This is a genomic window from Stenotrophomonas sp. 57 (assembly GCF_030291075.1).
Lineage (GTDB): Bacteria > Pseudomonadota > Gammaproteobacteria > Xanthomonadales > Xanthomonadaceae > Stenotrophomonas.
This window is the reverse complement of record NZ_CP127407.1, coordinates 57,047-114,717: the sequence shown is the minus strand read 5'-3', so window position 1 is coordinate 114,717 and position 57,671 is coordinate 57,047. Positions and strand designations below refer to the sequence as shown.

Here is a 57,671-nt window from a genome sequence, read left to right as displayed (position 1 = left end):
GGGCGTGGGTGAAGTGAGCTGGCGCACGCCGATCCGCAAGAACGCGATGGAGGTGCCGATCAAGGACAAGGTCGGGCTGCTGCTGGACGTCAACGCGGCCGCGATGGGCGCCGGTGCCAGCTTCGTCAACTCGATGCTGTTCCTGGTCAACGAGCAGAAGTACTTCGCGTCCACCGATGGTTCCTACATCGACCAGGACGTGCACCGCATCTGGGCGCCGATGACGGTCACCGCCATCGACAAGTCCAGTGGCAAGTTCCGTACCCGCTCCGGGCTGTCCTCACCGATGGGCCTGGGCTACGAGTACCTGGACGGTGCCGCCGCCGGCAAGGTGGTCAGCCCGAACGGCGTGGTCAACTACAGCACCTCCTACGACATGAAGGAAGACGCCATCGACGCGGCCCGGCAGGCGCAGGAGAAGCTGAAGGCACCGTCGGTGAAGCCGGGCAAGTACGACCTGGTGCTCGACCCGTCGCACACCTGGCTGACCATCCACGAATCGATCGGCCACCCGCTGGAACTGGACCGCGTTCTCGGCTACGAGGCCAACTACGCCGGCACCAGCTTCGCCACCCTGGACAAGCGCGAACAGCATTTCCAGTACGGCAGCGAGCTGGTCAACATCTTCGCCGACAAGACCCAGCCGGGCAGCCTCGGCGCGGTGGCGTACGACGATGAAGGCGTGAAGTGCAAGCGCTGGGACCTGATCAGCAATGGCAAGCTGGTGGATTACCAGACCATCCGCGACCAGGCCCACATCCTCGGCAAGACCGAGTCCGACGGTTGCTGCTATGCCGACTCGTGGTCCAGCGTGCAGTTCCAGCGCATGGCCAACGTGTCGATGGCGCCGGGCAAGAAGCCGCTGAGCGTGCCGGACCTGATCAAGGACGTGGAGAACGGCATCTACATCATCGGTGATGGTTCGTTCTCGATCGACCAGCAGCGCTACAACGCGCAGTTCGGCGGCCAGCTGTTCTACGAGATCAAGAACGGCCAGATCACCCGGATGCTGGAAGACGTGGCCTACCAGATCCGCACGCCGGAATTCTGGAATGCCTGCACCGCCGTGGCCGACGAGCGCGACTACCGCCTGGGCGGTTCGTTCTTCGACGGCAAGGGCCAGCCGGGCCAGGTCTCGGCGGTCTCGCACGGTTCGTCCACCGCGCGCTTCAACGGCATCAACGTCATCAACACCGCACGCAGCCTCGGCTGACCGGTCAGGAGCCCTTACACCATGAGTATCTTCACCGAAGCCCAGGCCAAAGCCATCCTCGACAAGGTCATTGCCCTGTCCAAGGCCGACGAGTGCACCGCCGTGCTGGCCGGCGCGATCAGCGGCAACATCCGCTTCGCACTGAACAACGTTTCCACCAGCGGGATTGTCGACAACACCGAACTGGCGGTCACCGTCGCCTTCGGCAAGCGCGTGGGCACCGCCTCGATCAACGAGTTCGACGACGCCGCGCTGGAGCGCGTGGTGCGCCGTGCCGAGGACCTGGCGCGGCTGGCCCCCGAGAACCCGGAGTTCATGCCGGCCATCGGCAAGCAGAGCTACCGTGCCAGCCCGACCTTCAGCGAGTCCACTGCCGCGATCGATCCGGCCTTCCGTGCCAAGGTTGCCGCCGATTCGATCGCGCCGTGCCGTGGCCATGGTCTGATCGCCGCCGGCTTCCTCGAAGACGGTCAGGGCTTCCAGGCCACCGCCAACAGCAACGGCAACTTCGCCTACCAGCGCACCACCAACTTCGATTACACCTGCACCGTGCGTACCGAAGATGGCCGTGGTTCGGGCTGGGTCGGCCGCAACCTGAAGGATGCGGCGGACTTCAGGGCGGACCAGGACATCCGCATCGCCATGCGCAAGGCCACTGAATCGGCCGAAGCCAAGGCGCTGGAGCCGGGCAAGTACACGGTGATCCTGGAGCCGGCTGCAGCAGCGGGCCTGATCAGCTTCATGATGAATTTCTTCAGCGCACGCTCGGCCGATGAAGGCCGCAGCTTCCTGTCCAAGAAGGGCGGCGGCAACAAGCTGGGCGAGCAGGTCTACGACCCGCGGGTGACCATGATCGCTGACCCGTGGCATCCGGATGCACCGGTGCTGCCGTGGGACAACGAGGGCCTGCCCCGCGAGCGCATGGCCATCATCGAGAACGGCAGGATCGCCAACCTGGATTACTCGCGCTTCTGGGCGCAGAAGCAGGGCAAGACCGCCAAGGCTTCGCCAGGCAACCTGCTGATGAGCGGCGGCGACAAGAGCACCGCCGAGCTGGTGCGCGGCACCCAGAAGGGCATCCTGGTCACCCGCACCTGGTACATCCGCATGGTCGATCCGCAGACCGTGCTGCTGACCGGGCTGACCCGCGACGGCACCTTCTACATCGAGAACGGCCAGATCAAGCACCCGGTGAAGAACTTCCGCTTCAACGAATCGCCGGTGATCATGCTCAACAACATCGAAGAGCTGGGCAAGCCGGTGCGTGTGGCCGGTGATGAATCCAGCTACGTGATGATGATCCCGCCGATGAAGCTGCGCGATTTCACCTTCACCTCGCTGTCCGACGCGGTCTGATGGACCGACGGGCCTGCCTGCGCTGGTTGGCCGCTGCCGCTTCGGCGGCGGCGCTGCCGGCCTGGGCACAGGCAGGCCCGCGCAGTTCGCGCTACGACTTCTGGTTCACCCGCCTGCAATATGACTCCGGTGACTGGGACGTGGACGCGCGCATGCCGTCCAACCTGATCACCTCGCTGATCGACTACACCTCGCTGCGGGTGGACCCGCAGGAACACGTGGTGGCACTGGCCGACCCACGCATGCTGGAAGCGCCGTTCTGCTACCTGGCCGGGCATACGCTGGTGGAGTTCAACGCCGCCGAACGGCAGAACTTCGTGCGCTACGTTCGCAACGGCGGCTTCGTCTTCGTCGACGACTGCAACCATGACATCGACGGCCTGTTCGCCACCTCGTTCGAGGCGCAGATGGGCCGCCTGTTCGGGCCCAGGGCATTGCAGAAGCTGCCCAACAACCACGCGCTGTACCGCAGCTTCTTCCGCTTCCCCGACGGCCCGCCCGCCACCAGCTTTGAACTGAACGGCTGGGGCGACGACCTCGTGCACGACTACCTGAAGGGCATCGAGGTCGATGGCCGGCTGGGCCTGCTCTACAGCAACAAGGACTATGGCTGCGAGTGGGACTACGACTGGCGCAACAAGCGCTTCCTGGCCGAAGACAACACCCGCTTCGGCGTCAACATCGTGATGTACGCGCTGAACAATTGATAGGACCTGCACGCCCATGACCGCCCCCGACCTCGATTCCCTGCTGCCGCGCCTGCACGATCTTCGCGCTGCGCTCGCACGCGCCGTGGTGGGCCAGAACACCGTGGTCGAACAGCTGCTGATCGGCCTGCTGGCCGGCGGCCACTGCCTGCTGGAAGGTGCGCCCGGCCTGGGCAAGACCCTGCTGGTGCGCTCGCTCGGGCAGGCGCTGGAACTGCAGTTCCGGCGCGTGCAGTTCACCCCCGACCTGATGCCCAGCGACATCCTCGGCACTGAGCTGCTGGAGGAGGACCACGGCACCGGCCACCGCCATTTCCGCTTCCAGCAGGGCCCGATCTTCACAAACCTGCTGCTGGCCGACGAACTCAACCGCACCCCGCCCAAGACCCAGGCCGCGCTGCTGGAGGCGATGCAGGAACGCACCGTCAGCTACGCCGGTACCACCTACGCGCTGCCGGCGCCGTTCTTCGTGCTGGCCACGCAGAACCCGATCGAGCAGGCGGGCACTTACCCGCTGCCGGAAGCACAGCTGGACCGCTTCCTGCTGCACGTGCTGGTGGATTACCCCAGCGAGGACGAGGAGCGGCAGATCCTGGAGCAGACCACCGGCGGCGCCACCGACGCAGTGCCGAAGGTGATGGATGCCGAAGCCGTGATCGCGTTGCAGGCCGCCGTGCGCCAGGTGCATGTCAGCCCCGATGTGCTGGCCTGGATCACCCGCTTGGTGCGTGCCAGCCGGCCGGGCGAAGGCGCGCCGGCGGCGATCAACCAGTGGGTGAAGTGGGGCGCCGGTCCGCGTGCCGGGCAATCGCTGGTACTTGCGGCGAAGGCACGCGCACTGCTGCAGGGCCGTTTCGCCGCCACCCGTGAGGATGTGCAGGCGCTGGCCGCACCGGTGATGCGCCATCGCCTGCTGCTGTCGTTCGCCGCCGAGGCCGAGCAGAAGCGTGCCGACGACGTGGTCGCCGCGCTGCTGCAGGCCGTGCCGTTCCCGGGTTGAGCCACGCGTGAACGCAGGTGCGCCGTTGACCCTACCGCCGGAACTGCGTGCGCGCCTGCGCCTGCTGCGGTTGCGGCCGCGCCTGGCCAGCGGGGCGAGCGGCATCGGCCAGCACACCAGCCGCAGCCGCGGTGCCGGGCTGGAATTCGCGCAGTACCGCGCTTACGAGCCGGGCGACGAACTGCGCCAGATCGACTGGAAGCTGTACGCGCGTTCGGACCGCTTCTTCGTGCGCGAATCCGAACGCGAAAGCCCGATCACGGTCTGGCTGCTGCTCGACGCCACCGCCTCGGCCGGCCAGGCCGATCGCGCGGCACCGCAGCGCACGCGCCTGGATCACATGCGCGGCGTGGCCGCCTGCCTGGTGGAACTGGCGCTGCAGCAGGGCGACCGTTTCGGCGTGCTGGCGATCAATGGCGATGGCCTTCAACTGGTACCGGCCGCGAACGGCGCGCGCCAGCGCGACCGTGTGCTTCTGCAGTTGCAAGCGCTGCAGGCGCGCGGCGGCTGGCCCGTGGCCGAACGCCTGCGCCCGCTGTGGGAGCGCGTGCGCCCCGGCGATCTGCTGCTGGCGATCGGTGATGGCTTCGATGACGCCGGCATCGTGCTGCTGGAACACCTCGCCAGCGCGCGCCGCGAGGTGATGCTGCTGCAGGTGCTGACCGCCGACGAGCGCGACTTCCCCTTCGATGCCGGCCATCGCTTCCGCGATCCGGAAACCGGCGAGGAACTGCTGGGCGATGGCGCCGCGATCCGCGCCGACTACCTGCAGCGCTTCGCCGCCGCACACAGCGCCCTGCACGCACGCCTGCAGGCCAGCGGCATCACCAGCGCCACCGGCTGGCTGGACCAGCCGCTGGACCAGCCGTTGCAGGCGCTGTTCGGCCGCGGGGAGGGCGCATGAACCTGCTGTTCCCGCTGGGCCTGGCCGCGCTCGCTGCATGGCTGCTGCCGTTGTTGATCCACCTCGCCCGCCGCCATCCATATACACCGCTGGATTTCGCCGCGCTGCGCTGGTTGCGCGCGCAGATCCGGCCGCGCCAGCGCATCCGCTTCGATGACTGGCCGTTGCTGCTGGTGCGGCTGTTACTGCTGGCAGCCTTGGCGCTGTTGCTGGCGCGGCCCGCGCTGACGGGCCCGGCGGCGCCCCCCGCTGCATGGACCGTGGTAGCGCCGGGACTGGATGCCATGGCACTGCGCGGAACGGCCGAGGATGGCAACTGGCACTGGCTGGCGCCTGGCTTCCCCACCATCGACCAGGCACCACCGATCTCGAGCGCCACCCTGCCCAGCCTGCTGCGCGAACTGGACGCGAAGCTGCCTACCGGTACCGCCTTGACCGTGCATGTGCCCGATCCGCTGCCCGGCCTGGACGGCACGCACCTGCAACTGTCACGCGATGTGCAATGGCGGCCACAGCCGTTGGCGGTCACCGGGCAGCATCCCGCGGCGCCCTCGCCGCGACTGCGCGTGCACAGCGGGGCGTCGGCCACAGCCGAGCGCTGGCTGGGGGCGCTGCAACGCGCGTGGGGCGCGCAGGCAGGGCTCGTACCGTTGGCAGCGGATGCCCTGCCCGAACGCGGCGAAATCGGCGTGTGGAGCCGCAGCGATGCACTGCCGGCGAATTGGCAGGCGTGGCTGCGCGACGGCGGCCACGTATTGGCCGCCACTCCGCCCGCCGCAGAGGCGAACGTGCGGCTGCGCGATGCCGACGGCCAACCACTGCTGTGGCAGCAACGCATCGGCCAAGGCCAACTGCTGTCGCTGCCCGGCGACTGGAATGCCGCCAGCAACACGGCGCTGCGCGATCCAGGGTTGCCGCGTGCCCTGCTGTTGGCCCTGCAACCGCCTGCCCCGCCTCGGCTGGGCGATGCGCAGGACCAGGCACCACGCACGGCCTTGCTGCCTGCGACAACGCCCCCCGTGCGTGAACCAACCTCCTGGCTGCTGCTGGCCATCGTGCTGCTGTTCGCCCTGGAACGCTGGATGGCCAGCAGCGCCCGGCGCCGGGTGGCGGCATGAACGCGTTGCAGCGTGCCTGGCAGCGTGCGCGGCGCCGGTGCGCCCTGATCACCCTGTTGCTTGGCCTGCCGTTGGCGCTGGCCGCCACCGCGCTGGCGCTGCGCCTGGCCGGCTTCGATCCGGCCTGCGTGGTTGGCACGCTCGTCGTACTCGGCTGCGCCGCCGTTGCGACGGCGCGTGCCCGCCGGCTCGACCGTCAGTGGCTGCAGCGGCAACTTGATGCCAGTGGCACCAGCGAGGACAGCGCGGACTTGTTGTTCGCCGAGGCCGCCACGCTCAATCCGCTTCAGCAGCGTCAACGCACCCACGTGCTGGCCACGCTGGAGCGCTACATGCCGGAGCTGCGACCGCGCTGGCCACGCGCGGCGCTGGCCCTGTGCTGGATTGCGGGCCTGACCATCGCACTGCTGGCACTCGGCTGGCCGCGCTCGAACAGCGGGCCCACCGCCGCTGCACCCACAGCGCACGACACCGCCATGCCCGCGGGCCCACTGCACCTGCAGTCCACCCGCCTGCGCGTCGACGCGCCAGCCTACACCGGCCAGGCGACGCTCACCCAGAATGCATTGGATGCCAAGGTTGCCGCCGACAGCCGGCTGTCGTGGTCGTTGCGCTTCGACCGCGTACCGGACAAGGCGTGGCTGCAGTTCCACGATGGCCGGCGCCTGCCGCTGAACGAGCAGGACGGGCAATGGCAGGCGCAGGACGTGGCACGCGCGCCGGCGCTGTATCGCGTGGTGAGCGAACCGGCACTGGCCGAGACGCGCCTGCATCGGCTGGACGTGGTGGCCGACCGTACACCCTCCGTGCGCGTGCTGGAGCCGGCAGCCAGCCTGGTGCTGGCCTCGCCCGGACAGCGCCAATGGTCGCTGCGCTTCGAGGCCAGCGACGACTACGGCGTGGCCGCACAGGCAACGCTGTCGATCACCACCACCCAGGGCAGCGGGGAGAACATCACCTTCGTGAAACGTAGTGTCACGCTTGCCGGCAGCGGCGAAGCCACCGCTCGACGTTTCGCCCACACCCTCGATCTGGCTGCGCTGGGCGCGCAGCCCGGCAACGATGTGATCGCCCAGCTCGAGGTGCGCGACAATCACGCACCCACGCCACAGACGGGGCGCAGCAACAGCGTCATCCTTCGCCTGCCCAGTGCCGAGGTCGCGCTTGGTGCCGAACTGGAAGGACGCATCAAGAAGACGCTGCCGGCCTACTTCCGCAGCCAGCGACAGATCATCATCGATGCGGAGGCTTTGATCCGGCAGCGACCTGGCCTGGCCGCTGATGACTTCATCAAGCGAAGCGATGCGATCGGTGTCGACCAGCGCATCCTGCGCCTGCGCTACGGCCAGTTCCTGGGCGAGGAAAGCGAAGGCGCACCGAAGCCGCCGCCGACCAGCGACCTGCCCACCAGCGATGCGCCGACCGCAGATGACCACGGCGACGATCACGAGCACGACCCTGGCGCGCAGGCCGGTGCGCATGACGACCATGGCCATGATCATGGCGGTACAGCCAACGCAGATGCCCCGCCGGTGTTCGGCAGCGCGACCGACGTGCTATCCGAGTACGGACACACCCACGACCACGCCGAGGCGGCCACCCTGCTCGATCCGCAGACCCGTGCCACGCTGAAGGCCGCGCTGGACCAGATGTGGTCGGCCGAAGGCGAGCTGCGCCAGGGACGCCCGGCGCAGGCCCTGCCCTTCGCCTACAAGGCACTGGGCTTCATCAAGCAGGTGCAGCAGGCCGAGCGCATCTATCTGGCCCGGGTCGGGCCGGAGCTGCCCCCCATCGATGAAAGCCGACGGCTGGGTGGCGATCGCGCCGGGCTGGCCAGTCGCGAACTGCCGTTGGCCGCGCGCACGCCGCCGGACCCGGCCATTGTCGAAGCCTGGCAGCGTCTCGGCGATGACATCGGCACACCCGATCTCGATGCGCTCGCTACCTGGCAGCAACGCAACGCTACCTACCTGCCCGATGCACTGGACCTGGCAGCCGCCATCGAGCAGCTGCGCATCGAGCCCGGCTGCCGCGACTGCCGCCAGCGCCTGCGTGCGCAGCTGTGGCGTGCCCTGCAGCGTCCGTTGCCGCAGGTGATGCGGCGCAGTGCGGCCGATGCGATGGGGCAACGGTATCTCGACGCGCTGGAGGCAACACCATGAGCGCCTCCGGATCGAGCCTGTGGATTGCGCTGGCACTCGCCCTGGTCGTGGTCATCGCCAGCCTGCGCCAGTTGCGCGGAGGTCCAGCGCATCGCGGCCGCCAGTGGATCATGATCGGGCTGCAGATCATCGCCGCCACGTTGCTGTATCTGTGCCTGGTACCTCCTACGCATCAGCGACCTGCCGCTGGCCTGGTCGTGCTCGGCGCCCAGGCCGACAAGGCGGGTGCGGTGCCAGCCAGTGAAGGTCCGCTGCTGCTGTTGCCGGAAGCGGGCGATGTACCCGGCGGCCAGCGCGTACCGGATCTGGCCACCGCGCTGCGCCAGCATCCGGCATCCACGCTCACCCTGGTCGGTGCCGGCCTGGCTGCGCGCGATCGCGACGCGGAACTGCCAGCCGACGTGCGTTGGCAGGCGGCACCCGCACCGCGCGGCTGGGTCGCCCTGCAGCCACCTGCCGACGTTGCTCCCGGCGGACGCTTCGAGGTACAGGCGCAGGCTCGTGGCACGGCAAAGGCGAAGGCAGAGTTGCTGGACCCGGCCGACACCGTGGTCGATCGCGCGGACGTTGCCGGGGACGGTCGCGTCCAGCTCAGCGGCATCGCCCGCGCCGAAGGCCGCAGCATGTTCCGGCTGCGCCTGCTCGACGCCGAAGGCCATGTGGTGGACAGCGTACCGGTGCCGCAGCAGACGTTGCCGGCAGCGCCCCTGCGCCTGTTGGTGCGTGCCAGCGCGCCCGGCCCGGAACTGAAGTACCTGCGGCGTTGGGCCGCCGACGCGGGCCTGCGCGTGCAGGCGCAGGCCGATACCGGTGCCGGGCTCAGCGTGGGCGATGGCGTGGTCCCGATCGATGCCCCAACGCTGGCGCGCAGCGACCTGCTGCTGCTGGACGAACGCAGCCTGGCTGCCTTCAATGCAGGCCAGCTGGCCGTCGTGCGCCAGGCGCTGCGCGACGGCCTGGGTGTGCTGGTACGCAGTGCGGGGGCACCTTCGGCCAGCGCGCGGCAGCGCCTGCATGATCTTGGCCTGCCCGTGCAGGGCGATGGCAGCAGCCACGCCCTCGAACTACCCAGCGACGGTGACAGCGAAGTCCTTGCCGCGCGCCGTGGCCCGCTTGCCGCCGGCACACTGCCGACCAGCTACGGCGAAGAGGCCGACCGCAGCTCGCACAGCGCCGCGCTGCCCTCGCTGGAAGCACTGGCGCTGCAGGCGCCGGGCAGCAACGCGCTGCTGCACGATCGGGGTGGCAAGGCCGTCGGCAGCTGGCTCGCGGCTGGCAAGGGCCGCATCGCCGTACTGCCAATCACCGACAGCTGGCGCTGGGTGCTGGCGGGCCGCGACGACCGTCACGGTGAACTGTGGAGCAGCGTGGTGGCCACGCTGGCGCGCGCACAGGGCAGCGATGATGTGCTGTGGTCGCCTCAGGCGATTGCCTGGGCAGGAGAGCGGCAGGCACTATGTGGCGTGCAGGCACCGCTGCAGGCCTTCAACCCGCGCGGTGACAGCGTGCCGCTGATCATCGATGGTGCGACATCGGCGCTGCGGTGCGCCGGTTGGTGGCCGCGCGCGTCCGGCTGGCAGCGCCTGCAGCATGGGGACACTACCGTCTGGCGCTATGTATTCGACCCGAAGGACGCAGCTGCACTGCATCGGCAGGCGATGATCGATGCGACCACGCAGGCGCTGGCCCGCAGCGTGCCCGCGAATGCGCGGGTGACGCAGCCGGTGCCGGGTTCGCGCTGGCCCTGGTGGCTGGCTTTCGTGCTGTGCGCCGCGCTGCTGTGGTGGCTGGAACGGCGGCGCTGACCTGGGGCCGGATACCTTTCGGCCGCGAAAGGGCTCCGACCCCAACGGCTGGATCGCGAACCGCATCCACGCATGGCGTGGATCTACTGGCCCCTCATGCGCCCTTCAACGTTTTCCCGCGCGGCGGTACACGCCATTGAAGCGCACGTTCATGCCACCACACTCGCTGTTGTCGGCCACGATCAGCACCTCGCCCAGCGAGTGCACGCGCACCCTGCAGGTGTCCTCGACGAATTCCACATCAGCACCACGCGGCGTCGCCCGCGCTTCCACCTGGCCCATGTTCGGCCCGTAGGGACGCTGCTCCGGCGTGGGGTTGGCAGAGGGCCAGTAGGCGTCGCCGTCCACATGCAGCTGCCCGCCCTGCACCGAGATGCGCAGACCGTTGTCGCCATCCTTCCAGTCGCCCACCCAGTCCTGCAGCGACGGCGTGCGGGCCGGCAACACCTGCAGCTTGCTGCGGTCAACCCACCCGGCGCTGCCACCCACCTTGTTCGGGAAGAACGCGCAGCGATAGCTCCCCAGGTCGCGCCCGGTCACCAGCGTATCGCCACTTACCACGTAGCTGCGCTGGCGACAGGCCGGCTCGCCCTTGGCCGGGCAGCCGTCCATGTCGCCCAGCAGGTACAGGCGGGGAGCACCCACCACCTTGGCCAGGGCAAAGCCCGATTGCTGCGAAGGAAACGCGCCGTTGCGGCAGGAACCATCGTCAGCCAGGTCAGTGGCGATGGCAGCGAACGGGCTCAGCGTCGCGAGCAGGATCAGGGAGCGCAGCAGCATCCAGGCAGTCTCGTGGGGGAACCGCCGAAGGATACGCCCTACTTCACCGGCGGTGCGTCACAGCCGTCCTGCTCCTGGCAGAACTGCAACGCGCGCCGCTGCTGCTCGGCGCTGAGCTCGGGCGGCGGCCGCGCGACCGCCGCCTGGATCTGCGAAGGGCCACCGGTGAGCTTGTTCACACCTTTGGCAGCCGCCATCACACCCTTCACCACGCCCATCATGATGTAGCCGCCACTCATGCTGACCTGCTCCGGCGAGGGCGGTTCGCTCCAGTCACGGCTGAAGCGGTTGTCGCCGAACTTCACCGGGTTCTTGAAGCGGTACAGGTCCAGCGGCTCGTCATCGGGCTTGAGTGCGCGCACCTCGCCAAGGGTGGTGACGTTGTCCTGCGGCAGGGCGGTGGAAACCGGCGCGGTGGTTGCCGCCTGCGCATCCGCAGCGGCTGCAGGCACGGGTACGGGCGCCGCCACCGGCGCTGCCTGCTGCGCCTGCGCGATGCCCGCCAGCAACAGGCTGGCCAGCAGCGCTCCCTGCGTTCCACGTCGTGCCACAGCCATCCACCCTGTTGGTTGCGTCCAGTGAACAAGGATACGGATGCGGGCTTCAGATTTCGTTGGCATCGGCGGGGGCATTCAGGGTGTATCACGCATCGTCGCTGCGCGGCCTGGGCGCCGAAGTTTGCAACGAACTTCATTCCCCTCGGGAAGCGGGGTCGGCATCCTGCGGTTTTCCCGGTAAGGCCCTCCTTGATGACAGCTCCCTCCGCACGCCCGCCGCGTCGGCCGGTCGCCTGCTGATGTCGCGCGCAGCAGTACTGGTTGGTCTGGCGGTTGTGTGCCTGATGGTCATCGCGACCGCCGCCGAATGGACATCGCGTGTCCGCGCAGGCCTCGCCTCGCTGCGCCGGAGCAGCACGCTGCGGACGCTGGGCGCGGACGAACACATGGCACTGGCACCGGTGCGCGCGTTGACCGGCTGTGACCATGACGACCAGATAAAGCGGCTGAGTGGAGCCTTCACCGGCGGGACGTGGCGGAACAGCTTCCCGGTCGGTGACGGCATTCTGGGTGGCATACCCGTGCTGGTGCCAAGACAGGCATGGCCCTACCTCTCGGAAGACAATCAAGCTGACGTGGTACTGGGTGAACACGTGGCCATGGTGGTGCGTCTGAATGGCTTCACCATCGCTGCAGCACGGCCGGATGCAGCCACCAGCCGCGTCTGTGGCGAACGCCTGGAGACACCCGAAGAAGTTTCGATGCGACGGGGTCCCCGCCTGCGCCCTTCCCCGCTGCTGATTGCCATGCTGGCGCTGTGGGCCGCCGCCGGCGTTCCGGGCCTGCTCGCCATGCCGTTGCTCGCCATCGCCGGTCTTGCGGCCTGGCTGGGCCTCCCTCGCCGCAAGGGCCCTGCGACTGCGCAGCGCGTGCTGCGGGTCCGCGGGCGCCTGCGCGCGTACCAGCGTACTGCCGAGACATCACGGGTGTGGTTGCTGGGTAGTGACCGGCGTGTGCAGCTACCAGAGAAATGGGAGCACGCTGCGGCATTCTCCCGCGGGCGCTCGATGCTGCTGGAAGTGCGCACCTGCGATGGATGGGTACTCGGCGCGGGCACGGCATGGTGCCTGGCCAGTGACCGACGGCGCTATCCGCCCACGGGAGGGTTCTGGCAACTGGCGTGGCTGGGCCTGCTGTTGTGCGTGCTGGTCTTCGGCGCCGCCTGGATGCCGGTGTCGCAGCGCCTGGCGCTGGGCTGGCCGCTTGCGTCTGGCTGGCAGGCGGTGGCATTGCTGGCGCTGGGCTGGCACGCGGTGCGGTTTGTGATCTGCATGGTGCAGCTCCACCGCCGCAACGAGGCGCTTGACGCGGACATCGCGCAGCGTCCGGACCCGTGGCACTGAACGGTTCACGCCCTTCGCGCGCGATGTCTCACATCCTGAGACGTGGATGTGGTGCCATGTGACCCCTCGCAATCCGTACTGGCTCCATCTTCCATGGCCTACGAACTCGCCAAGCGCACCGCCGATGCCGAGCAGAAGCTCGCTACCCGCGACGGCCTGCCCGCGCGCGACGGCGCCCTGCTCAGTGCGCGCCTGCAGCGCCGCTACCAGGACCGCATCACCGGCAGCTTTGCCATTCCGGGCCGCGAAGGCCGCTACGCGCCCCTTCCCGGGTCGGTACCGCCGGCCCTGGCCGCCGCGCTGAAGGCCCGTGGCATCGAGCAGCTCTACAGCCACCAGGCCGAAGCGTGGGAGGCCAGCCAGCGCGGCGAACACGTGGCCATCGTCACCCCCACCGCCAGCGGCAAGTCGCTGTGCTACACCCTGCCGGTGGTCAGTGCGGCCATGCAGGACAAGGCCAAGGCGCTGTACCTGTTCCCGACCAAGGCCCTGGCCCAGGACCAGGTAGCCGAACTGCTGGAACTCAACCGCGCCGGCGATCTGGGGGTGAAGGCCTTCACCTTCGACGGCGACACCCCCGGCGATGCGCGCCAGGCGATCCGCCTGCATGGCGACATCGTGGTCTCCAACCCGGACATGCTGCACCAGGCCATCCTGCCGCATCACACCAAGTGGGCACAGTTCTTCGAGAACCTGCGCTACATCGTCATCGACGAGGTGCACACCTACCGCGGCGTGTTCGGCAGCCACGTGACCAACGTGCTGCGCCGGCTCAAGCGCATCTGCGCGTTCTACGGTGTGCAACCGCAGTTCATCCTGTGCTCGGCCACCATCGGCAACCCGCAGGCGCATGCGGAGGCCCTGATCGAGGCGCCGGTTACCGCCATCACCGAATCCGGCGCGCCCAGCGGACCCAAGCAGGTGCTGCTGTGGAACCCGCCGGTGATCAATCCGGACCTGGGCCTGCGTGCCTCCGCACGTTCGCAAAGCAACCGCATCGCGCGCATCGCGATCAAGTCCGGGCTGAAGACCCTGGTGTTCGCGCAGACCCGCCTGATGGTGGAAGTGCTGACCAAGTACCTGAAGGACATTTTCGACCACGACCCGCGCAAGCCGCCCCGCATCCGCGCCTACCGCGGCGGCTACCTGCCCACCGAGCGGCGTGAGACCGAGAGGGCGATGCGCGCCGGCAACATCGACGGCATCGTCAGCACCTCGGCGCTGGAACTGGGCGTGGATATCGGCAGCCTGGACGTGGTCATCCTCAACGGCTACCCCGGCAGCGTGGCCGCCACCTGGCAGCGCTTCGGCCGCGCCGGTCGTCGCCAGCAGCCCGCGCTGGGCGTGATGGTGGCCAGCTCGCAGCCGCTGGACCAGTACGTGGTGCGACATCCGGATTTCTTTGCCGAGGCCTCGCCCGAACATGCGCGCATCGCGCCGGACCAGCCGTTGATCCTGTTCGACCACATCCGCTGCGCGGCCTTTGAACTGCCGTTCCGGGTCGGCGATGGCTTCGGCCCGATCGATCCGGAAGTGTTCCTGGAAGCGCTGGCCGAAACCGAAGTCATCCATCGCGAAGGCGAGCGCTGGGAATGGATCGCCGACAGCTATCCGGCCAACGCGGTCAGCCTGCGCGCCGTGGCCGACGGTAACTTCGTGGTGGTCGACCGCAGCGATGGCCGCCAGCAGATCATCGCCGAAGTCGACTATTCCGCGGCCGCGCTCACCTTGTACGAAGGCGCGATCCACATGGTGCAGTCCACCCCTTACCAGGTGGAAACGCTGGACTGGGAAGGCCGCAAGGCCTATGTCACGCGCACCCACGTGGACTACTACACCGACAGCATCGACTTCACCAAGCTCAAGGTGCTGGACCGCTTCGATGGCGGCGTGGCCGGCCGTGGCGATTCGCACCATGGCGAAGTGCACGTGGTACGCCGCGTGGCGGGCTACAAGAAGATCCGCTATTACACCCACGAGAACATCGGCTACGGGCCGGTGAACCTGCCCGACCAGGAACTGCATACCACCGCGGTGTGGTGGCAGCTGCCGCAGGCGCTGCTGCTGCGCGCGTTCGCCAGCAAGCAGGATGCGCTGGATGGCTTCCTCGGCGCCGCCTACGCACTGCACATCGTCGCCACCGTGGCGGTGATGGCCGATGCGCGCGACCTGCAGAAGTCGGTCGGCAACGGCGATGGCTCGTGGTTCGCGGTCGCCGACCAGACCGGCCGTGGCCAGCTCCGCGGCGGCGAGGGTGATCCCGGCATCGTCGAGCTGCTGCAGGAGTTCGTGCCCACAGTCTATCTGTACGACAATTTCCCCGGCGGCGTCGGCCTCAGCGAGCCACTGTGGCAGCGCCAGGCTGAACTGGTGCAGCGCGCGCGCGAACTGGTGCAGCGCTGCGACTGCAAAGCCGGCTGCCCGGCCTGCGTGGGCCCGGTGCTGGCCGCGCAGGAAGAGGATGACACCTCGCCGCGTGCGCTGGCGCTGCGCGTGCTCGACCTGTTCGATGCCGAGGCCTGCCAGCATGTGCGCGACGTGGTGGTGACCACACGCGAGCCGATGGAACTGCTGGCACCGTGAGCCTGAGCCTGGACAAGCTGCGCCTGCTGCGGAAACAGGCCGGTGACCCGAAGGCGAGCACGCCGCCCGCGCCCGAGCCAGCACCCGCCACGCAGGCCCCGGTGGCCGCCAACGATGCACGTCAGCCAGCAGCGGAGCGTTCGGTGTTCGCCTGGGTCGAGCAGGAGATCCGCCACAAGCCGACCGGCGCGGCGGCACCTGCCACGGCGCCGCCCGCGCTGCGTCGGCCCGAGGTGGGCAGCCTGCATCGCCTGCTCGGCCTGCGCACCCGCGGTGGTGCCGCGCCGGCACGCGCCAGCGCGCAGGACCGGCAGCTGCCCGGCGAAGAGATCGCACCGGGCCTGTTCCTGATCGAATCGCTGCAGCCGCAGGCGATCCCGGCACAACCGCTGTCGCTGGATTTCGCCCGGCGCGAGGGCGAACACGTGGCTGCGCGCGACCTGCTGTTCTTCGATACCGAAACCACCGGCCTGGCTGGCGGCACCGGCACCCGTGCCTTCATGATCGGCGCCGCTGACTGGCACGAGTGCCCGCAACGCGGCGAAGGCCTGCGCATCCGCCAGCTGTTGATGTCCACCATGGCTGCGGAAGACGCGATGCTGGCTACGTTTGCCAGCTGGCTGCAGCCGACCACCGTGTTCTGCAGCTACAACGGCCGCAGCTACGATGCGCCACTGCTGAAGGCACGCTATCGACTGGCCCGCCAGCGTTGCCCGATCACCGCACTGGATCATTTGGACCTGCTCTATCCCACGCGCCGCCGCTATCGCGGCACGTGGGAGAACTGCAAGCTGTCCACCATCGAACGCCAGCTGCTGCGCGTGGTGCGCGAGGACGACCTGCCGGGCTCGGAAGCACCCGGCGCCTGGCTGCGCTTCCTGCGCGGCGGCGATGCGGTGAACCTGCGGCGGGTCGCCGACCACAATCACCAGGACGTGGTGACGCTGGCCCTGCTGCTGCAGCGGCTGGTGCGCGAGGAACAACGCGAACGCGAGACGCTGGCGCTGGTCGGGCAGTAGGCGTTGACGCGGCCTGACGGTGGCAGCGGTGACACTGCCGCCACCATCCACGCTTGGAGCCCGACCATGCGCCTCAGTCCCCTCGCCCTGCTCGCCATCCTGCCGCTGGCCGCCTGCAGCCATGCCGGCAGCAGCACCGCACACGAGAGCACACCACCGCCCGCTGCCGAGGGCGTGCACGAGTGCAAGCCGGACACGCTGGACGCTTTCACCGGCAAGACCGCCGACGAAGCCACCGTGAAGCAGCTGGTGAGCGCCAGTGGCGCGCGCAATGCGCGGGTGGTCAAACCGGGCATGGCGGTGACCATGGACTTCCGCCAGGACCGCGTGACCGTGCAGGTGGATGCGCAGAACAGGATCGAGCGCGCCAGCTGCGGTTGATGTTCCGCCGGGTGGCGCCGGGCCATGCCCGGCGCCTTCCGTCTTCAGGTGTGCCGCTGCGCTCGCCGGGCATGGCCCGGCGCTTCCGCCGTTTTCAGAGGCGCTCGGCCTTGCCGCTGGCCAATGCACGGGCGATCACCAGCTGCGCCTGCTGTGCCGCCCGCGCGTGCACCTGCGCCTGGCGTTCGCCCAGCGCGGCCTGCTGGCTGCCCAGCGCCGCCTGGCGGCTGGCCAGTTCGGCCTGCTGGCTGGCCAAGCGGTTCATGTCGCGGGTGCGGCTGGACTGTGCGGCCTGGCTGCGGGCTTCCTGCATCGCGCGACGTGCCGCGGCGGCCGCCTCACGGGCGGCTTCACGCGCAACTGCGGCGTCGCTGGTCGCCCCGCGTGCCGCCTTCGCGGCTTCGGCGGCGGCTTCGCGATTGATGTCGTGCGCGCTCATCGCACTGCGCGCAGCCTCGACCGCCACCAACGCGATACGGCGCGCCTCCTCGCCCTGCAGCCGGCCCATCTCGCCCATCTGCTTGCCGAGTGCGCTCTGCTGGCGACCAAGCGCACTCTGCTGGCGACCCAGTGCGCTCTGCTGCTGCCCCAGATCGGACGCACCGGCGTAAGCACGCTGCAACGACTGGACCAGCATCGGGTCACGCACGATGTAGCGCTCACTGCCCTGGCGGAACCACAGCGCCGGTCCCTTGCCGAGCTGCTTGCGCGCCAGCGTCACGTCGTCGATGCCGCCGTTGGCGAAGGTTGAATCACCATCGACCAGCACGAACGCCTGCGGCGGCGACGTGCTCAGATCCAGCCGCCCGTAGGTGGTGATGGAGGAACTGCGCGAGGTGCTGCGGCCGACGTCGATGCCGGGGTCGACGTCGACATCCACGTCAACCGCCACATCCGCATCGTCCGGGCCGGACAGATCCTCGACGTCGGCAGGCTCGGCGGGCGGCGCAGGGGCCACCGGCACCTCCGGCGCGCGCGCCGACATCGGCGGTGCAGGCGGAACCTTCGGCGCCGGCGGCGGGGGAACCACGGCCTTCGGTGCAGCCGGCGGCGCGGGCGGGGCCGGCGGCACCGGCGCTGCGACCAGCCGCATCGGCGCCACGCCCACCACCACCACCGCGGCAGTCAACGCGATCGCCAGCAGACGCGGGCAGGACCGGTGCGACTGCAGCGAGAGCAGGCGACGCTTGAGGCTGGTGGTGCTTGGTGCGGCGCTGGCCACGCCCAGGTGCGGCTGCGGTGCCACGCCCAGCTGCAGCAGCAGGCGGCCATAGGCCTGGCGGCTGGCACCGTGCTGGCCGACCACCGCCGCATCCACCGCTTCCTCGCGGGCCTGGGCGTATTCGCGCACCGACAGCCGCAGCAGCGGGTGGAAGAAGAACAGGTGCTGGGCCAACGCGGGCAGCAGGCCCCACTGCAGGTCACGACGCTGCAGGTGCTGCAGTTCGTGGGTCAGTGCCAGGTCCAGCGCGTCGCCCTGCAGGGCGTTGTCGCCGGCCGGCAGCAGCAGCACTGGGCGGAACGGCCCGATCAGCTGCGGCGAGTCCACCTGCGCGCTCATCCACAGCCGCGGCGCAGGGCGCACGCCGTGCGCGTCGGAGGCCAGCTGCAGGGCCTGCACCAGCGCCTCGTCCTCGCAGGGATGGGCCGCAGCCAGCAGTGCGCGGCAGCGGCGCCACTCACCGAAGGTGCGCAACGCCATCAGCAGCACGCCGGACAGCCACAGCGCAGCCAGTGCGACCGCCCACCACGCAACCGCCGGCACGTCCGCCGCAGGCATCGGCATCGCGGCCAGCAGCTGCGCCGAGGCTTCCGGCGCCAGTGGGTACACCAGATCAGCGGCAACGTCAGTGGCGGTCATCGCCACCGCCTGCGGTGCCGGCAGCCAGGCCAACTGCAACGGCTGGCTCCAGAACAGGCCGAGCACGGCCTGCAGCGAGACCAGCCACCACAGGCGGCAGCGGGTGGCCGCCGACAACGACGGCAGCGCGCGGCACAGGCCATACACCAGGGCCACCAGCAGCACGGTCTGCAGGCTGGTCCAGCCCAGCCGTTCCAGCATCGGGATCAGCATCGTGGTGTCCATGGCTCAGCCCTCGTGGCGACGCGATTGGAGTTGGGCAACCAGCGCTTCCAGCTCGGCCAGCTCGTTGTCGCTGACCTGCTGGCGCTGCGACAGGTAGGCCACGAACGGCGACACCGACCCCTGCAGGGTGTTGTCGACGAACTGGGCCACGGCACCCTGCAGCACGCTCTGCGGGCCACGGGTGGCCTGGTAGCGGTAGACGCCGTCCTGCTGCCGGCGCTGAAGATAGCCCTTCGCCCGCAGCCGTTCCATCATCGTCAGCACGGTGGAGCGGGCCAGGCCACGGGCCTCGCCGTAGCCGCTGGCGACCTCGCCCACGCTGGCCGGCGCATGTTCATCGATGTACTGCAGCAGGGCCAGTTCCTGGTCCCCTATGGACTTGCCACGCATGACACCACTCCCTTGACTACACGTGTCGTCACTGTCAGCTTGACGACAACTGTAGTCAATCCCCCGGAAGTCATGGGCCGACGAACGGTAGGCCTATCCGGGGCGGTTAAACCTTTTCCGCCGCCGGTGCATCCGACCCTCGACGCCTTTCTGGAATCCCGCATGTTCCGCCCAACGCTTCGAGTCGTGCTCATGCTCATCAGCGCCCTGCCCCTCGCCGCGGTGTCCGCCAACCAGGACCAGGCCAACGACCAGACCCGCCGCTTGGTCCGCCAGATCATGCTGGACGAGCGCATTCCCGGGCTGCAGCTGGCCGTGGTCAAGGACGGCCAGATCGTGCTCTCCGAAGCCTACGGCCTGGCCAACGTGGAGAACGGCGTGCTCGCCTCGCGCGACACCCGATTCCCGCTCAACTCGGCCACCAAGGCCTTCACCGGGGTCGCCATCGCACAGCTGGCAGAGCAGGGGCGAGTTGATCTGGATGCACCGGCCTCGCGCTACCTGGACGATCTGCCGGCGGCATGGCGCGAGGTGCGCGTGCGCCAGCTGCTGGCCCACACCTCGGGCCTGCCGGACATCCTCGATGCGAACGGCCTGCTGGGCGCGGGGTCGGAAGCACAGGCATGGACGGCGGTCAGCGCGCGACCGCTCGAAGCGGCACCCGGGCAGCGCTTTGCGTACAACCAGACCAACTACCTGCTGCTGTCGCGGATCATCGCGCGGCAATCGGGCATGCCCTACGAACGCTTCCTGGCCACCGCCCAGTTCAGTGGCGCACGCATGGCACGCACTACCTTCGGCGACAGCTATGACCTGATTCCGGATGTGGCGACGATGTACAGCCTGGCGCCGCGCGCCACCGATGCCGCCGACGCGCCGACGCGCCTGTCGCACTGGTTCTACGACGTGCCGCCGAGCCTGTGGGCCGGAGGCGGCATCCTCACCACTGCCGATGACACCGCACGCTGGCTGGTCGCGTTGACCGAAGGCCGCCTGCTGCAGGACCCGGCGCGGGAGCGCATGTGGACTGCCGAGCGCCTGGCCGACGGTCGCGCCGGTGCATGGGCCGGCGGCTGGCCGGTACTGAACGCCTCGCCCGACCTGCAGGTGGCCGGCATCGGCGGGGCGCGCTCGGCCTTCGTGGTCTATCCCGAGCGCGGCGTGGCGGTGGTGATGCTGACCAACCTGGTCGGAGCCAATCCGCAGCGCTTCATTCCACGTATTGCCGATCTGTACGCGCCCGCCCCGACGGCTGCGGGCCCTACCCCCGCGGCCCGCCCATCACCGGCAGGACCACCCCGCTGATGTAGCTGGCGCAGGCCGGCGATGCCAGGAATACGTAGGCCGGCGACAGTTCTTCGGGTTGCGCGGGCCGCCCCATGTCACTGTCCTTGCCGAACTCCGCAACATCTTCGGCCTGCTTGTCGGCGGGGTTCAGCGGCGTCCACACCGGACCCGGCGCCACGCAGTTGACCCGGATGCCACGCGGCAGCAGCTGGCTGGCCAGCGCCTTGGTGAACGCATGGATCGCGCCCTTGGTGGCCGAGTAGTCGATCAGTGCCTTGCTGCCGAACAGGCCGGTCTCCGAGCCGGTGTTGATGATGCTGGCGCCCTCGCCCAGGTGTGGCAGCACCGCGCGTGCCATCTGGATGTAGCCGCCGATGTTGGTCTGCAGGGTTTCCTGCAGGTGGGCGTCTTCGAGGTCTTCCAGGCGCTCGCAGTGCAGCTGGAAGGCCGCGTTGTTGACCAGGATGTCGATGCCACCGAAGGCCTTGGCGACCTGCTTCACCGCCCTGTTGCAGAAGCGCGGGTCGCGCACGTCACCGGCGATCACCACGCAGCGCCCGCCTTCGCGCTCGACGTGCTGGCGGGTGATCTCGGCATCCTCGGCTTCATCCAGATGCAGCACTGCAACGTCCGCACCCTCGCGTGCGAACAGCACCGCGACCGCGCGGCCGATACCGGAATCGCCGCCGGTGATGATCGCGCGCAGGCCCTGCAGCTTGCCGCTTCCCGCGTAGTCCGGCGCGAGGAAGCGTGGCGCCAGCTCAAGTTCGTGTTCATGCCCGGGCTTGGGCAGCTGCTGGGCGGGCATGACCTCAGGTTGCCTGCGCGCACCGGCCTGGGTGGCGGTCTTCTTTGTTGCCTTCTTCGCGGCGCGCGCGTCCTTGGCCTTTTCCTGGTCCTGCAGGCGTCGCTGCCGGGAAGCCACACGTGCCGCACGCGGATCGCTGGCGGCGGCCTTGCGGGTGGCGGTCTTCACCACGCGTGGCCGAGCGGTGTCGGCCGCGGTCTTCGTCGCGGTGCTGCCTTTGCGCACCTTGGGCGAAGCTTTGCGGCGGGCGGGGGTCTTTGTAGTGGTGGCCATGCAGGTCTCCTCGGGAGGGAAAGGGGCTGCCGGCCAGCGGCCGGCACTACCGGGGGCGGCATCCGCCGCGCCTGCAGTGTCCCTGTCCGGGCTGTCGGCGGCAGTGAGCGCACCGTGTCCACGATGTGCACGGCATTCATTCCACGACCACGCCTGCCGTCGCACCCTGCACGCACCCACACGAGGAACGTCTCCATGAAACATGCCATCGCCACTGCCGCTCTTACCCTCGCCCTCGCTGCCTGCAGCAGTACGCCGATGGCCCAGGTGCAGCCGATCGACGGCGTGATTTCCGGCCAGTGCCACAGCGACATGGTGCGCGGGGCACTCGGCCTGGCCGCTTCGGCCGCTACCGTCGAACGCGCGCGCGTGGACAGCGACAGCCTGCACGTGCAGGTGCTGCGTCATGACGGCCCGCGGGTGCCGCCGGCGCACGAAGGCGGTGACCGCCTGACCATCGAGAAGGGCCGCACCAACAACATCACCGCGATCTACTGCGGATAACCGCCGTCGAGCAAGCCCGACGCTACGTCGCGCCGCCGCGCTTGGACAGCCGCCGCGCGCGGCGCAGTAGCTTCAGCGTCGCCTGTTCCCACTGGCGCGGCCCACGCAGGCCAGCCAGTTTCGCCAGTTCGCCGCGCTCCCAGCCGGCGAACACGCAAGGGTCGATATAGGCCTTGCGGCACACCGCAGGCGTATTGCCCAACTGAGCCGCCACCTTGCACACCACCTCACGCTGCACCTTGGCCAGCGCGCGCTGGCTGGCCGGTTCGGGCAGCTCGGTGGCGGCGAACGCCTGTACTGCAGCCAGGGTGCCGCCCCAGGTGCGGAAATCCTTGGCGGTGAAATCCTCGCCCATCACCTCGCGCAGGTAATCGTTGACCGCACCGGAATCGACCGGCTGGATCACACCGTCGTCATCGCGGTACTGGAACAGGGCCTGGCCAGGCAACTGCTGCACACCGCGCACCAGCGTGCCGAGCCGGCGGTCGCCGACCGTTACTTCATGCAGCTGCCCGGATTTGCCGCGGAAGCGCATCCGCACGCGCCCCCCACGCAGCAGGTCCAGGTGCCGGTTGCGCAGCGTGGTCAGGCCAAAGGATCTGTTTTCCCTGGCGTAGGTTTCATTGCCTACCCGCACCAGGGTGTCGGCCAGCAGCGCGACCACTACCGCCAGCACCTTTTCGCGCGGGAAGCCACTGCGCTTGAGATCGCGGCCAAGCCGGCGACGCAGCGCAGGCAGTGCTTCGCCAAAGGCGATCACCCGGTCGAACTTGCCGGCGTCACGCACCGCGGCCCAGTCGGCGTGGTAGCGGTACTGCTTGCGCCCGCGTGCGTCGCGGCCGGTGGCCTGCAGGTGCCCGTTGGCGTGGGCACAGATCCACACGGCGGTATAGGCCGGCGGAATTGCCAGGGCGCGGATGCGCTGCAGGGTGGCGGCCTCGCGCACGGCATGGCCGTCGGCATCGCGGTAGGCAAAGCCTTTGCCGGCGCGGCGGCGGCTGATGCCGGGCTGGGTGTCATCGACATAGCGCAGACCTGCGGCGCGCGCGGCCTGTTGTTCCGGGGTGGGGGGCGTTGGCATGGCTGGGAGTGTCGCGGGTGCGGCGCGGTGATCCTGTCGATAACGCAAGACAAACACGTGAGGGTCGGTTCGCCGCTATGCTCGGGTTTTCACAGTCCCTTCCGGAGTCATGATGTCGTTTCCGATTCGCGCCCGTTCGCTCTCCGCCCTGTTGCTGCCGGCCGTGCTGGCCCTGACCGCCTGCCAGGCGCCGGCGCTGGATGAACAGGATTCGGCCACGGCCCATGCCCAGCAGGCGGCCGAAGCCGCCAAGGCACCGGCCGACGACGCCGGCAAGGCCACCGAGGCACCGCCGGTCGGCACCTGCGACGCCAGCCAGGTGCAGAGCCTGGTCGGCCAGCCCTACACCGATGCCCTCGGCAAGCAGGCCCAGGAAGATGCCGGCGCCAACCAGGTGCGCGTTCTCAAGCCCAATGATGTGGCCACGATGGAGTTCCTCGGCGACCGCCTGAACATCGAAGTGGACGACAAGGGCGCGGTCAGCGGCGCGCGCTGCGGCTGAGTCCGGCCCCGCGCCGGCACGGGGGTGCCGGCGCGTTCTGTTGCACCTGCAACCGTGTATTGCGGCGTTGCAGCAACCTGTGATCTAGTCGAGGCATCCGGTGGCCTCACGATGCGCTCCAGGGAATGAGCGGGGACGAGTGTCGCCGCCAACCCTATACGCATCGAGGTAGAGATGGCCCCCCGCAACCGCCAAGGGCTTTACGACCCGCGCTCCGAGCGCGATGCCTGTGGATTCGGCATGGTCGCCCAGCTCGACGACCAACCTTCGCGCCTGTTGGTTGATACCGCCATCGCCGCGCTTTCGCGCATGACCCACCGTGGTGGCGTTGCCGCCGATGGCCTGACCGGCGATGGCTGCGGCCTGCTGCTGCGCCGCCCCGATGCGTTCCTGAAACTGCTGGCCAGCGAAGCCGGCATCACCATCACCACACGCTTCGCCGCCGGCCTGGTGTTCCTGCCGCACGCTGCCGATGCGGCGCAGGCCTGCCGCACCCGATTGCAGGAAGAACTGGAAAAGGTCGGATGCCGGGTGGCGGGCTGGCGCGACGTGCCCACCGACGACAGCGTCTGCGGCCAGCTGGCGCGCGACACGCTGCCGCGAATCGAGCAGGTGTTCGTCGATGCCGGAGTCGGCCAGGATGACGCCGGCTTCGCGCTGGCGCTGTTCCTGGCCCGCCGCCGCAGCGAACAGCAGCTGCGCGAGCACGCCGACTTCTACGTCACCACGCTCACCCCGGATGCGATCAGCTACAAGGGTATGGTGCTGCCGGACAAGCTGAGCCGCTTCTACCCGGACCTGCAGCGCCGCGAACTGGCCTCCAGCGCGATCGTGTTCCACCAGCGCTTCTCAACCAACACGCTGCCGCGCTGGCCGCTGGCGCACCCGTTCCGCATGCTCGCCCACAACGGCGAGATCAACACCATTGAAGGCAACCGGCGCTGGGCGCAGGCGCGCAGCAAGGTGTGGAAAACCCCGCGGTTCGACATCGCCGAGTTCGATCCTGTCATCTCCATGCACGGTTCGGACTCGCAGAGCCTGGACAACATGCTGGAGCTGATGGTCGCCGGTGGCATGGAACTGATCCAGGCGCTGCGCATCCTCGTGCCGCCGGCCACGCAGTCGCTGGAGTTCAAGGACCCGGACCTGGCGGCGTTCTACGAGTTCCATGGCCTGAACAGCGAGCCGTGGGACGGCCCGGCCGGCATCGTCGCCTGCGACAGTCGCTACGCCGTGTGTACCCTCGACCGCAATGGCCTGCGCCCGGCGCGCTGGATGCTGACCGCCGACCGCCACTTCCTGGTCGCCTCCGAAGCCGGCGTGTGGGAAGTGCCGACCGAGCGCGTGGTGCGCAAGGGCAAGCTCGGCCCCGGCGAGATGGTGGCCATCGACCTCAAGCGCGGCGACCTGCTCGATTCGGACGCGGTGGATCGCATCAACCGTGGCCGCGCGCCGTACAAGCAGTGGCTGCAGCAGGGCGTGACCTACCTGCAGACCGAACTGATCGATCCGTCGCTGGTGGAAGAGCCGTTCGACGAAGGCACCCTGCGCAGCTACCACAAGCTGTACCAGCTCAGCAGCGAGGAAGTGGAGCAGGTGCTGCGGCCGCTGGCCGAGACCGAGCAGGAGGCCACCGGCTCGATGGGCGACGACACGCCGATGGCCGTGCTCAGCCAGCGCAGCCGCCCGCTCTACGACTATTTCCGCCAAGCCTTCGCGCAGGTCACCAACCCGCCGATCGATCCGCTGCGCGAAGACTGCGCGATGTCCCTGTCCACCCAGCTCGGCAAGGAGACCAACATCTTCCATGCCGGCCCGGAGACGGTGAACCACGTCATCCTCAACTCGCCGGTGCTGAGCCAGCGCAAGCTGCGCCAGCTGCTGAAGATGGACCAGTACGTGCAGGCCAACCGTCTGCTCGACCTGTCCTACAGCGAAGACGAAGGCCTGCGTGCCGGCATCGAGCGCATCTGCACCGAGGCCGAACAGGCTGCGCGCGACGGCATGGTGATGCTGCTGCTGTCCGACCGCTACCCGGTGGCCGGGCGGCCGATGGTGCATGCGCTGCTCGCCACCAGCGCCATCCATCACCACCTCTCGCGCCTGGGCCTGCGCTGCGATGTGAACCTGATCGTCGAGACCGGCACCGCGCGCGACCCGCACCACATGGCCTGCCTGCTCGGCTTCGGTGCCACTGCGGTGTATCCGTATCTGGCCTACCAGACCCTGTTCGATCTGGGCCGCCGCGGCATCCTCAAGCTCAGCAAGGGTGGCGAGCAGTCGCAGATCGGCCGCCGCTACCGCAAGGGCGTCTACAAGGGCCTGTCGAAGATCATCTCGAAGATGGGCATCTGTACCGTGGCCAGCTACCGCGGTGCGCAGCTGTTCGAGATCATCGGCCTGGAACCGGAGGTGGTGGACCTGTGCTTCCCGGATACCGCCTCGCGCATCGGCGGCGCCGGCTTTGCACGCCTGGATGCCGATGCGCGTGAGCTGTGTGCGCAGGCCTGGGACGCGCAGCAGGACGTGGATGTCGGCGGCCTGCTGAAGTACGTGCACGGCGGCGAGTACCACATGTACAACCCGGACGTGGTCACCACCCTGCAGCGCGCGGCGCGCAGCGGTGACCCGCGTGCGTGGCAGCAGTACTGCGATGCCGTGCATGCGCGCCCGCCGTCGGCGCTGCGCGACCTGCTGGAACTGGTGCCGGCGGCCACGCCCGTGCCGCTGGAAGAAGTGGCGCCGGCCAGCGCGCTGTTCCCGCGCTTCGATACCGCCGCGATCAGCCTCGGCGCGCTGTCGCCGGAGGCGCATGAAGCCCTGGCGATCGCCATGAACCGCCTCGGCGGCCGCAGCAATTCCGGCGAAGGTGGCGAAGACCCCGCGCGCTACGGAACCGAACGCCGCAGCAAGATCAAGCAGGTGGCCTCCGGCCGCTTCGGCGTCACCGCTGAGTATCTGGTCAATGCCGAAGTGCTGCAGATCAAGGTCGCGCAGGGCGCCAAGCCCGGCGAGGGCGGCCAGCTGCCGGGGCACAAGGTCAACGAACTGATCGCACGCCTGCGCTACGCACGGCCGGGCATTGGCCTGATCTCGCCGCCGCCGCATCACGACATCTATTCGATCGAAGACCTGGCGCAGCTGATCTACGACCTCAAGCAGGTCAACCCGACCGCGCTGGTGTCGGTGAAGCTGGTCAGTCATGCCGGCGTCGGCACGATTGCCGCCGGCGTGGTCAAGGCCGGTGCGGACCTGATCACCATTTCCGGCCATGACGGCGGCACCGGTGCCTCGCCGGTCAGCTCGATCCGCTATGCCGGCGTGCCGTGGGAACTGGGCGTGGCCGAAGCGCACCAGGCGCTGCTGGCCAACGACCTGCGCGGGCGCACCCTGCTGCAGACCGACGGTGGCCTGAAGACCGGCCTGGACGTGGTCAAGGCCGCGCTGCTGGGCGCGGACAGCTTCGGCTTCGGCACCGCGCCGATGATCGTGCTGGGCTGCAAGTACCTGCGCATCTGCCATCTGAACAACTGCGCCACCGGCGTGGCCACCCAGGACGAGCGCCTGCGCGAGAACCACTTCACCGGCCAGCCCGAGCGCGTGGAGAACTTCTTCCGCCTTCTGGCCGAGGAAGTGCGTGGCTGGCTGTCGTACCTGGGCGTGCGTTCGCTGGACGAGATCGTTGGCCGCACCGACCTGCTTCGGCAGATCGAGGCGGCGCCGCGCGACGGCGTGCGCGTGGATCTGTCGCGCCTGCTGGCCGACAGCCGCTACGAGGGCAGCCACTGCGCCGCACAGCGCCTGTACGAATCGCCGGACAGCCTGGCCACGCAGATGGATGGCCTGCTGGCCTCGGCCATCGAGCACAAGCGCGGCGGCGAACACCGCTTCCTGATCCACAACACCGACCGCAGCATCGGCACCCGCCTGGCCGGTGCGGTGGCGCGCGCGCATGGCAACCAGGGCATGGCCGAGGCACCGCTGGAACTGCGCTTCCGCGGCAGTGCCGGGCAGAGCTTCGGCGCTTTCAACGTCGGTGGCCTGCACCTGGAAGTGGAAGGCGAAGCCAACGACTACGTCGGCAAGGGCATGGCCGGCGGCCGCCTGGTGGTACGCCCGCCGCGTGGCGCCCGCTTTGAGGCACGCAGCACCGCGATCATCGGCAACACCTGCCTGTATGGCGCCACCGGTGGCGAGCTGTTCGCCGCAGGTCGCGCGGGCGAGCGCTTCGCGGTGCGCAATTCCGGCGCGCTGGCCGTAGTCGAAGGCGCCGGTGATCACTGCTGCGAGTACATGACCGACGGCGTGGTGCTGGTACTGGGCAAGGTCGGCCTGAACTTCGGTGCCGGCTTCACCGGTGGCCTGGCGTACGTGCTGGACGTCGACCGCGATTTCGTCGACCGCTACAACCACGAGCTGATCGACATCCATCGCGTCTCCGCCGAGGGCTTCGAGAACTACCGCCAGCACCTGCACCGCTTGATCGGCCGCCACCGTGAGCTGACCGGCAGCATCTGGGCGCAGCAGATCCTGGACGAGTTCCGCGATTACATCGGCAAGTTCTGGCTGGTCAAACCCAAGGCTGCCAGCATCGAGTCGCTGACTGAAACCCTGCGCCGCGCCGCCTGAGCGCGCGCACTGCACTGCCGAGACGATCATGAGCCGCAAGCACGCTTTCCAGTTCCTCGACCTGCCCCGCACCATGCCGCAGCGCATTCCAGTGGAACTGCGCACGTCCGGCGACTGGGGCGAGCTGTACGGCAAGTTCGGCAAGGAAGACGCCCAGTACCAGGCCGGCCGCTGCCTGGACTGCGGCAATCCGTACTGCAGCTGGAAGTGCCCGGTGCACAACGCCATTCCGCAGTGGCTGCAGCTGGTGCAGGAGAACCGCATCCACGAGGCCGCCACGCTGTGCCACAGCACCAATCCGCTGCCGGAAGTGTGCGGCCGGGTGTGCCCGCAGGACCGGCTGTGCGAAGGCAGCTGCACGCTGGAAGAATTCGGCGCGGTCACCATCGGCGCGGTGGAGAAGTACATCGTTGATACCGCGCTGGCCACCGGCTGGCGCCCGGATCTGGGCGCGGTACAGCCGACCGGCCACAGCGTGGCGGTGATCGGTGCCGGCCCCGCCGGGCTGGCCTGTGCCGACCGCCTGGCCCGTGCCGGCATCGCCGCGGTGGTCTACGACCGCTACGAGCAGATCGGTGGCCTGCTGCAGTTCGGCATTCCCAGCTTCAAGCTGGACAAGGGCGTGATCCACCGCCGCCGCGAAGTGCTGGAAGGCATGGGCGTGCAGTTCCGCCTCGGCGTGGAGATCGGCCGCGACCTGAGCGTGCAGCAGCTGCTCGATACCCATGATGCGGTGTTCGTCGGTACCGGCGCCTACCGCTACACCGATGGCGGCCTCGACGGCCAGGACCTGAAGGGGGTGCTGCCGGCGCTGCCGTTCCTGGTGCAGAACAGCCGCATCGTCAGTGGCGATGACCCGAAGGGCCGGCCGATTGCCGGCTGGGAAGACACCATCGCCCTGCCCGATCTGAACGGCAAGCGCGTGGTGGTGCTCGGCGGTGGCGACACCGGCATGGACTGTGTGCGCAGCGCCGTGCGCCTGGGCGCGGCCAAGGTCACCTGCGCCTACCGCCGTGACGAAGCGAACATGCCGGGCAGCGCGCGCGAAGTGGCCAATGCGCGCGAGGAGGGCGTGCGTTTCCTGTTCAACCGCCAGCCGCTGTCGATCGAAGCCGGTGCCGATGATGAAGTGATCGGCGTGACCGTGGTCGAGACCCGCTTGGGCGAACCCGATGCCAACGGCCGCCAGAATGCGGTGCCGATCGACGGCAGCGAATCGCTGCTGGAGGCGGACGTGGTCATCATCGCCTTCGGTTTCTCGCCCACGCTGCCGGCATGGCTGTCCGAACATGGCGTGGAAGGCCAGTCCAATGGCCGCATCGTGGCAGGTGGCAAGGACCGCCTGCCGTTCCAGACCGCGCACCCGCGCCTGTTCGCCGGTGGCGACGCAGTGCGCGGCGCCGACCTGGTGGTGACCGCAGTGGCCGAAGGCCGCGACGCCGCTGCCAGCATCATCCGCCTACTGGCGCACTGAATCCGGCGCGAGCAGCGCCGCCAACAGCGCACGCAGTTCGTGCGTCTCCACGGGCTTGGCCAGGAAGTGGTCGATGCCCGCATCGCGGCAGGCCTGGCGGGTCCGGTCCAGCACGCTGGCGGTCAACGCGATGATCGGCACCACCGCACGGATCGCGCAGGTGTCGGCACGGATCGCACGCGCCAGCGCGAAGCCGTCCATGTGCGGCATGTGGCAGTCGGTGATGACCAGGTCGAACGCCTCCGCCTGCCAGGCCTCGAACGCCTGGCGGCCATCGGTGCAGGCGCGGACCTGCAATCCCAGGTCGTGCAGGCGCTGTTCCAGCAGATGCAGGTTGGTGGGATGGTCCTCGGCCACCAATACCCGGGTCGGCGACAGCCGCGCCAGCGCCGCCGACGTCGGTGACGCCTGCGCCGGCATCCCGCAGGCGGCCAGATCCAGTTCCAGCCACACGGTGGTGCCTTGGCCCAACACGCTGCGCAGGTCCAGCGTTGCCCCCATCGATGCGGCCAGCTCCCGGCAGATGGCCAGGCCCAGGCCACTGCCGCCGAAGCGACGCGTGGTCGATGCCTCGGCCTGGGTGTAGGCGGCGAACACCGCCTGCTGCCGCTCGGCACTGATGCCCACGCCGCTGTCACTGACCTGCAGGCGCACCCGCTGGCCACGGGCGTGTTGCTGCACCACCTGCACCTGCAGGTCCACGCCGCCATGCTCGGTGAACTTGAGCGCGTTGCCGGCCAAGTTGAACAGGATCTGGCGCAGGCGCAGGTCGTCGGCCAGCGATCCCGCCTGCAGGGCGGGATCAAGCGCGACATGCAGGTGCAGGCCGCGGCTGGCCGCCACTGGCATCAGCAGCTGCTGCACCGCCTGCACCAGTGCAGCCACGCGGGTCGGCCGCAGCTGCAGCGGTACCGCCTGCAGGCGCTGGCTGTGCAGTACATCGTCGAGGATCTGCCGCAGCATCCGCGCGGCATCACCCACCGTCGCCAGCACCTGCCGCTGGCGCGGGTCCAGCGCGCTGCCTGCCAGCCGTTCCAGCATGCCCAGCAGGGTACTCATCGGCGTGCGGATCTCGTGGCTCATCGTCGCCAGGAAATGGGTCTTGGCCAGCGCCACCTGTTCGGCCTCGCGGCGAGCCTCGGCCAGCGCACGGGTGCGCGACTGCACTTCGCTGACATCGATCCAGTAGCCGCTCCATTCCACGTCACCGCCCTCGCACGACAGCGGCTGCCCATGCGAACGCACCCAGCGCCAGCCCTGCGCCGCGCGCGTACGGAACGTGACATCGATCGGGCCACGCGCCAGCGCGGCGGCTTCCACGCAGTCCATCACCCGGCTGCGATCATCGGGGTGGACGGCTGCCAGCAGGCGCCGCTGGTCGATCTGAGCGGTCTCCACGCTGATCCCGAACAATGCCTGCACATCACCGGCAATCTGCGGGAAGCTGTAGTGGCCGGAGGCGGACCGGCGTACCTGGAAGACCACTGCGGGCAGGTTCGAGGTCACCTCCTGCAGGCGCTGGGCCACCATCCGGCGGCGTTCGCTTTCGCGATGCACGCGCCAGTAGCCGTAGGCATACACCAGCACGAGCGCCAGCAGGATCAGCGAAGACGACACCAGCCAGCGCAGCGGCGACGGCGGTGGCTGGGGACGCGGCTGGTCCGGCAGCCACGCGTTGCGGATCGCTTCGCGCTCGGCGCCGGACAGCTGCGAGATGGCCTGGTCGAACGCGTTGACCACATCGGCGCAGGCCGGCACGGCGGCCAGCACCAGTGCGTCGTCGGTACCCGCCGGCGCGGCGATCACCAGCGGCGTGCCCCGGTAGCGGCGCAGGCCGGCCTCGGCCTCGCCGAGGTTGGCGATCACCGCATCGATCAGGCCCGCGCCCAGCAGGGCCAATGCGTCATCCATAGGCGCGGGCGGCAGCAGCTGTGCGCCGGGCGCATGCTCGGCCAGCATCGCGCTCAACGCCACCGCGTCGGGACTGACCACGGTCTTGCCGCGCAACCCTTCCAGGCCCAGCATCGGCGGCGCATCGCGGCGGCGCACGATCACCTGTGGCAGCTGCTGGTAGGCGCTACTGGCCACCCAGCCGGCGGGCAGCTGCGAGCGCGGCCAACCCAGCAGGGCCTGGATGCCGTCGGGCACCCCACCTTCCGCGACGGCGGCCGATGGCAATGGCTGGGGCTGCAGCAACCATCGTGCGCCCAGCAACGCCAGATATTCCGCGCTGAGCCCTTTCGGCTTGCCGTCTTCACTGGAAGACAAGGGCGCGCGATCGGCCGGCCAGGCAATGCGCAGGGGCGTCCCACACTCCGCAGCCGCGGCGGTAATGGGGGACAGCACGCAGGCCATGACCGCGACGGTGGCGCGCAGGCCAGCGACGTTCACGATGGGCATCCTCTTTTCGCGGGCGGAAATGAACGGCCGCGCTGCGGTACCGCTGCCTGTCACGCTAGCGACACGTGTGCGGGTAGCAATGAAGAAAGTTGTAAAAGCAGCAAGTAGGGGGAATGCCGACATACACTGCCGCTTTCACCCGTTCCTGCGGAGTTCTCGATGCGCATCGGCCTGGCTGCCAACCGTCTCCACCACCACGACGCGCGCGCCGCCCTGTTCCGCTGGCTGCGTGTCAGCGAGGCCGGCCTGCGCGAACTGGGAGTGTCGCTGCACGCAGTCGGCCGTACCTATGACGCAATCGGGCGGCAGGGCTTCCTGAGCGGCTATGCGGGCCTGCACCGCTATCCCTATGGTCGCGAGGGTGGCCTGATGAAACTGGTGGCCGAGGTGGTCGGCATGGGCGCCGAGCGGACCCTGGATGGCGCGATCTACCTGATCGACCCGGTCGATCCATCCTCCGTGTTCCCAGAAGCCACGGCGCTGAAGCGGCAGTGCGTGATTCATGGCAAACCGTTCATTTCGACCGTGGCCACTGCGCGTGACTGGGTGGAGGTGGAACGCATCCACGCCGGCCTGGCCGCCGATGCCGGGGCCGACGACCTGCATGCGTTCGAGGGGCAGACGCTGGCACTGATCGCGCACGATGCGATGAAGCCGGCCATGCTGGCGTTCGCCGATGAGCACTTCGATGTGCTGGCGCGGTTCGGTGAGCGCGTGGCGACCGGCACCACCGGCCAACGCTTGAACGAGCTGGCCTGGAGCCGCGGCTGGCCCAGCGATACGCCGTGGGTGACGCGCTACCAGAGCGGCCCGATGGGCGGTGATGCGCAGATTGCAGACCGCGTGCTGGAAGGAAGCTGCCAGCGTGCGATCTTCTTCGAGGACCCGCATGTGGCGCGCCAGCACGAGGCGGATATCCAGCTGCTGGAGCGTGCGGTGACGACGGTGACGGACCAAGCGGTGTGCATTACGGCACCGCGGGTGGCGGCGCGGTGGGCGACGGCGGCGGCGTTGCGGGCGGGGTGAGGGTTTCGGCGAACGGCTGAGCCCCTCGTGGTGGCTTGGGCCTGCACGATCATGCGGTTGGCCGGGATGGGGGGAACTGCGGGGGACGCGGTAAACCCGTCCCTGAAGCGACCTCCGCAATCCCACCCATCCCGTCCTTCGACAGTTCCGGTGTGCCACCACGGAAGAAGGAAGGAAGAACAGGAGCGGGTTGCGCGCTGCGCGCGCTTCTGTAGAGCCGAGCATGGGCTCGGCTCTACAGTTACAGAAGCTGGCGTAGCATGGCTTTCAGGCGCCGACCTTCCAGCTGGAAGTAGTCGCGCTGCTCGCGCCAGGCGCGGAAGCGTTGTTCCACTTCGTGCCAGAACGCGGGCGAGTGATTCGGCTGGATCAGGTGGCAGAGTTCGTGCACCAGCACGTACTCGAACGCTTCCGGACGGCCGAGCACCAGGGCCAGGTCCAGCGCCATGCTGCCGTCAGGGGCCAGCGAGCCCCATTGCGAGGACATCACCTTCAGCCGCACGCGGCTGGGTGCGCGCGGCAGGGTAGGCAGGTACTTCGGCAGCCAGCGGCCGACGTCGGCGCGGGTCTGCGCTTCGTAGAACTCGCGCAGCAGGCGGCGCAGGGTGGCGTCCCCACCGCGGGTCGGCCACTGCACGCAGGCACCGTGCGTGTCGATCTCCAGGCGCGCGTAACGGCCTTCCTGCCAGCGCAGCGGCAGCAGTTCGCCACGCAGGGGCAGCACGCCGTCCTCGCCCGGCTGCAGCGGTGCCGGCAGGCCATTGTCCTGATAGACGCGCAGTTGCAGCGCCAGCCAGTCGCGGTGCTGTTCCAGGAAGCGTTCGCCCATCACCAGGCTTGCCCGCGGCGGCAGCGTCAGGCGCGCGCCGCGCTCGTCCACGCTCAGCTTGATGCGCCGTGCGCGCGGGTCGCGCACCCGCAGCACCTCGATCTCGGCATCCTCCAGCCGCAGGCGAACGGTGTCGCGCTGTACGGTGGCGGGTGGGGTCGGGCTGATCAGGCGGCGCAGCAGACGGCTCATGTGCCCAGCATAGCGCCGCTTCGGGCCACCGGATGACCGGCGGCCCACGGGCTGCCTGTTCAGTCAGCCTTGCTGAGCTTGAAGGCTTCCTCCAGCAACAGGAACAGGCGGCGGATCTCGGCGCTCTGCAGGGCGAAGCGGGCATCGAACTCGGCGCGGCGGCCGTCTTCGTCGGCATGCTCCAGCTGGTCCAGGGCACCGTCGAGGAACTTCAGCTTGCGCACGATCAGGTCGTCGCCGATCACGAAGGACAGGTTGTCCTCGAAGATCAGCGCCAGCTTGGTCACCTGCTTGCCGGCGTCCAGGTGCTTGTCGATCTCGTCGCAGCGCAGCTCCTGGTGCTGGCACTTGACCACCGCGCCACCTTCCACCGGATCCTTCATCTCGCACTCTTCGCCCAGGCTCAGCCCGGTCGGCAGCGGCTCGCCGGCGATCCAGCCGGTCAGGATCGAGCGCGGCGCCACTTCGGCGTTCAGCGGCATGGCCGGGAAGCTGCCGAGCAGGCCACGGATGTCGGACATGAAGTACTCGCCGGTCTTGCGGCTGGAGGTATCCACCGCCACGTAGCCGTGCTGCAGGTCGATGAAGGCGTCGTTGCGCGAGGACTTCACGAAGGCGCGCGGCAGCAGTTCATGCAGCAGGTCGTCCTTCATGCGCTTGCGCTCGCGGCCACCCGGGCGGCGGCCTTCCTTCTCCTCGATCTCCTCCAGCTTGCGCTCGAGCAGGTCGTTGACCACCGCCGCCGGCAGGATCTTGTCCTCGCCGCCCACGGTCAGCCACAGGTGCTCGGCAATGCGATGTGACAGCAGTTCCTTCTCCTCGCGGCCGAACGGCGAGATGAAACCGCGCGAGCTCATTTCCAGCGCGCCGACCGGCTTGAGCAGGGCGTGCGGCAGCAGGGTGTCGACTTCGGAAAAATCAGTGGCGGTCGGGAAACGGAAGAACGTCAGGTTGCGAAAGAACATGGAATTCCGGATGGCAAAGAGGAAGGGCGACCGACCTTAAACGGTAGGCGTCTCGGGATCTGCGTCGGCGTCGGCCGGGGAACCGGCCAGCCAGGCATGGGCGTCGGGCAGCGGCGCGTCGTCGCGACGGCCCAGCGCCATGAAATCGAACAGGGTGGTATCGGCCAGCTGCGAGGGCCGGACCTCACCCATGGCGCGCGCGATCTGCTCGATGCGGCCGGGGTGGTCCTTTTCCCACTGCTTCAGCATCAGGCCGACCTGGCGGCGCTGCAGGTTCTCCTGGCTGCCGCACAGGTTGCAGGGAATGATCGGGAACTGGCGCGCCTGCGCGTAGTCGACGATGTCGCTCTCGCGCACGTAGGCCAGCGGCCGGATCACCACGTGCTTGCCGTCATCGCTGCGCAGCTTCGGCGGCATGCCCGACAGCTTGGCGTGGTGGAACAGGTTCATGAAGAACGTGGCCACCATGTCGTCGCGGTGGTGGCCCAGCGCGATCTTGGTGAAACCGTGGGTTTCGGCGTAGTTGTACAGCGCGCCGCGACGCAGGCGCGAGCACAGCGAACACATGGTCTTGCCTTCCGGAATGACCCGGCTGACCACCGAATAGGTGTCCTGCTCGATGATGTGGTACGGCACGCCCAGCCCGGCCAGGTACTCCGGCAGCACGTGCTCGGGGAAGTCCGGCTGCTTCTGGTCCAGGTTCACCGCCACCAGCTCGAACGGCACCGGCGCCTTCTTCTGCAGCTGCAGCAGCACGTCCAGCAGGGTGTAGCTGTCCTTGCCACCGGACAGGCAGACCATCACCTTGTCACCGGCTTCGATCATGCCGAAGTCGGCAATCGCCTCGCCGACCTGGCGGCGCAGGCGCTTGGCCAGCTTGTGCTGTTCGCGCTCGGCCAGCCGCGGATCGCGGGCGGCGCGCGGCTGGGAACGCGGCAGGGGATCGGGAAGGGAAATCACGGCACTCATGGGTTCCATTCTAACGGCTCGGAGCCGCCCCGGCCGGGGGTCGGGGTTCCCCTCTCCCGGCAGTCATCGTCGCTGTGTATGCTCGGAGGCTGTGGACACCTACAGCCCCGCCGAGATCGTCGAACGCCTCGCCGCCCTGCGCGCCGAGCATCGCCTGCTGGATGAACAGATCACCCGCATGGCTGCCAATGGCGAGGACGAACTGGAATCCAAGCGCCTGAAGCGGCGCAAGCTGCAGTTGAAGGACTGCATCGCCAGGCTGGAAAGCCTGCAGATTCCCGACGAACCGGCCTGAGCGGTGGCCCATCCACGCACGGCGTGGATCCACTGCTTCGCCCCCGGTAGATGCCAACCCTGGTTGGCATGCCCTTGGCCGGGCATGGCCCGGCGCTACCTTCAATCCTGCGGCGCAGGCTCGTCCGGGCGTGCCGCTTCGGGGCTGACCCGCTCGATGGTGTGGCGCAGTTCGCGGCCGAGGATGAACTTTGCGTCCTTGGCCCAGGCATCCAGGCGCTCGTCGAACAGCAGCTTGCTGTTCTCGTCCGGCCACACCAGGCGCAGCTCGCGCAGCTTCTGGATGAAGCCCCGGAACAGGGTGCGGTCGAAGAACTCCGGCGCGGCCGGTGCATAGAGCAGGCTCAGACGCTGCGCCGCCTGCTGGCACAGGCTTTCCAGCTCGGCCGCACCCAGCACGCCCGGGCCGTTCTTCACCAGCACCGAAATGGCGATGTAGTAACGCTCGAACGCCTGCTGCAGCGAGTGCCCGATCGCACGCAGGCGGAACACTTCGTCGGTCTGCCCGGTGTTGCGCGCCAGGATGCCGCCATCGTCGTCGTTGACGTTCTGCAGCAGGCCCTCGCGCACGAACACGTTGATGGTCTGGTCGATGCGCTGCGCGAATTCGTCCTCGCTCCACGGCAGGAACAGCTCGGCCTGCAGGAACGGGTACACCGTGCGGCCCAGCTGGACCAGGCCGGTGCGGCTCATGCGGCGGTTGTTCTGGAAGCAGCAGGCCACCCACGACGAGGCAGTGAACAGGTGCAGCACGTTGTTGCGGAAGTAGCTCAGCAGCACCGCGGTATCGCCGCTGACGCTGAGCACATCGCCCAGCGGATGCTTGATGCGGGTGAGAACGTTGATTTCCTCGGCGTGGGCGATGATCCGCTCCGGAGAATGCGGGGTCACCGTCACCCGGTCCGAATACGGCATCTCGACCAGCAGGGTCTTGCACAGCTCGATCTGCGCGATCAGGTCGGCTTCGCCCATCGCGTGCTTCGGCGTGGACAACAGCGCCAGCGCCAGCAGGTTGATCGGGTTGACGTCGGCGGCACCGTTGATGCGCACCTGGATGCGTTCGGCCAGCGTATCCACCGTGGTCGACAGCCACGCCGGCTTCTCGTCCTCGGACACCGCCTCGCCCTTCCACTCCGGGGCCTTCTCGGCCAGCACGTCGTTCAGCGCGATCGGCTCGCCGAAGTTCACCACCACCTGGCCGTAGTTCTGCTTGAGCACCTTGGGGATGCCCCACAGCAGCGACCAGATCGATTCCTTCTCCTTCGGCCGGCCGGACAGTTCGTCCAGGTAGCTGCCGCCTTCCATCAGCTTCTCGTAGCCGATGTAGATCGGCTGGAACAGCACCGGCTTGCGCGGCTGGCGCAGGAACGCGCGCAGGGTCATCGAGATCATGCCGCCCTTGGGCTGCAGCAGGCGCCCGGTGCGCGAACGGCCACCTTCGACGAAGTATTCCAGCGAGTAGCCACCGGCCACCAGCTGCGCGACGTACTCACTGAGCACGGCCGAGTACAGCGCGTTGCCGCGGATCGAGCGGCGGATGAAGAACGCACCGCCCTTGCGCAGCAGGGTACCGACCACCGGCAGGTTCAGGTTGATGCCGGCCACGATGTGCGGCGGCACGATGCCACGGTCGTACAGCAGGTAGGACAGCAGCAGGTAGTCCATGTGGCTGCGGTGGCTGGGCACGTACACCACTTCGTGGCCCGGCGCGGCGGCCTTGAACTTGTCCAGGTGGTGCACCAGCACGCCCGCATAGATGCGGTTCCACACGTGGCTGAGCATGAAGCTGGCCGAACGCACCACCGGGCTGGAGTAGTCCGCGGCGATTTCCCAGGCGTAGGCGTGCGCCTTCTTCCAGGCATCGGCCGGCTTCGAATTATCGCGCTTGGCCTGCGCGGCGATCGCCTCGCGTACCGGTTCGGCAGCCAGCACCTGGTCCACCAGCAGGCGCCGGGTCGACAGGTCAGGACCGATCACCGATTCACGGATGCGGCGGAAATGGGTACGCAGCACGCGCTGCAGCTTGCGCACCGTGCGTTCCGGCTCCAGGCCCTCGTCGATGATGGAACGCAGCGAGATCGGCGGCGCGAAGCGGACGATGGTGCTGCGGCCATTGAGCAGCACCGCCAGCAGGCGGCGGAAGCGGCCGACCAGTGCCCAGTTTTCCGAGAACAGCACCGCGAACCAGCCGCTCTGCTTGTCCGGCGCGCGGCCGACGAAGATCGACACCGGCACCAGGTGCACGTCCAGGTCATCGCGCACGCGATGCGCCTGCAGGACCTTGGCCAGCGAATCGGAGTGGGTCTTGGCGCCGCGCTGCTCGGGAATCAGCGAGTTGCTGGAGCTGCGCCGCGACAGCGCCAGGTAGGCGCGCTTGCGGCCGGTCGGGTCACCGGCCAGCGGCACCAGCGGCGACGGCAGGCCGGCCTGGCGGCAGGCCTTGTCCAGGATGAGCGCGTTGGACAGGCCGTAGTCTTCCAGCACGTACATGACCGGGCGGCCATCGTTGTACTGGCCCGGGTCTTCCGGTTCGATCTTCAGCGACAGCCACGGCTCGACCAGGCGGCCCAGCAACCGTGCCCACAGCGGGCGGCGTCCGGCCGGACGCGCATGCGCGGGCGGCGGTACCGGGTTCGGGCCGGTACCGGTCGAGGGGGACGCCGGCACCGCATCGGCGGGCGTCGACTGGGATTCTTCGCCGGGGAACGGCAGCGGGTTCTGTTTCGACATCGGCGCCATTATGGCTTAGGCGGTGGCGTTGCCGCTTCCCCACCCTCGGCGGGGGCTTCAACCGGGGCGGGGACCGCTGCGGCGCGGGCCGCGTCGGCCTTGCGCAGCAGCGCATCGGTGTCGGCCAGGGTGCGGGTCAGGTACCAGTGGCCTTCGCGCCGGCTCAGCGGCAGCTGCAGGCTCATTTCACGGCCGGCGAGGTCGTAACGCAGGCGCACCAGCGCGTTGTCGCCTTCCACCGACAGCAGTTCTCCGCGCACGCTGCGCAAGGCGTCGTCCACGCCCAACCCGTAGCTGCCCAGCACCGCCTTGAGGGTGTGGATGAATGGCGCCAGCTGCTCCAGGCTGCCTTCCATGCCCGCGGCCTGCAGGCCGGCCTCGTCATCGAAGCCGACCTTGCCGGCGGCGCCGACCAGCGCAACGATGGTGCTGCGGGCACGCGCACGGTCGCTGATGGGTGCGCCCTGCGCCCAGCTGGCGAGGGTTTCGACGAGGGCGATGTAATGCGCCTGCTGGCCCGGTGTGTAGCCCTTCTGATGGCGCAGGTACTGCACCCCGAAGTTGCCCATCGACTGTGCGGCTTGGCGAACGGCGCCGGCCTGTCCGGCCAGCTGGCGATCGAAGCTGCGCTGCAGTTCGGCGCTGGCATTGGGTTTGCGCAGTGCGGCCAGCATCGGCAGCAGCTGGTCGCCCAGCGGCAGTTCGGTCAGCGGCCATTGGCTGTGGCCTTCGGTCCAGGCCTGTTGCAGGCGCGGGTACTGGCTCGGCGGCACCGACAGCTTTGCGTAGCCGACCAGATCGTCCTCGGCCAGGCGCAGCGCCATCGCCTGCACCGCCGCGACCGGCTCGGCTGCCGGCTTGGCCGGATCGTCGGCTGAATCACGGCACGCAGCCACCGCCAGCAGCAGCATGGCTGCCAGCCCCCACCCACGCGCAGACCTTCCTCGCACCGCTACGCTCATGCACTCGGACTCCCCGGACCGGTCCGCATCTTGCGGCCTGCGACGTGACAGCGGCAAGCCGGGGGGCAACTTGGGGTCAGATCCCTTCTGCCCTTGGCAGAAGGGATCTGACCCCGGACCGTGGCCCGCGCATAAAAAAAGAGCCGGGATCACGAGGATCACAGGCTCTTCAAGCCGGCGCGAGGCCGGTGGACAGTGTTGTGGCACATGTCCGGTCCGAGGACCGGATGGCGGCGATCCTACGCTGCGCTTCAACTTAAGGCAACACTTTACGTAGACCGCAATAAATCATTGATTTTATTGGAATGTGATTTCCAACATCACAGCCCCATGAAATCTACGGCGGGTTTTGCGGCGATTCGGGCACAACCACTGCCTGGCAGATGCAGAAACGCCACCCTGCGCGGGGCAGGATGGCGTCCAAGCCCGCAGCCCTGGCCGCGGAATCTCAGCGCGCAGCCAGCGCCGACGCGATTTCCTGCTGGATCGCCCGTGCGGCGGCCTGCGGATCGGCCGCCAGGCGGATCGGGCGGCCGACCACGATGGCATCGGCGCCATCGGCGAAGGCCTGGGCCACGCCGACGGTACGCTTCTGGTCATCGCCGACCGGCCCCCCCGGGCGGATGCCCGGGCAGACGATCGAGAATCCGGCGCCGGTGGCGGCGCGGATCGGACCGGCTTCCTGGCCCGAGGCGATCACGCCATCGATGCCGGCGGCCTGGGCGGCCAGCGCGCGCTCGACCACCACGTCCACCGGTTCGCGGTCGATGCCCATCTGCGCCAGGTCCGGGCGTCCCATCGAGGTGAGCACGGTCACCGCCAGCAGGCGCATGTCGCCGCTGTTGGCGGCCGCGCAGGCCTCCATCATCGCCGGGTGCCAACCATGGATGGTGGCGTAGCTGACCGGCCACTGCGACAGGCGCTTGATCACCGCCGCGGCGGTGGCCGGGATGTCGAAGAACTTCAGGTCGACGAACACGCGCTTGTCGCGGCGGGCCAGCTCGTCCAGCACCTGGAAATACTCGCCGGAGGCGAGCAGTTCCATGCCGATCTTGTAGAACGCCACGCTGTCGCCGAGACGATCGACCCACTCAAGCGCCCGCACGCGGTCAGGCACGTCCAGCGCGAAGATCAGGCGCTCGTCATCGCGCAGCGGCAGCGGCGCGCGGCTCACGGTGCGTAGTCCAGGGCAGCGCGCTTGGCATCGTGGCGGGCCTGGCGCGACTGGCTGTAATCGTTGTTGAACTGGGCCGGCTCAAAGCCGCCGTAGGTCGGGTTCGGCAACATCCACCAGCGTTCGCCGAACCAGTCGTGGTACTGCTGCAGCAGGGCGTCACGGCCCTCGTTGGTGTTGGCGGTCACTTCCACGAAGTCGCCCAGCTGGTCGCCGAACTGCATCAGCACGCGGTACTTCTGCCCGGCCAGGCGGCGGCGGCAGTTCTTTTCGCTGCCGGCCTGCTCGCAGCCTTCGACCACGGTGCCCAGGCCCAGGAACACGCTGTCATCGGCCACCGGCAGGCCCTGCTCGCGCAGGTTGGCCAGGGTCGCGTCCTTCAGGTGCACGGCGCGGTTGGAGATGTACAGCAGGGTCACGCCCTTGGCGTTGGCGGACTTGGCGAAATCAACCACGCCCGGGATCGCCTTGGCCTTCTTTTCGGCCACCCACTGGTCCCAGCTCAGCTCGTCGTACTCCTTGCCATCGCGCACCAGGCGCGCCTGATAGGGCGAGTTGTCCAGCACGGTCTCGTCCACGTCCAGCACCACGGCCGGCTTCAGGCCCTTGGCCTCGTTGCCACGCTCTTCCGGCACCAGGGCGTCCCAATGGGCTTCCTTCAGCGCCGCGTCGAGGCGGTCGGCGGCAGCGCGGTAGGTCTGCTCCGTGATCGCCTTGTATTCCTGCGCGCGCTGCATCCACAGCACCGCGTTGAGGTTGTCGTTGGCGGTGGCATCGAGCGCGCCATCGGCCTTGGCGGCGGCCGGGGCCTCCGGGGCAGCAGCTTCAGCGGCAGGCGCATCCACGCGCTTGCAGGCGGACAGGCCCAGCGCCGCGGTGGCGAGCAGGGTCAGGGACAGGGAAACGGGACGACGCATGGATTCACCGGCAATCAGATATACCGGCGCATTTTACCGGCAAAGCCGCCGCCGGGACGGCTATCCTTGGCGGTTGACCCGTTGCCCTTCCGGAGGCCGCCATGACCGATTCCAGCCAGACCCCCGACGTCCCCCTGCTCGACGCCGTGCAGGCCCGCCTGCTGGGCTGCCTGGTGGAAAAGGAGGCGACCACCCCGGACACCTACCCGCTGACGGTCAATGCGGCGCAGTCGGCCGCCAACCAGAAGACCGCCCGCGAGCCGGTGATGAACGTTGATGCCGGCAGCGTGCAGCATGCGCTGCGTCAGCTGGAGACGCTGGGCCTGGCCCGCCAGCATTTCTCCTCGCGCGCGGACCGCTACGAGCACCGCCTGCAGGCTGCGCTGGACCTGACCCGGCAGCAGACCGTGCTGCTGGCGATGCTGCTGCTGCGTGGGCCGCAGACCTTGGGTGAGCTGGTCTCGCGCAGCGAGCGCCTGCACCGCTTCGCTGACACCGACGAAGCCCGCCATGCCATCGAGCGCCTGCAGCAGCGCGCGCTGCTGGTGGTGCTGCCGCGCGCCAGCGGCCAGCGCGAAGACCGCTACATGCACCTGTTGTGCGGCGAAGTGGACGGCGCGGCGCTGGCCGCGAAGTACGCCAGCAGCGGTGGTGGCAGCGACGCGGCCGACCCGGGCCTGGCCGAGCGCGTGGCCCAGCTGGAAGCGGCGGTGGCCGAGCTGCAGGCACAGCTGGCCGAACTGCGCGGCTGAAGGGTGGGTGCCGACCGGGGTCGGATCCCGCACCGCGGGCTCTGACCCCAACGCCACCTCGGGTTGCCGGCCAGCAGCCGGCACTACCCGACCTCTGCCGCCCCCGGCGTGGCATACAGGCGGCTCGCACTCTCCACGCCCGGCAGCTGGATCACCCCGCGCGCCTGCATGCCCAGCCCCAGCAGGATCCTCCCGGATGCCACATTGTCCAGGTCGGTGATGCCATACAGGTCGTGCAGGCCCAGCGCTCCGCGCGCATGCGCGAACACCGCCCGCGCCGCCTCACCGGCATAGCCCTGCCCCGCGAATTCGGACAGCACCGCATAACCGATATCCGGCCCCGGCAGGCCATCACGCCGCACCAGGCCGGCGTTGCCCAGCCACGCGCCATCGGCGAGCCGCTCGATCGCGTACATGCCGTACCCGTTCAGCGCATAGCTGTGCAGCACCCGCAGCGCGATGTACTCGCGCGCCTGTTCCTCGCTGCGCACGTTGCGGTCACCGATGAAGCGCAGGAAGCCGGGATCGTTGAGCAGGGCCAGCATCGGCGCCGCGTCGCGGTCCGGCTCGATGCGGCGCAGCCGCAGGCGTTCGCTTTCGATGGGATGCATGCGCGGAGCTCCGCTGGGATAGGCCGATTGTAGAGCCGAGCCCATGCTCGGCTGATCCGTCGATGCGCAAGCCGAGCATGGGCTCGGCTCTACAGCTGCGCTCCGCTCAATCAAACAGCGCTTCGATGGCGGCCAAGCCCGCGCTAGCGCGCTCCTTCTTCCGCGCTGCATCCGCCACCGGGTCCGCGCCATCGCGCTGGATCTCCTCGGCCGGAATCTCCTCGAAGAACCGGCTTGGCTTCAACCGCACATGCTCGCCGAACTTGCGGGTGAGCTTGCTGTAACTCATCCACAGCTGGATCTTGGCGCGGGTGATGCCGACGTACAGCAGGCGCCGCTCTTCCTGCAGGTTGCCCTCATCCAGGCTGACCTGGTGCGGCAGCACGCCGTCCTCGCAGCCGACGATGAACACGTACGGGAACTCCAGGCCCTTGGAGGCGTGCAGGGTCATCATGCGCACCTGGTTGCCGCCCTCGTCCTTGTCGCTGCGCGACAGCAGCGCCAGCTGCCCGGCCAGGTCGGCGGCGGTGGCGCCGCGCGGGCCGCCCTCGAACCACTGCGCCAGCTCCTCGATGTTGTTGGCGCGGCGCTGGTAGCTGGCCTCTTCCTTGGCCTGCTGGCGCAGTTCGCTGAGCAGGCCCGATTCCTTGGCCACCTTGCGGATCATGTCGCCGGAGGTCACCTGGCGCATCTGCGCCCGCAGGTCGCGCAGGATGTCGGTGAAGCGCGCCAGGCTGTTGGCCGCGCGCGGCGGCAACTGCTGCAGGGCGCCGATGGTCTCGGCCACATGCGCCATCGGCATGTCCTTTTCCTGCGCCAGCTCGGCCAGCCTGGCCAGCGTACCGGCACCCACATCGCGCTTGGGCGACTGCACCGCCCGCATGAACGCGGTGTCGTCGTCCGGGTTCACCAGCAGACGCAGCCAGGCCAGCGTGTCCTTCACTTCCTGGCGTTCCAGGAACATGGTGCCGCCGGTCAGGTGGTAGGGAATGCGCAGCAGCTGCATCGCCTTTTCCAGCGGGCGCGACTGGAAGTTGCCACGGAACAGGATGCAGAAATCACTCCACGGCACGTTGCGCGACTGCGCCACGAAGGCGATTTCGGCGGCCACCTTTTCCGCTTCGTGCTCACTGTTGCGGCACTCCCACACGCGGATGCGCTCACCGTCAGCCTGGTCGCTCCACAGCTTCTTCAGATGCTCGTGCGGGTTGTTGGCAATCAGCGCATTGGCCGCGCGCAGCACGCGGTTGGAGCAGCGGTAGTTCTGCTCCAGTTTGATGATTTCCAGCGCGGGGTAGTCACGCCCCATCTGCTGCAGGTTTTCCGGGTTGGCACCACGCCAGGCGTAGATCGACTGATCGTCATCGCCCACGCAGGTGAAGTTGCCCTTCTCACCGGCCAGCTGCTTGAGCAGGCGGTACTGCGCGTCGTTGGTGTCCTGGCATTCGTCCACCAGCAGGTAGCCGATGCGCTCGCGCCAGGCGAGCGCGATCTCCGGGTTTTCTTCCAGGATCTGCACCGGCAAACGGATCAGGTCATCGAAGTCGACGGCGTTGAACGCGGTCAAGCGCAGCTGGTAGCGCTCGTAGACGCTGGCCGCTTCCTTCTCGCGGTTGCTGCGCGCGGCGGCCATCGCCTGTTCGGGCGACAGGCCGGCGTTCTTCGCGCGCGACACCAGGTTCTTCATGTCCTCGATGTCGTCGGGCTTGGCCCCGGACATCAGGTCCTTGATCTGCGCAGCGGCATCATCGGCATCGAAGATCGAGAAGCCGCGCTTCAGGCCGACGGCGGCGTGTTCGATCTGCAGGAACTTCAGGCCCAGGGCGTGGAAGGTGCAGATGGTCACCTCGTCGGCATCCTGCTCGCGCAGGCGCTTGGCCACGCGCTCGCGCATTTCCTTGGCCGACTTGTTGGTGAAGGTGATCGCCGCGATACGGCGGGCCGGATAGCGACCACAGCCGATCAGGTGGGCGATCTTCTCCACGATCACGCGCGTCTTGCCGCTGCCCGCACCGGCCAGCACCAGCAGGGGGCCTTCGATATGGAGGACGGCGGCGGCTTGGGGGGGATTGAGACCGTGCATTGGAGAGGGATTGTAGCGGGCCCGGGTGACGGCCACAGCCGCCGGCCGGTGGGGATGCTGAACGGCGTCGGCGCGTAGGGGCAGCGGCGTACAATCAGCCGATGGCCAAGCTCTATTTCTACTATTCGGCGATGAACGCCGGCAAGACCACCACCCTGCTGCAGAGCGCGCACAACTACCGCGAGCGCGGCATGCGGGTGGCGATCCTGACCCCGCGCCTGGACGACTGTGCCGGTGCCGGCGTGGTCGCCTCGCGCATCGGCCTGCGCGCCGAGGGCATGGCGTTCGACCGTGACACCGACCTGCAGCAGTGGGTCGAGCAGGACCTGGCCGCCAACGGGGCGATGGGCTGCGTGCTGGTGGACGAAGCGCAGTTCCTCACCCGTGCCCAGGTCTGGCAGCTCAGCGAGGTGGTCGACCAGCTGCGCATTCCGGTGCTGTGCTACGGCCTGCGCACCGACTTCCGCGGCGAGCTGTTCGAAGGCAGCCAGTACCTGCTGGCCTGGGCCGACGAGATGCAGGAGATCAAGACCATCTGCCACAGCGGCAAGAAGGCGACGATGACGGTGCGCGTGGACGAGCATGGCCATGCGGTGCAGGACGGCCCGCAGGTGGAGATTGGTGGCAACGAACGCTATGTGTCGGTGAGCCGCGCCGAGTTCAAGAAGATCACCCGCGGTGAAGGGCGGATCGACCCGGCGCAGGCGCCCCTGCCGCTGTAAGGGGTGTTTTTCTGCAGGGCTTGCAGCCCTGCACCTGCTCAATGCAACGGCAACGTCAAAAGCCGGAGCGGCATTCCGTGGGATGGCGGGGCGGTGTGGGTGGGCAGGACACGCCGTAAACCCATCCATGGGGGCTCGATGGCGCCATCGATGGCGCCAACGGTCCTGCGCACCCACACCGCCCCACCTCTGACAGATCCCCACGACTGTTGGTGGGTGCCGACCGTTGGTCGGCACATCTGTCAGATATCGATATTCAGAATGGGGTCGGAGCGGCCAGTAGATCCACGCCATGCGTGGATGGAACCTGTCAGATATCGAAATTCATCTGGGCTCAGAGCCCGTGCCGACCAACGGTCGGCACCCACCGTCAGCAGCAGCTTCCAACAGCTCGCGGAAAACTGTCGAAGGCGGGGTGGGTCCGGTTGAGGGGGCGTGAGCCGCATGGATGCGGCGACCGAGCTTACATGGACGTACTTGCAGCGTCCCCCTCAACCGGACCCACCCCGCCTTCCCACGGAAAGCCAGCTTTTGAAGTTGACGTAGACGTGGCTTGAAGCAGGTGCAGGGCTGCAAGCCCTGCACCCCCAAACCACTCAGTAAAGCGTGCGCTCCGGCGCACCGGCCGGCGGCGGGGTGTACTGGTACAGCCACGTCTCGGTGAGGGTCTTGCCACCACTGCGCAGGAACAGGCGGATGTCGATCTGCTCGGTACTGCCTTCCGGCGGCACCAGGTCGAACATCGCGCGGTAGCCGTTGATCTCGCGCAGCGGGCGCGCCGACACGATCTCGACCCGGCCGCGGCTGGCTTCCACCACCGCCTCGACCTCGGCCTTGTCGATCAGCGTGGCCAGCTCGCCCCCTTCGAAGTCCACCGCGAAGCGCCAGCTGAAGTACTCGCGCTTCTTGCCGACCACGCCGCCCAGGCCGGTACGGCTGGCCACGCAGTGCGCCAACGGCGGGCGTGCCGGCGGTTCGGCGCCCCAGTACAGGCGGTAGCCGACCAGCAGCTCCTGGCCCGGCTGCGGTTTTTCCTTCGGGTTCCAGAAGGCGACGATGTTGTCGAAGGTCTCGTCCACGGTGGGAATCTCCACCAGCTGCACCGAGCCCTCGCCCCACTCGCCCTTCGGCTCCACCCACAGGCACGGGCGCTTCTCGTAGAACACGCCGTCGTCCTGGTAGTGGTCGAAGTTGCGGTCACGCTGCAGCAGGCCAAAGCCGCGCGGGTTGCGGTCCACGAACATGTTGAAACGCAGGTTGCGCGGGTTCAGCAGCGGCCGCCAGATCCATTCGCCGGCACCGGTCCACAGCGACAGGCCGTCGGTATCGTGGATCTCCGGGCGCCAGTCCCATGCCATGCGACGGTCGTTCTCACCCACCTGGTACATGCTGGTGCACGGGGCGATGCCCAACCGCTCGATCGCCTTGCGCGGGTACAGCGCACTGTCGATGTCCATCAGCAGCACGTCGCCATTGGTGATCGCGAAGCGATAGGCGCCGGCCACGCTGGGCGAATCCAGCAGGCCGTAGACCACGATCGTCTCCGAATCGGCCGACGGCTGCTCCAGGTAGTAGGCGATGAAGTCCGGGAATTCCTCCGGCTTGCCCATGCCGGTGTCGATCGCCAGGCCACGCGCGGACTGGCCGTACTGGCCTTCCTTGCCGACGGCGCGGAAGTAGCTGGCGCCAAGGAACGCGGCAAAGTCACGGTCGGTGTCCTTGCGGGTGTTGAGGCGGAACCCGGCGAAGCCCAGATCGGCCGGCAGCTCGCCGTCCTTGATGCCGCTCTTGCCGTAGTTGAACGCCGCGCCGTCATAGGCCAGCTCCTGCGCCTTGCCGTCGACCACGTCGAACATGCGCACCGGCGAATGGAAGTACAGGCCCAGGTGGAAGAACTTGGCTTGGAACTTGCCCGGCTGGTCCGCCCACAGGGCGTGGTCCTGGCGGTAGCCGATCGACTGGTACTGGTCCCAGTCCAGTCCTTCCAGGCGGCCCGGCAACACGCGCTTGTGGCTCTTGTAGGGCGCCTGTGCCAGCGCGCGCGCCTGGCCCTTCAGGGTGGCGAAGTCGAACGGCTGCGGCTGGCCGAGGCGGCGCAGACCCAGCTGGCCGCTCTTGCTGGCCGCGCACGCGGGCAGGGACGGCAGGCCGAATGCAGCCAGGGCGAGGGAGGCATTGCGGATGAAGTCGCGTCGTTGCATGCAGGCGCGTCAGGCACGGAAGGAAGGTCGGCCATCATAGGCAGAGAAACGTTAACGGGCAGCGGAGACGCGCCCTGCCCGTTCAGCTGCCGCTGCCCGCTCGGCTCAGCGCTGGCAGTGGCTGCACCAGACGCTGGCGCGCTGGCCGATGGTGGCGTGCTTCAGCGCGCGGCCGCAGTTCGGGCACGGCAGGCCATCGCGGCCGTACACCAGCAGTTCCTGCTCAAAGTAGCCCGGCGCGCCGTCCGGGCTGATGAAGTCGCGCAGGGTGGTACCGCCGCGGGTGATGGCGTAGCCGAGGATCTCCTTCACCGCGTCGGCCAGCCGCTGGTAGCGCTCGCGCGAGATCTTTCCCGCCTCGCGCAGCGGGCTGATGCCAGCCTTGAACAGGCTTTCGGCGGCGTAGATGTTGCCCACGCCCACCACCACCGCCTGGTCCATCAGGAACGTCTTCACCGGTGCGCTGCGGCCGCGGCTGCGCGCGAACAGGTAGTCCCCATCGAAGGCATCATCCAGCGGCTCCGGGCCCAGCCCCTGCAGCAGCGGGTGGATCTCGCCGGCCGGCTGCCAGAGCAGGCTGCCAAAGCGGCGCGGGTCGTTGAAGCGCAGCAGGCGGCCGTTGTCCAGGCTGATATCCACATGGTCGTGGGCGCGCAGCGGGGTGTCGCCGGGCAGCACGCGCAGACTGCCGGACATGCCCAGGTGCAGCACGGCACTGCCGACGGCGGTGTCCAGCAGCAGGTACTTGGCGCGGCGGCGGATGTCCTCGATGCGCTGTCCCGGCAGCAGTTCGGCCACTTCCGGCGGAATCGGCCAGCGCAGGTCGGCGCGGCGCAGGATCACGCCATGGATGCGGCGGCCTTCCAGATGCGGCGCCAGGCCGCGGCGGGTGGTTTCGACTTCGGGCAGTTCAGGCATGCGGTGATTCTACGCCGGGCCATGCGAAGCGGCCGGGCATGGCCCGGCGATGGTACAGGGTCAGCGCGGCGGTGCCGCCAGTTCACGCGCATCCAGGAAGCCATCACCGTTGGCGTCCTGCGTGTGGAAGCGCTTCACGATCACCTGCCGCTGCTGATCGCGGCTGATCGCCCTGCCCTTGCCGCCGGGCAGCTCCTCGGCGCTCAGCACGCCATCGCCGTTACGGTCCATGCGGTCGAAGGCATACAGCATCCACTGCACGTACTCGGCCTCGCTGACCTTGCCGTCACCATCGCTGTCCATCCGCTGCAGGTAGCTGGCGGTGTCGGTCACCTGGGCCATCACCGCGCCCGGCAGCAGCGCCGCCAGCAGTAGTCCGTACCCTGCCCTCACGCGCCCACCAGGCTGTAGCCCTTCAATCGTGCGGCGTAAGCCTGCAACGCCGCGATACCGCTCTCCTCGGCCTCGCGGCACCACGCCTGCAGCTGGTGCAGGCGCTCGGCCGCATCGTGGCCGCGCGCCTCCAGCAAGGCTGCCAAGCGGCCGCGGTACTCGACCAGGGTCCGGATGCGTGGCCGCTGTGCTACCCATGCGCTGAGCTGGGCGCGGCTGTCCGGCTTCAACCAGCGGCCATCATTGACCAGGCCACGGCGCAGACGACGCGGCAGCAGGCGGCGCAGCTTGGCGCCGGCGTGAGCGGCTTCCTCGCGCAGGGCCGGCATGAACACATTGCGCTGGTAATCGGTCATCGCCTGGAAACGGTGCGAGAGCAGCGCCTTCAGGGTTTCGGCATCGGGTACGGCGATATTCGGGCGCACGTCCATGGCCGGCGCCACCCGCAGTACCTTGGCCAGGCGCAGCGCCTGCAGCAGGCGGATCGCACTCCAGCCGATGTCGAACTCCCAGCGCCGCATCGCAAAGCGCGCCGAACTGGGGAAGGCGTGGTGGTTGTTGTGCAGTTCCTCGCCACCGATCCAGAACCCCCACGGCGTCAGGTTGGTGGAGGTATCGGCCGATTCGTAGTTGCGGTACCCCCACCAGTGCCCCAGCCCATTGACCACACCGGCGGCCCAGAACGGGATCCACGCCATCTGGATCGCCCACAGGGCCACGCCGGGCAAGCCGAACAACACGCTGTTGATCGCCAGCAGCAGCACCGGGCCGAGCGTGGCATGCGGGGTATACAGGTGACGCTCGATCGCATCATCCGGGGTGCCACGCCCGTACTGCTCGATGTCTGCGCGCATGCCGCGCGCTTCGCGGTACAGCTCCACGCCGTGCCAGAACACCTTGCCGATGCCACGTGTGACCGGGCTGTGCGGGTCGTCCTCGGTCTCCACCTTGGCGTGGTGCTTGCGATGGATGGCCACCCACTCGCGGGTGATCATCGAGGTGGTGAGCCACAGCCAGAAGCGGAACACATGGGCCAGCGCCGGATGGAAGTCGACCCCGCGATGGGCCTGGCTGCGGTGCAGGTACAGGGTCACCGAGAAGATGGTGATCTGGGTGAAGACCAGCAGCACCGCCAGCATGGCCCACCAGCCCAGGCCGATCACACCACCGGTCAACAGGGACATCAGGGCATCAGGCATGAAGGCTCTCCGGATCGACGCGGGGATGGCAGACATCATGGGCGCTTGCGTTGCAAACTGCATCCCTGCGGCGGCGATTTCGTCCGCCTTCCGTGGCACCGTTCACAGTTGGGGACCTGAGTTGTCGAGCCTTGATCCACGCGCCAGCGCCATGATCGCCGCCCCGCCCGTCGCGGAGCAGCCCCCGTTGATCGAACTGGACCGTGCCACCGTCGTGCGTGGCCAGGTGAAGGTACTGCACGGGCTCAGCCTGCGCATCGCGCAGGGCCAGCACACCGCCCTGCTCGGCCCCAACGGCTGCGGCAAGTCGACCTTCATCAAGCTGATCACCCGCGAGCTGTACCCGCTGGCCCAGGGCGAGGGCGCGGTGGCGGTGAAGGTGCTGGGGCAGAACCGCTGGCAGGTGGACCGGCTGCGTTCGCAGCTGGGCATCGTCACTGGCGATCTCAGCAGCAACCTGGCCGACATGCCCGGGCTGACCGTGGAACAGGCGGTGCTGTCCGGCTTCTTTGCCAGCTACGTGGTGCCGGCCTTCCGCGAAGTGACCGCCGACATGCGTGCACGCGTCGCTGAGACGCTGGCGATGACCGGCGCGCTGGCACTGCGCGAGCGTGCCTATGCCGAGCTGTCGGCCGGCGAGACCCGCCGGGTGCTGATCGCGCGGGCGCTGGTCAACCGGCCACAGGCGCTGCTGCTGGACGAGCCCTCCACCGGGCTGGACCTGGTCGCCCGCGAACAGCTGGTGGCGACCATGCGGGTGCTCGCCCAGCAGGGCATCACGCTGGTGCTGGTGACCCACCACATCGAAGAGATCATTCCCGAGATCGAACGCGTGGTGCTGTTGCGCGATGGCCGTGTGCTGGCCGATGGCACCCGCGCCGAGCTGCTGCGCAACGAACCGCTGTCGGCGGTGTTCGGCGGCGCGATTACCGTATGCGAGCAGGAAGGCCGGCTGACCGCGTACGCGGGATAAGGCGACGGGCTCGGAAACCGGCCGGCTCGGAAACCGATGGGCCCGGGAAACCCACGGCGGTAGAGTCGACTGTTAGTCGACTGCCTTTCGCCTGGATCGCAAAAATCCCGCGCTGCGCGCGATAGTCGACTAACAGTCGACTCTACCCCCCCGGCAGACCGTCCCGTCATGATGTCGATGCAGCGGGCCGGATCCCGGCCCGCTGTGCCCAACCTCAGAACCGCAACGCCAGCGCGCGCGATTCGATCGGTGCCATCCGGCTCTGGTCCTGCAGCTGCAGGTCGCGCAGCTCGTACGGCGCACCGAAACCGGCCGGCAACGCAGCCTGGTCGAACGGCAGCACGAGCTGGCCTGCACCCGGTCCATCGAACCACGCCGCCGCATGCGCCTGCGCGACCGGCTTCAGCTGGCCATCGCGGCCGGTGGCATACAGCGTGCCGCGCGCCTCGTAGCGGCCCGCTGCAGCTATCTGCAGCGGCAACGCCACCTGGCGGCTGGCCGGATCCGGTGCCGCCTGGCCACTGAAGCGCGCGGTCGGCCGCGCCACCGCGAAGGCCACCTTGCCATCGCGCAGCACACCATCGGCCTGGGCGAACACCTGCAGTTCCCACAGCCCCTGCACGGTGCCGACGTCAGCGGGGATCCGCACCTGCGCACGCAGGGCACCATCGGTGGTGCGCAGCAACCGCTGCGGCCAGCTGCGTCCATCCGGTGCGACCAGCAGGGCTTCACCGCCCAGGCTGCCGCGGCGCGAGGCCATCTGCGCGGTGGTGGCACCGTCTTCAAGCAAGCGTGCCTGCAGCTGCACGTTGCCACCGGCCAGCACCTGCGCCTGGTTGGCCTGCACTTCCAGCCGCAGCGGGCTGTTCGGCTCCAGCACCTGCACCACGTAGCGGCCCTGTGCCTGCGTGCTCTGCAGCGTGTACGCACCGGCCGCACTGGTCGCGCCGGTGCGCAGCATGCTGCTGCCATCACCCACCGGCATGCCGGCCTGCTGCAGCGCACGTGCGTCGACACTGCGCGCCACGCTGCTGCGCCCGGCCGGGTCACGCACCTGCAACGTGTTGGCCGGCACTGCACGCGCGCCTTCGGCCGGGCTCAGCTGGATCACCGCGTCGGCGGCGGTCAGCGGCAGATCCACGCCGCGTTGCAGCTGCGCGCCATCGACCTGCTGCCAGTAGCTGCGGCTGACAGAGGCATACGGCGTGGCCGCCTGCAGCGGTTGTGCCGGGTCCAACGCCCAGGCGAAGGACAGCGGTACGCGTTCGCTGTCATCGGCCGGCAACGGCGCGGCAACCAGCGCGGCCGGTACCTGGTCGCCGGCACGTGCGGCGTTCAACGGCTGCGCAGCCTGTGCGGTGGAGAGGGACAGCGCCGCCAGCACCGCGCTGGCCAGCAGGGTGGAATGGATCGTCATGGTCGTCTCCCTCACTGGGTCAGGTCGTTGCGCAGGATCGTGCCGAGGCCGAAGCACTCGCGGCGGCTCTGGTTGTGGCTGAGCGGCTCCGCCCCCTGGGTACGCTGCTTGTCGGTGAACCAGGTGGTGCCGGCGGCCTTCTGGCTGCTGCACTCCAGGAAGCCGTCGGAGCAGGAGGACAACCAGTTCTGCGTGAACTCCAGGCCGACATTGGCGGCATAGCCACCGCAGTAGCTGTTGCTATCCCACACCGCCGATTCCACGTCACTGCCGACCACCGCTCGGAACGGCTTGGGCAGGGCGGGACGGCCTGCGGTGCCGTACAGGTTCTGCGCGTTGTAGGCGGCCATGCTCGCCACCTGCTGCTGCCGCACCGCGTCGTTCTTGTAGCCCAGCAGCCAGCCCAGCGAGGTTTCAAAGGTATTGCCGTTGAGCACCGCATCGGCCAGCGGCGTGCCCGCCGAGGACGGTGCCAGCGCGGTGACCTTGCGCACCGTGCGGATGATCTTCGGGTACCGGCTGTCGTAGGTCGGGTTGGACAGGATCCAGCGCACCACGTTGCCGCCGTTGGAATGGGTGATCACCACCAGCTGGGTGATGCCGCGGCTGTCGATGAAGCTGGTGAGCTGGTTGGCCAGGCAGCCGGCGGCCTCCGGCTTCCACATGTACTGGGTGAAGTCGCAGTTGATGACCACGTAGTTGCTGCTGTTCGGCAGGCCCTGGCGCACGGTGTCGATGATGGCCGGCTGCCAGTAGTCCTGGGTGGCGTTGGTCTGCGCGCCGGTGCCATGCACGAAGGCCACGCCGACCACGTCGGCGGCCTGCGCCGGCGTTGCTGCAAGCCCGAGGAGCAGGGCCAGGACGGTACTTCCTGTTGCGGTGCTGCGCATCGCTTCTCTCCCTCTGTCAGCGGATCCCCCCGACCCGGCTGGAACTGGACGGCCCTGGCGCTTGCCGTTGTGCCGATGCTCGCGGTGCAGCGGCGTGAAAGTCCGTGCGCTGCGCCCGGATTCAGGAGACTGACGCCACTCGGTGACGTTTTTTCATATCGCGGCAATGACCATGCCGGGTCTGGCCGTATGACCGATGGCCACTGCGGTGTCGTACACGGACTGCGATCATGGCGCGATGTTTTTCTCCGGAGCCCGTCCATGTCGCTGATTTCCCACCCTGCCCGCCCGCTGCTCGGCCTTGCCGTGGCCGTGGCCCTGGCCGGTTGTGCCGCCACCGCCGCCAAGCCGACCGCCGTCGAAGCCAACATCACCACCAAGGCCGTGGGCTACCTGGACAAGGATGCGGTCCCGGCCAGCCTGGACCTGGTGCCGGCGCCGCCGGTGGCCGGTTCGGCCGCGCTCGCGCTGGACGAACAGGTCAGCCGTGAAGCCCGCGCGCTGCGTGGCAGCCCGCGCTTCGCACAGGCCGGCGTCGATGCCGAACTCGGCTTCCCGGAAGGCGCCAACCACTTCTCCTGCGCCGCCGACATCGACGTCGACGCGGTGAAGACCCCGGCGCTGTACCGACTGCTGGAGCGCAGCCGGATCGACGCCAGCGCCGCCACCAAGGCGGCCAAGAACCACTACCAGCGCCCGCGCCCGTTCATGGTCAACGGTGAACCGACCTGTTCACCGAAGGATGAAGAAGGCCTGCGCAAGAACGGCTCCTACCCGTCCGGCCACACCTCGATCGGCTGGGCCTGGGCACTGATCCTGTCGGAGATCGTGCCGGACCGCGCCGATGCCATCCAGGCCCGCGGCCGCAACTACGGCGAGAGCCGCCTGGTGTGCAACGTGCACTGGCAGAGCGACATCCTGGAAGGCCGCTTCATGGGCGCCGCCGCCGTGGCCCGCCTGCACGACAACGCCGCATTCAACAAGGACCTGCTGGCCGCGCGCAGGGAGATCGCCGCCGCACGCAAGGCCGGCCTGCATTCCAGCCGTGACTGCGCCACCGAAAACGCGGTGCTGAAGGTGCGCCCGCAGAGCGCGCTGTAAGCCATGCCTCTGTAGAGCCGAGCCATGCTCGGCTCAGAGCAGCCGAGCGCAGGCTCGGCTCTACATGAAGCAGGAAACAGAAGGGCCGGCATTGCGCCGGCCCTTCTTCATTGCATCAACGCAGCCAACGCATCAGAACTTCGCGGTGAACTCCACGCCCCAGGTGCGCGGCTCGTTGAGGAAGCCGGTCAGGTTGTTGAAGTCGATCGCACCGACCACGCGGGTCTGGTTGGTCAGGTTGCGGCCGAACACGGCCACGTCGTACTGGCCGTAATCCCAGTTGTAGCCCAGGCGCAGGCCACCTTCCAGCGAACTACGGCCGCGGAACTCCGGCGACTCGTAGATGAAGAAGTTCACCGCACTGCGGTAGGCCCAGTCGGTGTAGGCGTACAGCTCGCTGCCGTCGCTGAGCGGGAAGCCCACGCGCAGGGTCGCGTTGTGGATCCACTTCGGTGCCTGCGGCAACGGGTTGCCGTTGACCAGTGCGTAGGTCTGGCCGTTGATCACCGTGGTCGGGTCGGTGATGGTGCAGCCACCGCCGCAGATCGCCACCGCCAGGTTCTTGTCCTTGATCTCGGTGTCGTTGTAGCTGCTGCCGAAGGTCAGCAGGACGTTGTCGGCCAGGTAGGCCTCCAGGTCCAGCTCCACGCCCTGGCCAATGGTCTTGTCGGCATTGAGCAGGGTGGCGGTGTTGTTGCTGCCGCCCACGGCGATCAGCTGCTGGCCGTCGACGTTGTAGCGGAACACGCTGAGGCCCAGGCGCGCACGGCGCTCGAACAGGTCGGCCTTGATGCCGGCCTCATACGAGATGACCTTCTCCGAATCGGCCTGCGACAGGCCCGGCGCGAAGGCCAGGCGGCCCTGGATGGACGGCGCACGGAAGCCCTTGGCCACGCGGGCGTAGGCGTTGATGTCGTCGGTCAGCTTGTACACGCCGCTGACATCCCAGCTGACGTCGTTGACGTCGGTGTTGGCCAGGTACGGGCCGCTGACCGGGGTGCCGAACGGCACGGCCTGCAGCACGCTGGCGCTGAAGTCCTTCTTGTCCTGGGTGTAGCGCACGCCGGCGCGCAGCTTGAAGCGGTCGGTGACATCGAAGTCGCCCGAAGCGAACACCGCCCACGCCTTGTTGCGCTGGTTCTGCACCACGTGGCCGGTCTGCGGATTGCCCGGGGTCAGCGAGTCGTAGTTGAAGTTGTTGATGGTCACGTCTTCATCGAAGTAGAAGACGCCGGCCTGCCAGTCGAAGCGGCCCCATTCGTTGGACTCGATGCGCACTTCCTGCGTCCACTGGCGGTGGTGCGGCAGGCCGTCGGCCGACTCCGACGAGAACGGAATCAGGCCCGGGCCGTAATTGCCGGCACCGAGGAAGGCTGCACCGTAGCCACCGTCGATGTCGCCACGGTTGAGCGATTCGGCGGTCTCGTAGCCGGTGATCGAGTGCAGCGTCACCGAGCCGAGGTTCCACTGCAGGCGCGCGCTGCCGCCCCAGGTGTCCAGGTCCGAGAAGTTGACGCCATCGTTGGCCACCTTGTCGCGGTCGAAGTTCTCGACCAGCGAATTGCCGCCCTTCTGGATGATGTTGGCGCGGAACAGGCGCGCGGTGCCGTTGAGCTTGCGCTTGTGCAGGTTGAACAGCGCTTCGAAGTCGTCGCCTTCGTACAGGAACTGCACGCGGCCTGCGGATTCGTCATAGCCTTCGAAGCCACTGTTGGGGGCACCAGCACGGGTGTTGTCGACCCAGTCGTCGCGGCGCTGGTAGATGGCCGAGACACGTGCCGACCAGCGATCGGTCAGCGGGCCGCCGTAGGCACCCTGCACGTTCCAGCTGTTGTAGCTGCCATAGCCCACGCGGATGTAGCCATCGGCATCCTGCGACGGGCGTGCCGAATCGAACTTGACCACGCCGGCCGGGGTGTTGCGGCCGAACAGGGTGCCCTGTGGGCCACGCAGCACTTCCACGTTGGCCAGGTCGAACAGCGGGAAGCCCT

At 68.5% G+C, this 57,671-nt stretch carries 46 protein-coding genes (2 of these 46 running past the window's edge); 23 read left to right on the top strand and 23 right to left on the bottom strand.

What is annotated here, in order from left to right:
* The 8 genes in view from QP512_RS00475 to QP512_RS00440 are tightly spaced (at most 21 nt apart) and all read left to right on the top strand, a layout consistent with a single transcriptional unit that may run on beyond the window.
* Positions 1–1,213, top strand: the 3' portion of a protein-coding gene (locus QP512_RS00475) for a TldD/PmbA family protein (RefSeq protein WP_286070525.1). It extends 422 nt beyond the left edge of the window; only the last 1,213 of its 1,635 coding nucleotides appear in the window; its start codon lies beyond the left edge, outside the window; it ends in the stop codon at positions 1,211–1,213.
* 21 nt (positions 1,214–1,234) lie between these two features.
* Complete coding sequence (locus QP512_RS00470) at positions 1,235–2,569, top strand: TldD/PmbA family protein (protein WP_286070524.1); 1,335 nt, start codon at positions 1,235–1,237, stop codon at positions 2,567–2,569.
* The gene (locus QP512_RS00465; RefSeq protein WP_286070523.1) at positions 2,569–3,276 is read left to right on the top strand and encodes a DUF4159 domain-containing protein; all 708 of its coding nucleotides are present in this window, start codon (positions 2,569–2,571) and stop codon (positions 3,274–3,276) included. The genes QP512_RS00470 and QP512_RS00465 overlap by 1 nt, the downstream gene beginning before the upstream one ends.
* A 16-nt stretch (positions 3,277–3,292) precedes the next feature.
* On the top strand, positions 3,293–4,276 hold the full coding sequence (locus QP512_RS00460) for a MoxR family ATPase (RefSeq protein WP_286070522.1): 984 nt from the start codon (positions 3,293–3,295) through the stop codon (positions 4,274–4,276).
* Between the two features lie 7 nt (positions 4,277–4,283).
* On the top strand, positions 4,284–5,180 hold the full coding sequence (locus QP512_RS00455; protein ID WP_286070521.1) for a DUF58 domain-containing protein: 897 nt from the start codon (positions 4,284–4,286) through the stop codon (positions 5,178–5,180).
* On the top strand, positions 5,177–6,298 hold the full coding sequence (locus tag QP512_RS00450) for a BatA domain-containing protein (protein WP_286070520.1): 1,122 nt from the start codon (positions 5,177–5,179) through the stop codon (positions 6,296–6,298). The genes QP512_RS00455 and QP512_RS00450 overlap by 4 nt, the downstream gene beginning before the upstream one ends.
* A complete protein-coding gene (locus tag QP512_RS00445) occupies positions 6,295–8,460 on the top strand; it encodes a hypothetical protein (protein ID WP_286070519.1) in 2,166 nt (721 codons plus the stop codon). Before QP512_RS00450 ends, QP512_RS00445 begins: the two co-directional genes overlap by 4 nt.
* Positions 8,457–10,265, top strand: a complete 1,809-nt coding sequence (locus tag QP512_RS00440; RefSeq protein ID WP_286070518.1) for a hypothetical protein — start codon at positions 8,457–8,459, stop codon at positions 10,263–10,265. The genes QP512_RS00445 and QP512_RS00440 overlap by 4 nt, the downstream gene beginning before the upstream one ends.
* 105 nt (positions 10,266–10,370) lie before the next feature.
* On the opposite strand, the gene QP512_RS00435 is transcribed toward QP512_RS00440, so the two are convergent.
* Both QP512_RS00435 and QP512_RS00430 read right to left on the bottom strand, forming a co-directional pair.
* The gene (locus QP512_RS00435) at positions 10,371–11,045 is read right to left on the bottom strand and encodes a hypothetical protein (protein ID WP_286070517.1); all 675 of its coding nucleotides are present in this window, start codon (positions 11,043–11,045) and stop codon (positions 10,371–10,373) included.
* Between the two features lie 38 nt (positions 11,046–11,083).
* Positions 11,084–11,602: a hypothetical protein gene (locus QP512_RS00430; RefSeq protein WP_286070516.1), complete on the bottom strand. Its 519-nt coding sequence runs from the start codon at positions 11,600–11,602 to the stop codon at positions 11,084–11,086.
* 80 nt (positions 11,603–11,682) lie between these two features.
* Here QP512_RS00430 and QP512_RS00425 point away from each other — a divergent pair, with 80 nt between their 5' ends.
* The 4 genes from QP512_RS00425 to QP512_RS00410 all read left to right on the top strand — a co-directional run bounded on the left by QP512_RS00425 (position 11,683) and on the right by QP512_RS00410 (position 16,928).
* Entirely contained in the window at positions 11,683–12,945 is a 1,263-nt protein-coding gene (locus QP512_RS00425; RefSeq protein ID WP_286070515.1) for a hypothetical protein, read from the top strand.
* A gap of 93 nt (positions 12,946–13,038) precedes the next feature.
* The gene (locus QP512_RS00420; protein WP_286070514.1) at positions 13,039–15,528 is read left to right on the top strand and encodes a DEAD/DEAH box helicase; all 2,490 of its coding nucleotides are present in this window, start codon (positions 13,039–13,041) and stop codon (positions 15,526–15,528) included.
* Positions 15,525–16,547, top strand: coding sequence for a ribonuclease H-like domain-containing protein (locus QP512_RS00415; RefSeq protein ID WP_286070513.1), 1,023 nt, complete (start codon positions 15,525–15,527; stop codon positions 16,545–16,547). Before QP512_RS00420 ends, QP512_RS00415 begins: the two co-directional genes overlap by 4 nt.
* 66 nt (positions 16,548–16,613) lie before the next feature.
* Positions 16,614–16,928, top strand: a complete 315-nt coding sequence (locus tag QP512_RS00410; protein ID WP_286070512.1) for an I78 family peptidase inhibitor — start codon at positions 16,614–16,616, stop codon at positions 16,926–16,928.
* A 94-nt stretch (positions 16,929–17,022) separates the two neighbouring features.
* Here QP512_RS00410 and QP512_RS00405 read toward each other — a convergent pair whose 3' ends face one another.
* Together QP512_RS00405 and QP512_RS00400 are read right to left on the bottom strand one after the other, a co-directional pair.
* Positions 17,023–19,014 carry a M56 family metallopeptidase gene (locus QP512_RS00405; protein WP_286070511.1) on the bottom strand — a complete coding sequence of 664 codons (1,992 nt, stop codon included), beginning with the start codon at positions 19,012–19,014 and terminating at the stop codon, positions 17,023–17,025.
* A 3-nt stretch (positions 19,015–19,017) separates the two neighbouring features.
* A complete protein-coding gene (locus tag QP512_RS00400; protein ID WP_019338681.1) occupies positions 19,018–19,404 on the bottom strand; it encodes a BlaI/MecI/CopY family transcriptional regulator in 387 nt (128 codons plus the stop codon).
* Between the two features lie 192 nt (positions 19,405–19,596).
* Between QP512_RS00400 and QP512_RS00395 the strand changes: the two genes are divergently transcribed.
* On the top strand, positions 19,597–20,709 hold the full coding sequence (locus QP512_RS00395; protein ID WP_286070510.1) for a serine hydrolase domain-containing protein: 1,113 nt from the start codon (positions 19,597–19,599) through the stop codon (positions 20,707–20,709).
* Here QP512_RS00395 and QP512_RS00390 read toward each other — a convergent pair.
* A complete protein-coding gene (locus QP512_RS00390; RefSeq protein ID WP_286070509.1) occupies positions 20,666–21,772 on the bottom strand; it encodes an SDR family oxidoreductase in 1,107 nt (368 codons plus the stop codon). The genes QP512_RS00395 and QP512_RS00390 overlap by 44 nt on opposite strands.
* A gap of 195 nt (positions 21,773–21,967) precedes the next feature.
* Between QP512_RS00390 and QP512_RS00385 the strand changes: the two genes are divergently transcribed.
* Positions 21,968–22,276, top strand: a complete 309-nt coding sequence (locus tag QP512_RS00385; protein ID WP_286070508.1) for a hypothetical protein — start codon at positions 21,968–21,970, stop codon at positions 22,274–22,276.
* A gap of 22 nt (positions 22,277–22,298) precedes the next feature.
* On the opposite strand, the gene QP512_RS00380 is transcribed toward QP512_RS00385, so the two are convergent.
* The gene (locus QP512_RS00380) at positions 22,299–23,357 is read right to left on the bottom strand and encodes a DNA topoisomerase IB (protein WP_286070507.1); all 1,059 of its coding nucleotides are present in this window, start codon (positions 23,355–23,357) and stop codon (positions 22,299–22,301) included.
* Positions 23,358–23,469: 112 nt separating this feature from the next.
* On the opposite strand from QP512_RS00380, the gene QP512_RS00375 reads away from it, so the two are divergent.
* The 3 genes from QP512_RS00375 (at position 23,470) to QP512_RS00365 (ending at position 29,962) form a co-directional block, all read left to right on the top strand.
* Positions 23,470–23,859 carry an I78 family peptidase inhibitor gene (locus QP512_RS00375; RefSeq protein ID WP_286070506.1) on the top strand — a complete coding sequence of 130 codons (390 nt, stop codon included), beginning with the start codon at positions 23,470–23,472 and terminating at the stop codon, positions 23,857–23,859.
* 174 nt (positions 23,860–24,033) lie between these two features.
* On the top strand, positions 24,034–28,488 hold the full coding sequence (gene gltB / locus QP512_RS00370; protein WP_286070505.1) for a glutamate synthase large subunit: 4,455 nt from the start codon (positions 24,034–24,036) through the stop codon (positions 28,486–28,488).
* Positions 28,489–28,516: 28 nt separating this feature from the next.
* Positions 28,517–29,962, top strand: a complete 1,446-nt coding sequence (locus tag QP512_RS00365; protein ID WP_286070504.1) for an FAD-dependent oxidoreductase — start codon at positions 28,517–28,519, stop codon at positions 29,960–29,962.
* Here QP512_RS00365 and QP512_RS00360 read toward each other — a convergent pair.
* A complete protein-coding gene (locus tag QP512_RS00360) occupies positions 29,948–32,353 on the bottom strand; it encodes an ATP-binding protein (protein ID WP_286070503.1) in 2,406 nt (801 codons plus the stop codon). The genes QP512_RS00365 and QP512_RS00360 overlap by 15 nt on opposite strands.
* A gap of 168 nt (positions 32,354–32,521) precedes the next feature.
* On the opposite strand from QP512_RS00360, the gene QP512_RS00355 reads away from it, so the two are divergent.
* Positions 32,522–33,388, top strand: coding sequence for a methylglyoxal synthase (locus QP512_RS00355; RefSeq protein ID WP_286070502.1), 867 nt, complete (start codon positions 32,522–32,524; stop codon positions 33,386–33,388).
* 241 nt (positions 33,389–33,629) lie between these two features.
* Here the strand turns inward: QP512_RS00355 and QP512_RS00350 are convergent, their stop codons facing one another.
* From QP512_RS00350 to ttcA, 3 genes are read right to left on the bottom strand one after another with little or no spacing between them, the layout of a single operon-like run.
* Positions 33,630–34,409, bottom strand: coding sequence for a SprT family zinc-dependent metalloprotease (locus QP512_RS00350; protein ID WP_286070501.1), 780 nt, complete (start codon positions 34,407–34,409; stop codon positions 33,630–33,632).
* A gap of 59 nt (positions 34,410–34,468) precedes the next feature.
* Complete coding sequence (locus QP512_RS00345; RefSeq protein ID WP_286070500.1) at positions 34,469–35,374, bottom strand: recombination-associated protein RdgC; 906 nt, start codon at positions 35,372–35,374, stop codon at positions 34,469–34,471.
* Positions 35,375–35,410: 36 nt separating this feature from the next.
* Complete coding sequence (gene ttcA, locus QP512_RS00340) at positions 35,411–36,343, bottom strand: tRNA 2-thiocytidine(32) synthetase TtcA (RefSeq protein WP_286070499.1); 933 nt, start codon at positions 36,341–36,343, stop codon at positions 35,411–35,413.
* Positions 36,344–36,434: 91 nt separating this feature from the next.
* On the opposite strand from ttcA, the gene QP512_RS00335 reads away from it, so the two are divergent.
* Positions 36,435–36,638 (top strand): YdcH family protein, encoded by a 204-nt coding sequence (locus QP512_RS00335; RefSeq protein WP_286070498.1) that lies wholly within the window; start codon positions 36,435–36,437, stop codon positions 36,636–36,638.
* A gap of 101 nt (positions 36,639–36,739) precedes the next feature.
* Here the strand turns inward: QP512_RS00335 and plsB are convergent, their stop codons facing one another.
* From plsB to QP512_RS00315, 4 genes are all read right to left on the bottom strand, one after another.
* Complete coding sequence (gene plsB / locus QP512_RS00330; RefSeq protein ID WP_286070497.1) at positions 36,740–39,376, bottom strand: glycerol-3-phosphate 1-O-acyltransferase PlsB; 2,637 nt, start codon at positions 39,374–39,376, stop codon at positions 36,740–36,742.
* Positions 39,376–40,329, bottom strand: coding sequence for a hypothetical protein (locus tag QP512_RS00325; protein WP_343229516.1), 954 nt, complete (start codon positions 40,327–40,329; stop codon positions 39,376–39,378). The genes plsB and QP512_RS00325 overlap by 1 nt, the downstream gene beginning before the upstream one ends.
* Before the next feature lie 448 nt (positions 40,330–40,777).
* The gene (pyrF, locus tag QP512_RS00320; protein WP_286070495.1) at positions 40,778–41,503 is read right to left on the bottom strand and encodes an orotidine-5'-phosphate decarboxylase; all 726 of its coding nucleotides are present in this window, start codon (positions 41,501–41,503) and stop codon (positions 40,778–40,780) included.
* The gene (locus QP512_RS00315) at positions 41,500–42,420 is read right to left on the bottom strand and encodes a 5'-nucleotidase, lipoprotein e(P4) family (protein WP_286070494.1); all 921 of its coding nucleotides are present in this window, start codon (positions 42,418–42,420) and stop codon (positions 41,500–41,502) included. Before QP512_RS00315 ends, pyrF begins: the two co-directional genes overlap by 4 nt.
* Positions 42,421–42,521: 101 nt before the next feature.
* On the opposite strand from QP512_RS00315, the gene QP512_RS00310 reads away from it, so the two are divergent.
* The gene (locus QP512_RS00310) at positions 42,522–43,172 is read left to right on the top strand and encodes a DUF480 domain-containing protein (RefSeq protein WP_286070493.1); all 651 of its coding nucleotides are present in this window, start codon (positions 42,522–42,524) and stop codon (positions 43,170–43,172) included.
* An 83-nt stretch (positions 43,173–43,255) separates the two neighbouring features.
* Here QP512_RS00310 and QP512_RS00305 read toward each other — a convergent pair whose 3' ends face one another.
* Positions 43,256–43,783, bottom strand: coding sequence for a GNAT family N-acetyltransferase (locus QP512_RS00305; RefSeq protein WP_286070492.1), 528 nt, complete (start codon positions 43,781–43,783; stop codon positions 43,256–43,258).
* A 106-nt stretch (positions 43,784–43,889) separates the two neighbouring features.
* The gene (locus QP512_RS00300; RefSeq protein ID WP_286070491.1) at positions 43,890–45,866 is read right to left on the bottom strand and encodes a UvrD-helicase domain-containing protein; all 1,977 of its coding nucleotides are present in this window, start codon (positions 45,864–45,866) and stop codon (positions 43,890–43,892) included.
* A gap of 101 nt (positions 45,867–45,967) precedes the next feature.
* Here QP512_RS00300 and QP512_RS00295 point away from each other — a divergent pair, with 101 nt between their 5' ends.
* On the top strand, positions 45,968–46,588 hold the full coding sequence (locus QP512_RS00295; RefSeq protein WP_286070490.1) for a thymidine kinase: 621 nt from the start codon (positions 45,968–45,970) through the stop codon (positions 46,586–46,588).
* A 596-nt stretch (positions 46,589–47,184) separates the two neighbouring features.
* Here QP512_RS00295 and QP512_RS00290 read toward each other — a convergent pair.
* From QP512_RS00290 to QP512_RS00275, 4 genes are all read right to left on the bottom strand, one after another.
* Positions 47,185–48,789, bottom strand: coding sequence for a glucan biosynthesis protein D (locus QP512_RS00290; RefSeq protein ID WP_286070489.1), 1,605 nt, complete (start codon positions 48,787–48,789; stop codon positions 47,185–47,187).
* A gap of 105 nt (positions 48,790–48,894) precedes the next feature.
* Positions 48,895–49,707 (bottom strand): bifunctional DNA-formamidopyrimidine glycosylase/DNA-(apurinic or apyrimidinic site) lyase, encoded by an 813-nt coding sequence (gene mutM, locus QP512_RS00285; protein ID WP_286070488.1) that lies wholly within the window; start codon positions 49,705–49,707, stop codon positions 48,895–48,897.
* A gap of 60 nt (positions 49,708–49,767) precedes the next feature.
* Positions 49,768–50,100 carry a hypothetical protein gene (locus tag QP512_RS00280; RefSeq protein ID WP_286070487.1) on the bottom strand — a complete coding sequence of 111 codons (333 nt, stop codon included), beginning with the start codon at positions 50,098–50,100 and terminating at the stop codon, positions 49,768–49,770.
* The gene (locus QP512_RS00275) at positions 50,097–51,299 is read right to left on the bottom strand and encodes a fatty acid desaturase (RefSeq protein WP_286070486.1); all 1,203 of its coding nucleotides are present in this window, start codon (positions 51,297–51,299) and stop codon (positions 50,097–50,099) included. The genes QP512_RS00280 and QP512_RS00275 overlap by 4 nt, the downstream gene beginning before the upstream one ends.
* A 151-nt stretch (positions 51,300–51,450) precedes the next feature.
* Between QP512_RS00275 and QP512_RS00270 the strand changes: the two genes are divergently transcribed.
* Positions 51,451–52,272, top strand: coding sequence for an ATP-binding cassette domain-containing protein (locus QP512_RS00270; protein WP_286070485.1), 822 nt, complete (start codon positions 51,451–51,453; stop codon positions 52,270–52,272).
* A 214-nt stretch (positions 52,273–52,486) separates the two neighbouring features.
* Here QP512_RS00270 and QP512_RS00265 read toward each other — a convergent pair whose 3' ends face one another.
* Positions 52,487–53,689, bottom strand: coding sequence for a DUF4785 domain-containing protein (locus QP512_RS00265; RefSeq protein WP_286070484.1), 1,203 nt, complete (start codon positions 53,687–53,689; stop codon positions 52,487–52,489).
* 11 nt (positions 53,690–53,700) lie between these two features.
* Complete coding sequence (locus tag QP512_RS00260) at positions 53,701–54,579, bottom strand: hypothetical protein (protein ID WP_286070483.1); 879 nt, start codon at positions 54,577–54,579, stop codon at positions 53,701–53,703.
* A gap of 261 nt (positions 54,580–54,840) precedes the next feature.
* On the opposite strand from QP512_RS00260, the gene QP512_RS00255 reads away from it, so the two are divergent.
* The gene (locus QP512_RS00255) at positions 54,841–55,680 is read left to right on the top strand and encodes a phosphatase PAP2 family protein (protein WP_286070482.1); all 840 of its coding nucleotides are present in this window, start codon (positions 54,841–54,843) and stop codon (positions 55,678–55,680) included.
* Positions 55,681–55,812: 132 nt separating this feature from the next.
* On the opposite strand, the gene QP512_RS00250 is transcribed toward QP512_RS00255, so the two are convergent.
* Positions 55,813–57,671, bottom strand: partial view of a TonB-dependent receptor gene (locus tag QP512_RS00250; RefSeq protein ID WP_286070481.1) — the 3' portion only. It continues 412 nt past the right edge of the window; the window shows 1,859 of its 2,271 coding nt (coding positions 413–2,271); its start codon lies off the right edge, out of view — the gene reads right to left on this strand; it ends in the stop codon at positions 55,813–55,815.

Excerpts from the sequence above, each read along its gene's own strand:
- QP512_RS00470 (WP_286070524.1), top strand. The coding sequence starts at position 1,235 with ATGAGTATCTTCACCGAAGCCCAGGCCAAAGCCATCCTCGACAAGGTC.
- QP512_RS00465 (WP_286070523.1), top strand. The coding sequence starts at position 2,569 with ATGGACCGACGGGCCTGCCTGCGCTGGTTGGCCGCTGCCGCTTCGGCG.
- QP512_RS00460 (WP_286070522.1), top strand. The coding sequence starts at position 3,293 with ATGACCGCCCCCGACCTCGATTCCCTGCTGCCGCGCCTGCACGATCTT.
- QP512_RS00450 (WP_286070520.1), top strand. The coding sequence starts at position 5,177 with ATGAACCTGCTGTTCCCGCTGGGCCTGGCCGCGCTCGCTGCATGGCTG.
- QP512_RS00445 (WP_286070519.1), top strand. The coding sequence starts at position 6,295 with ATGAACGCGTTGCAGCGTGCCTGGCAGCGTGCGCGGCGCCGGTGCGCC.
- QP512_RS00440 (WP_286070518.1), top strand. The coding sequence starts at position 8,457 with ATGAGCGCCTCCGGATCGAGCCTGTGGATTGCGCTGGCACTCGCCCTG.
- QP512_RS00435 (WP_286070517.1), bottom strand. The coding sequence starts at position 11,045 with ATGCTGCTGCGCTCCCTGATCCTGCTCGCGACGCTGAGCCCGTTCGCT.
- QP512_RS00430 (WP_286070516.1), bottom strand. The coding sequence starts at position 11,602 with ATGGCTGTGGCACGACGTGGAACGCAGGGAGCGCTGCTGGCCAGCCTG.
- QP512_RS00420 (WP_286070514.1), top strand. The coding sequence starts at position 13,039 with ATGGCCTACGAACTCGCCAAGCGCACCGCCGATGCCGAGCAGAAGCTC.
- QP512_RS00410 (WP_286070512.1), top strand. The coding sequence starts at position 16,614 with ATGCGCCTCAGTCCCCTCGCCCTGCTCGCCATCCTGCCGCTGGCCGCC.
- QP512_RS00405 (WP_286070511.1), bottom strand. The coding sequence starts at position 19,014 with ATGGACACCACGATGCTGATCCCGATGCTGGAACGGCTGGGCTGGACC.
- QP512_RS00400 (WP_019338681.1), bottom strand. The coding sequence starts at position 19,404 with ATGCGTGGCAAGTCCATAGGGGACCAGGAACTGGCCCTGCTGCAGTAC.
- QP512_RS00395 (WP_286070510.1), top strand. The coding sequence starts at position 19,597 with ATGCTCATCAGCGCCCTGCCCCTCGCCGCGGTGTCCGCCAACCAGGAC.
- QP512_RS00390 (WP_286070509.1), bottom strand. The coding sequence starts at position 21,772 with ATGGCCACCACTACAAAGACCCCCGCCCGCCGCAAAGCTTCGCCCAAG.
- QP512_RS00385 (WP_286070508.1), top strand. The coding sequence starts at position 21,968 with ATGAAACATGCCATCGCCACTGCCGCTCTTACCCTCGCCCTCGCTGCC.
- QP512_RS00380 (WP_286070507.1), bottom strand. The coding sequence starts at position 23,357 with ATGCCAACGCCCCCCACCCCGGAACAACAGGCCGCGCGCGCCGCAGGT.
- QP512_RS00375 (WP_286070506.1), top strand. The coding sequence starts at position 23,470 with ATGTCGTTTCCGATTCGCGCCCGTTCGCTCTCCGCCCTGTTGCTGCCG.
- gltB (WP_286070505.1), top strand. The coding sequence starts at position 24,034 with ATGGCCCCCCGCAACCGCCAAGGGCTTTACGACCCGCGCTCCGAGCGC.
- QP512_RS00365 (WP_286070504.1), top strand. The coding sequence starts at position 28,517 with ATGAGCCGCAAGCACGCTTTCCAGTTCCTCGACCTGCCCCGCACCATG.
- QP512_RS00355 (WP_286070502.1), top strand. The coding sequence starts at position 32,522 with ATGCGCATCGGCCTGGCTGCCAACCGTCTCCACCACCACGACGCGCGC.
- QP512_RS00350 (WP_286070501.1), bottom strand. The coding sequence starts at position 34,409 with ATGAGCCGTCTGCTGCGCCGCCTGATCAGCCCGACCCCACCCGCCACC.
- QP512_RS00345 (WP_286070500.1), bottom strand. The coding sequence starts at position 35,374 with ATGTTCTTTCGCAACCTGACGTTCTTCCGTTTCCCGACCGCCACTGAT.
- ttcA (WP_286070499.1), bottom strand. The coding sequence starts at position 36,343 with ATGAGTGCCGTGATTTCCCTTCCCGATCCCCTGCCGCGTTCCCAGCCG.
- plsB (WP_286070497.1), bottom strand. The coding sequence starts at position 39,376 with ATGGCGCCGATGTCGAAACAGAACCCGCTGCCGTTCCCCGGCGAAGAA.
- QP512_RS00325 (WP_343229516.1), bottom strand. The coding sequence starts at position 40,329 with ATGAGCGTAGCGGTGCGAGGAAGGTCTGCGCGTGGGTGGGGGCTGGCA.
- QP512_RS00315 (WP_286070494.1), bottom strand. The coding sequence starts at position 42,420 with ATGCGTCGTCCCGTTTCCCTGTCCCTGACCCTGCTCGCCACCGCGGCG.
- QP512_RS00310 (WP_286070493.1), top strand. The coding sequence starts at position 42,522 with ATGACCGATTCCAGCCAGACCCCCGACGTCCCCCTGCTCGACGCCGTG.
- QP512_RS00305 (WP_286070492.1), bottom strand. The coding sequence starts at position 43,783 with ATGCATCCCATCGAAAGCGAACGCCTGCGGCTGCGCCGCATCGAGCCG.
- QP512_RS00300 (WP_286070491.1), bottom strand. The coding sequence starts at position 45,866 with ATGCACGGTCTCAATCCCCCCCAAGCCGCCGCCGTCCTCCATATCGAA.
- QP512_RS00295 (WP_286070490.1), top strand. The coding sequence starts at position 45,968 with ATGGCCAAGCTCTATTTCTACTATTCGGCGATGAACGCCGGCAAGACC.
- QP512_RS00290 (WP_286070489.1), bottom strand. The coding sequence starts at position 48,789 with ATGCAACGACGCGACTTCATCCGCAATGCCTCCCTCGCCCTGGCTGCA.
- mutM (WP_286070488.1), bottom strand. The coding sequence starts at position 49,707 with ATGCCTGAACTGCCCGAAGTCGAAACCACCCGCCGCGGCCTGGCGCCG.
- QP512_RS00275 (WP_286070486.1), bottom strand. The coding sequence starts at position 51,299 with ATGCCTGATGCCCTGATGTCCCTGTTGACCGGTGGTGTGATCGGCCTG.
- QP512_RS00270 (WP_286070485.1), top strand. The coding sequence starts at position 51,451 with ATGATCGCCGCCCCGCCCGTCGCGGAGCAGCCCCCGTTGATCGAACTG.
- QP512_RS00265 (WP_286070484.1), bottom strand. The coding sequence starts at position 53,689 with ATGACGATCCATTCCACCCTGCTGGCCAGCGCGGTGCTGGCGGCGCTG.
- QP512_RS00260 (WP_286070483.1), bottom strand. The coding sequence starts at position 54,579 with ATGCGCAGCACCGCAACAGGAAGTACCGTCCTGGCCCTGCTCCTCGGG.
- QP512_RS00255 (WP_286070482.1), top strand. The coding sequence starts at position 54,841 with ATGTCGCTGATTTCCCACCCTGCCCGCCCGCTGCTCGGCCTTGCCGTG.